Genomic DNA, 56,832 nt, shown 5'->3' with positions numbered 1-56,832 from the left:
TGAACGGCACACTCTACCGCATTGGCCCCAATCCACAGTTCGCGCCCCGTGGGATCTACAATCCACTGCAGGGCGAGGGGATGATCCACGCTTTCCGCCTCGGGGCCGGCAGCGCGGGCTATCCCAATCGGTGGGTTCGCACGCGCCGCTGGGCACTGGAGCGGGAGGCCGGTCGCGCGCGCTTCAGCACCAGCGATCCGCGCGATCACGATCCCGCAGTGGCCGGCATCGACGACGGCGGCGCGGCCAATACGCACGCAGTTCCTTTCGCAGGGCGCCTGCTGGCGCTGGACGATCGACCCGCGATGCGACGGGGTTATTTCCGAGCGCCGGCTCGTGGATCACCCTGGCGAATATCCGCGAATCGACGAACGCTGGACCGGCCGTAAGAACCGCTTCGTTTTTCTCGCCACCGATGGCGGGCCGGGAACGGGCGACCTCTGTCACCGGGGGATCGGGCGGTTCGACCACGAGACCGGCGACTTTATCCGCTGGCGCGCGCCAGACGGCCAGAGCGTTTCCGAGCCGGTGTTCGTCGCCCGCGCGGCGAACGCACCGGAAGGCTCGGGCTGGCTCCTGACCGTGGCCTTCGATGAGCGGCGCACAGCCAGCCACCTGGCGGTGCTCAACGTGGAGGATCTCGCGGCCGGCCCAATCGCAACGTGTCTACTCGACCATCGTGTTCCGTCGGGCTTCCACGGCTCCTTCGCTCCGGCGGGACAAGCCACCAGAAATCGGGGCAGATTCTCGGAAATGACACCGTTACAAGAGCGGCGGCGTCTTCGCAGGGTTAACCATCGCGACCTGGCCGGGCGGCACCGTGCCGAGGTCGGTTGGCCTGGACGATGGTGGTGGAAGGCCGGTGTAGGGCTGTCGCTTCGAGCGCGATCATCTCGATCGCGGCAGCCCTGGCATTCGCCAAGGCATGTTGCTTTGCCGGCGGCAGACACTATGTCGCTCTCCCCCTCGCTGCTCTGATCATCAGCGGTGAAGGCGGCGCGTCCCTGTCGCACTCTCTCTCAATACGTGTTGTGGCGGAGTTCCGGTTTTCCCGAATCGAGCGGAGCGAAGATAATTCTTGCACCAGAGCAATGTAATTTCATTTAAACCCTGCTGTTCCCCGCGAGATCATGGTTCCAATGGACCAGCGTCACTCAAGGCTCGTGTCCGCATCATGCAATGTTTGCGCTCGGGCCGACCCCGAGTTGAAACTGAACCGCTGAGCAACACAACGGGCTTTGGCTATCGGCGCGAGATCGCGCTCGGGTCTATACACTTGGCTTCCCAGACACGGCTGCTCATGTCGGTCGCCTCTGCGCCCCAATCTCTCTTTCTTTGATCGATATTCGCATTCACTTGCGAATTCCGTATCGACTGGCCGTCAGGAGATCGGAGACCGCGCAGGACTTCGTATCGACAAAGCCTCGCGCCCGAAGGATTGCGCGGATTTCACCATCGCCAAAAGCCACACCCTTGCCCTTTGGGTAGATCGCCCAAAGCGGAAGGGCAGGACGCGTCTTGTGAACGGCAAGCGCAGCATCCAGATCGTCCGCCCCAGAAATACACGCGATGACCATGTCGGCTTCCTGGACCGCATCCGTGAGGACACCCGTCAGCGCCGCTTCCAGCGCCGCATCTTCGAAGGCGCCGCAGCAAACAGCTCGCCCGCCTTCCGCTAGGCCGAGTTTCTCGCGCAAGCCGGGCGGCGGCTTTGCGATCGCCTTGGCCCAGCGATCCGCTACGATGGCGCCCAACCCCAAAGCGACGGCCTCACCGGCACAGTCGAAGCGCAACAGGTCGCCCTCTACCCGAACCCGATCCAACTTATCGCGCGGGAATCGGCGCCGGACGGCCCCACGCAGGACCAACTCGCCGCTTTCGAGGAGCGCACGTACTTCACCTGCTTCGCTTCCTGCCTCCGCCCAAGCGACCGCTTCCCGTCCCATCGCCGAAGCCTCCGCTCTCTTACGAGAAGTCCCTAGCACCATACGCCCACATCGGCGGGCCTCAACTTGGGCCTGCTATGGAAAGTCAGGGTACGCTTGAGCTATCGACATCAAGCGTCCGTCTGGTCCGGGCAGCTAACCGTTCAGGCGCTGGCGCCGGAAATATCTTATAGAGGGTTCCGCTCGACTAGCCGCTCTTGCAGGTCCGCAGCGCAGAATCCCGCGAGAACCTGCGCCCGCAGCGCCTGGCCGATCGCCATACGCAACGATCGTGCAGTGAGCGCGATACCTCCCACCGCGATGGCGCGTCGCAGCTCCGCCTAGTGGATCGTTTACGATGAACCCGGTCTTCGACCAGCGGCTGCACAAGGCGTCGAATCGGAGAGCATCACCGGCGGCAGGTCGCGCCAACTCGTCGTCATTCATCAGAAGCACCACATGACTTGGAACCGTGACGGGTTTGGGCATCCCCTTGTAGGTTGCGGACGAGAAAATCGAACACTTGCTGAGATTGGTCTGGCAAGAAGTGATAGCCCTTCTCAATGAAACAGACTTCGGCGTTGGGAACATGCCGCTCGAGCCGAAGGCGTGTGTCATAAGAATCGATAAGCGCGTCACGCCCGCCCACGATGGCGAGGAGCGGCATCGCAAGTGCGTCCAATGCCGCATCGCTAAGTCGCGGAATCCTGATGACGCGTGGTTTGATCGCGCGGCCGATACGCTCCATGAGAGGCGAGATAGCCTCAAGATCGACCGGCAGATGTTTCGGTGGCGGTCCGAACACCTTTTCAAGAATCTTGCGTTTGCCCCAAGCGCCCAGCAGCAAATAGGGTGCGACAGCCAGGAGAAAGTTCTTCTGCCTTCCGATCCCCGCGGGGCAGATCAGCGCCAGCGCCGAAACTCGTGACGGCCGCTGCATGGCATAGTCGAGCGCCAGCCAGCCGCCGAGTGATGTGCCGACCAGCGCTGCATCGGCAAGTCCAAGTCCGGTGAAGACATCCTCGAGCCATGTCGCGTAGGTGTCGCTGATGAGAGGTGGCCTCACCCGGGCGCTCAGTCCCGCCTCGCCGATCATATCCACTGCATAAAGCCGGAAGCGATTTGACCAGAGCGCGATATCGGGCAGCCACGCGGCGCTATTCGCCTGAGCGCCGTGGAGCAGCACCACCGGAGGCGCCGTCTCGGGACCGCAGGCGAGGACGAATGTCGCGCCTTGCGACGTCAGCACTTCAATCTCTTGCTTCGGCACAGGCCAGCGGTCGAGCACGGCGCGGTATTCCCGCATGACTTCGACCGCATCGGTATCGCTGCGAAAGACAGGATCATTCATCGCGACAGTCCCAGTTGCAGCTCGATAAGCTCCAGGAGTCTTGCGGCATCGGATGCAGCGGCGATGAGCACGATCTTTAGATTACCGCTGGTCGGATCGAAGGCCGTGTTGAAGTGCAACGGTCTGGTCTCGGCGCCGCCTCCCAGGGCCGCGGCGCCGAGGAACGTTGCCATGCGTTCGGCCGCTTCGGCATCAAAGGCCGGAACCTCGACGATCACAGTCGCGCGGACCTCGCGAGGAGGCTGTGCGCGCCCGCTCGCCATGCCGGCGAAAGCGTCCAGCTTGGAACGGTCGATGCGATACGCCTTGCCGATCCGCGTAGCCTGGAGACGATTTTCGCGGATGTAGCGGAGGACGGTTTTGGGATGGAGTTTCAGCTCTTCGGCGGCCTGTTCGACCGTCATAAGCATGTTCGACATAAAAACGACTCCACAAAAGACCTATATATTCCTATAATATGGGACAATAAGGAGCAATAGGTAGCATGAGCGGCTTTATGAGTTCTTCGACCGAGAATGCGGGCGAGGCGATGAAAGCCGAGCTTCGCCGCGCTCTGCGCGCCGCTATGAAGCGGGGAGACAAAGACGAGACGGCAGTGCTCCGTGAGCTAGTTGCCACGCTCGACAACGCCGAAGCCGCGCCGCTCCGAGAGGAGCGCCCATCGGTCGACCGTCATGACTTCGGCGACGGATCTGCTGAAGGCCAGCGCCGGGTACTCACTCAGGAAGATGTGCATGGTCTAATACTGGGCGAGGTGAATGCGCGTTTGGAGGCAGTCGCCGAGTTCGGACGATTGGGCGCAGAAGCGCGTTCAACCGCGCTCAACGCCGAGATCAGGATTCTGCGCCGCTATGTCCAACGATAGCGACCGGTTTTCGGGAGGACGATTGGCGCAGTGTCAACAGCACTGCGCCGCGCTCGCAGTACTAAGGGACATGGGCACACGCCCTAGCGGTGGGAGCGCCGCAAGCGTGGTCTGGAAGCCGCTTTGTCAGCCCGCCACGTGAAGAGGCCGGAAAGCCTTGCCGGGGCTCGACTACAAGACGTAGGCCAGTTCTTTGAGCGTTTCGAACACGCCATCATCCGGACAGCCGCGTACTGGCTGCGTGGCAACGCCTTGGGAGCTGGGCGACGGCCAGCAAATCGCTCTGACCTGTATCTTCGATCTTCGTTCGCAGGTTGCATGGAGTGCTCAACCAAGCGACTTCATCCAAGGCCCGCTAGGAGTGCGGTGATCCAATAGACGTAGATCCCAAGCTGAACGGTCAGGAGGAGTGCGCGAACCACGATCGCTGGTGGGCTCGTCGAGATCATGTGCGTCATCGACTGCGCGATACGGCTAGCGAGCACCCATGGCGCAAGGGTATGGAGAGCTTGCATTTGACCGAGGAGGTCTGCTGCGACGACGATGGCAACGAAGACTGGAAGCGTCTCAAAACAATTGTCGCGTGCTCGGGTCAGACGGTGTCCAAAGCCCGGCAGATCCGAACCATCTGGCGAATAACTATTGATGGCCTTCGCCGTTGTCGCGGTGACATAGACTCGGAAGAAGGCCACTGCGAAGCTCAGAAGGACGAGCCAGCAGGCGAACCCGATCAAGGAAACAGCGGTCGTATTCATGGCATCAATAGATGAAAGGGACGAGTTTTCTGACGCGTGACTTGTATCGGCCGTAGCCTTCGAATTTCTCTTGCAGCCAGCGCTCCTCGCGCCGTGATTTCAAGTCGAAGAAAGCGAAGAGGGCGACTGTCGCGGCAAGCGCTGCCAAGCTCGTCCACATGGCGCTCCAGCCCAGCGCAAGGACGGTGAGCCCGGTGTAGATCGGATGGCGAACGAGAGAGAAAATTCCGGTCTCAACAAGGCGTCCTTCGTCCCTCGGTCGCGGGAACGGCGAGAGGCTTCGACCAAGGCTCAATGAGCCGAGGACGATGAACGTGAACCCGACGATACAGAGAATAGCGCCGACCAATGTCGCTGCGGAACTCATCGAGGGTGATGAACCGTCCAGGCGCGGCGCGCAGAGAACAAGAAGCATGATTGCCGCTTGCGCGATGACGTACCATTCCCCTCGGCTGTTACGAACCCAATCCCGATAGCTCATGGCTTTGCCGTTGCCTGTGGTGAACCCTGCGCGCGAGCCAATCCTTCGAGCGCAGCCTGGCCATAGGCATTGGTTGCTTCGAGGATTTCGTCAGATGCCGCGCTCTGTCCTGCTGCTCGTGCCAGGATCATTGCCCCAATCATGAGGGCGAGCGTGCCGATAGCAGCGTCACGCGGAGCGGGATCTCCGATCGCTCCCTGGCCGGATTCAAATGCTTGGGAAAAGCGTTCAAACTCCTCCTGGAATGCGGATGCCGTCGCCGGGGTGTGGACGGCTTCGATTGCCGCCATCGACAGAGGACACCCATTGGCCCGGTCATCCCGATGGGCCGGAGTAAGGTATTCTCTCAGGGCGGACCGCAATCGTGCGCCCCATTCCAAGCCTTTAAACCGCTCCAGAAACATCAGCCGACGTTCGGTCATGGTATGGCGAACTACGGCACCGGCGAGGTCCTCCTTTGACCCGAAATGCGCATAGAAGCCACCCACGGTCAGACCTGCCGTGCCCATCACGTCGGAGACGCTCGCCCCCGTGAGGCCGACAGTCTTCAGATGCCGTGCCGCGGAATCGAGGATGCGCCGTCTGGTGACAGCTTTTTGCTTTCCACGCTGATTCATATTATCATGATAATATGAATCAGCCCTTCACGCAAGGGCCAACCAACTCAGAGCCCACCTGGGACGACCGGCCATGCAAAGCTATTCGAGATGATTGCTCGGCCACCATCCGGGCGAGCCGCGGTGCCTGCATCGAAGATGAAGCGGCACGGTCGGTTAGCAGACTGGCTGCCATGATCCGCGGGAACGCGACTTGTTGCGCTCGATCGCAATTTTGCGAAGTCAAAACACTCGATGAGCAGATCAACGCCTGGCGGTCGGCCGCTCGGGCGGCGTTGCAGCCAGCCATTGAGCGCGCGAGACCGAGCAGCCGGCGACATGCAGGATTGTCATTGCGCGGGGACCGACTGCGCTGAACTGCAAGACTTCGTTGGCGACCGGCCGATAGGCCTCCCCGGAATTGCGCGATAGTGATCGCCACGCTGGTGAGCGTCAGCTCTCTCCCGATCGCCACGAGCGACAACAAGTTGTCTTGCCCTACATGTTGCGGGTGGATTTCCGGATGAGGTCGAGGTCGGCTGTCGCTCGCGCCGAGGCGGCCCTGCCGCGCCAAGCATAATCGCCTGACGCGGAGACCTCGAAGACGCCGGCCATGGTCTTGATCGGAAAGACGGCCTGGTGCGCGCTCATGAACCGGAAAAACCGTTCGGGTTCGCCTTGCTCTCCCGCGCGAACCAGGCTGCCGCCTTTGACAGGATATCGCACTCCTGGCGCGGGCGCTGGTTCTCATCGCGGAGGCGAGTTAGCTCTTCGCGTTCGGCCGTGGTCGCACTGTCACTGCGCCTGTCAGCGTCGCGATCAGCCTGACGGTTCCAGATCGCAATGGATTGCGCGGTTGGTTCGAACTCCCGCAGCAGCTCTTCAGGCGTTCGCCCGGATCAGACCAACTCGACCATCTGCCGCCGGAACTCAGGCGGATACTCAGCTTGAAAACACCGCATCGGCCACTCCAGAAATGACTTCAAGGGCGTCCACAAAATCGGGGTGTCCCCAACTCCATACCAGGCCGAAGGCTCAGGTTCGCCGAACGAGGCGCTTCCCGCGAGCCCGCACGCTTATCGACCGCTCCGCCGCAGCGGACAGGACGAGGCAGCCTGAGCGAGCCCAGCACCGCCAACCCCATTGACGACGGGGATGCCGGTCGTTCAGGCTTACCCTTCGGGGGTCCGAGCCGGTGCTCGCGAGCAACCGACTCCGCAGCTTCATCCGCCCCGACACTTCATGCATCCGCAATCGCCCTGGAGGAAAGATGTTACGGACCCCTGTCGAGCCGCTCAGCCTGCCGCGGCCGGCCCTTGCCATCATGGCTTGCGGTCTCCTTCTGGCGCTCGCGGCCTGTGGCGGCGGCGAGAGCCTGCAGTCCTCCGCCGGGAGTAGCGCGACGAGCGCGCCAGCGCCGGCCAAGATCTCGCGGGAGGCGCTGGTGGGACGCTGGGGCGTCGCGTCTTTCCACACGGATAAGGATCGCAAGCGAACCGAGGCGGAAGCCCGGGGCCAATGCAAACAGCCCTATGTGATCGCAAAGGGCCCCGGCGACGGCGTGATGATGCATGTCGCCGACGACCCCAAGCTCTATGAGTTGAGGTTGAAGGCCGGCCCGGGCGGCAAGACCTATCTCGGTTTCGAGGCTCCGGCAGGTGATCCCCAGGATCGTGAACTGCTATCGGTGACGCCGAAGGAAATCACAGCGCGCTTCGTCGACCCCGATGCGAATGCCCGCTACGGAACCTTCATCTACAGTCGTTGCGGCTGAACGGAGGCGATGAGATGAATCACGGAATCCGCACGGGTCTGCTCGCGGCGTTGCTCGCCTTGCCGGGCATGGCCGTGGCGCAGCCGCGCCCGCCGGCCGCGATCCAGGAGACGATGGATGTCGGCGACGAGCCGGGCCGTGTCTCGACCGCGGAAGCGACGATCACAGACGGGCCCTACGCCCGCCAGATGGTGCTCTTCCGCTCGAACGAGGCGCCGGGCACGGTGGTGATCCATTCGGCCGAGCGTTTCCTCTATGTGGTACAGGGCAACGGTCGGGCCCTGCGTTACGGCATCGGCGTCGGGCGCGAGGGCTTCACCTGGTCCGGCCAGGTCCAGGTCAGCCGCAAGGCCGAGTGGCCGGACTGGCGCCCACCGCCGGAGATGTTGCAGCGCCAGCCCTATCTGCCGCGTTTCATGGCTGGTGGCCCAGGCAACCCTATGGGCGCCCGCGCGCTCTATCTCGGCTCGACCGTCTTCCGTATCCACGGCACCAACCAGCCGGAGACGATCGGCCAGGCGATTTCATCGGGCTGTTTCAGGCTCGCCAATGGCGACGTCGCCGATCTCTACGACCGCGTGCCGGTCGGAACCAAGGTCATCATCCGTCACAAGGCAACGCTGTGAGCGGCCGCGCCGGCTCCGCCGATCCGCAAAGGAAACCTGCAGACATGTCGAAAGCTTCCTGGATTCGCCGCAGCGGTCTCAGCCTCGCGGCTCTCGCCGGCCTTGTCCTTCCGGCCGGTGCCGGCACGCTCGATACCGTGAAGCAGCGCGGCACGCTGCAATGCGGCGTCAGCGAGGGCGTGACCGGTTTCTCGGAGAAGGATGCACAAGGCAACTGGCGCGGCTTCGATGTCGATTTCTGCCGCGCCGTTGCGGCGGCCGTGCTTGGCGATGCAGGCAAGGTCGACTTCCTGCCGCTGTCGGCGAGTCAGCGCTTCGACGCGCTGAAGGACGGCAAGGTCGATCTGCTGGCGCGCAATTCGACCTGGACACTGGGCCGCGAGGCCGAACTCGGGCTCGCTTTCGCCGGCGTCTCGTATCACGACGGCCAGGGCTTCCTGGCGAAGCGTTCGCTCAAGATCGATACTGCCCTCTCGCTCGACAAGGCGAAGATCTGCGTCGAGGCCGGTACCACGACCCAGCTCAATCTCTCCGACTTCTTCAAGGCCAACTCCATGACCTATGAGGAGAAGGTCTACCCCAGCGCGGCGGAAGCCTTCGCAGCCTTCGAGGGCGGGCAGTGCGACGTGCTGACCCGCGACCAGTCGGCGCTGCATGGCGACCGGTTCCGGCTGGCCAAGCCGGCCGAGGCGATCGTGCTACCCGACGTGATCTCGAAGGAGCCGCTCGGGCCGGTGGTGCGCAGCGACGACTTCCCCTGGTTCACCGTGGTGAAATGGGTCAATTTCGCGCTGGTCAACGCCGAGGAACTCGGCATCTCCAGCACCAATCTCGGCGAGGCGCTCAAGTCCGCGAAGCCGGATGTGCGCCGCTTCAGCGGAGCCGAGGGCGGTTTCGGCAAGGCGCTCGGCCTCGATACGGACTGGGCGATCCAGGCGGTCAAAGCCGGGGGAAGCTATGCCGAGATCTATGAACGCAATCTCGGAACGGGCTCGAAGCTCGGCATCCCGCGCGGCCTCAACCAGCTCTGGAGCATGGGCGGCGTGCTGTATGCGCCGCCGCTGCGTTAGCATGCGCGCGCCATGGCCAGCGGGGAACGCATAGCGTTTGGCGACCATGGCGCGCCGCTGGTTGCGCTGGCTGCCCTCTGCATCGCCGTGTTCACGGGTCCCACCGCGCAAGCGGCGAGCCGGCCGCCCCAGTTCCTGCGCAACTGCACGATCGCTCCTCCCGATCCGCTGCCGCTGTTTGCCGCTCCTCTGGCGTCCAAAACCGCCACGGCAAGCGACGATGACGACGAGGAGGAGGGCGAGGCGAACGACGGCCCACGCGGCTTCATCTCGCCCCTCTCCAACACCTGCATCGCGATATCGGGAACGGTCAATGCCGGTTTCCAGCGCGACGACTACAAGGCGAATGCAGTGGCGCTGGCAACCGGACAGGTGCCACAAAGTTCCGGAAGCTTCCCGCTGAGTTCGACATTCCGCCTTGAGACCGGACAGACGCTTGCCGACGGCCGGTATCTCGCGACCGCGTTCGAGTTCTCCGTGGACTCGACCAGCGAGGGCGGCAGCGAGCTCGCCATGAACGAGGCCAGCGTCACCTTCGGGGCGTTCGCATTCGGGCTGACGGGCTCGCGCTTCGACTTCTGGACCGGTGGTGACTTCGCCTTCATCGGCCGGATTCCGAGCCGCACCGTCGCGCTGATCGGCTATGAGCGGCACTTGACCGAGCAGTTCAGTCTGTCGCTGTCAGCCGAAGACGCCGCAGCCGACCGGCGCACGGTGTTGCCGGCAACGGGAACCCGCTTACCCGACGGAGTAGCACGTCTTCTCTACGAGCAGGATGGGCTGACGCTTCACGGCGCGGTCGCGTTGCGGGATGTACCGGGCGCCGGCGGTTCGTCCCGCCTCGGCCGGGCGGGCATCCTCGGCGCCACCTGGGAGAGGAACCTCCTGGGGCGGTCGATGACGCTGACGGCCCAGCTTGCCGGCGCCATCGACGCAGCCCCCTATATCGGCTCCAGGCTGGATCAGCGCACGGCTTTCTCGGCCCTGACCGGTGACCTGACGACGCGCGGCTGGTCCGGCGTGATCTCGCTCGGACGCGAATGGACGGACGACTGGTCGAGCAATGCCTATCTCAGCCGTTACCGGCTCTCCATTCCGAATCCGTCCGGGCTGGCGGGCCGGATCCAGATCGACCGCGTGGCGGCCAACCTGATCTGGTCACCTGTCGATGGATTGCGCCTCGGCCTCGAGGGTTCCGTGGCCTGGCAGAAGCTCGACATCGCTGCGAATGCCCGTGCGGCGAGCCTTTCGGGTCGACAAAGCTCGGCACAGCTCTTCGTGGAGCGGACTTTCTAGAGTATCGAGCCGGGATAGGTTTCGATCGCAAGAATAGCCTCGCTGCCGGCCAGAGCCGGGCTGGAACGCGAGGCAGCGCCCCCGCAGGATGCTCGATCGATGGCCGGCCCTGCCTTGCGGCCTCCCTCTTCGGACTTCACACGCGACATCCATAAGTCCTCAATCCGCGTGTCACGCGCCAGCGAAGGACTGGCGCCGGGATGCCGTTCGGCGTCGATGTCCTCCCCGGCATATGCGGGGCGGGCGGGCGAGCTGGCTTCAGCCGAGGCGGAGCAGCGGAGTTCAGCACCTGCGACAAGAGTATCCGGGGCCGCGCGGATCGGACGACTGATCGCGCAGCGCCCCAAAAGCCCGTCATGGAGCCGGAGCTGCTGCATGGGCCGAGCTCGATGCTGGCTATCCGCGTCGCAACCGGCGCTTGATCGGCCCTTTGCTGCCGGCGCCTGTCAGGTCGAGCGCGACGCGCCTGACGGAAATATCATCGGGATCCAGCGTGATCTCGAAGCCCAGGTCGCGGCAGAGCGCCAGCATAGGGCCGTTTTCCGCCAGGACCTGACTATGGACGCGCTGCAGCGTCTCCGCCCTGGCCCAGTCGATGATCAGCTCCATCAGCGCGCGGCCGAGCCCTATGCCCTTGAGGTCGGAGCGCAGCAGGATCGCATATTCGGCTTCGATATGGCCGGGGTCGGCATGCAGGCGAACGGCTCCAGCCGCATTCCCGCTACCGTCCTCGATGGCGATGAAGGCCATCTCCCGCGCATAATCGAGCTGGGTCAAGCGTGCGAGAAAAGCGTGACTGAACGACTTCAGCGGCGCGAAGAAGCGCAAACGCAGGTCCTCCGCCGTGACCCGGGCCAGCATCGCCCCGATCAGCAATTCGTCTTCCGGCTTCATCGGGCGGATCAGGAAAAGCCGCTCGCCAAGTGCGAGTTGCAGGGTCCAGTCGTCGGGATAGGGCCGGATCGCAGGCCGGCGTCGCCGCGTCGGATCCGGTTCCAGCACGACGCGCGCATCCACCGCAACAGCACCGTTGGCATCGGCGAGGATCGGATTGAGGTCGAGTGCGCGGATCTGCGGAAGCGCCGAAGCGATGTTGCCGAGCGCCACCAGGACGGCGGCGATCGCGCGCCGGTCCGCTGCAGGCACATCGCGATATGCTGCCAGGATACGGGAGACCCGCGTCCTGCCGATCAGATTCTCGGCGGAGGCGAGATCGAGCGGCGGCAGTGCGACATGCGTATCGGCGATGAGTTCGGCGGCCGTACCACCACGTCCGAAGACGACGACCGGCCCGAAGCAGGGATCGACGGAAAAGCCGGCGATCAGCTCGCGAGCCTTGGCGCGATGCGCCATCGGTTGCACCATGAAGCCCGTCAATCGCGCCTCGGGGCATTGTTGTCGCAAGCGCTCGGCCATCCGGCCGGCAGCCTTCAGAACAGCCTCTTCATTGGCGAGATCGAGCACGACGCCGCCGACATCAGACTTGTGCGCGATGTCGGGCGAGACGATTTTGAGGGCAACGGTGCGGCCCGCCGCGAACTGTGCCCTGGACGCTTCGACCGCTGCTGCGGCATCCGTCGCTATGACGAAACCCAGCGCCGGAATCCGGAACAGCGTCAGCAATTGTGCGACCTCGTCCGGTTCGAGCCAGGCGCGCCCCTGCGCGATTGCCCGCTCGACGAGCGCGGCGGCGGCCGCGATGTCCGGCCGATCGGCCGCGTCGAGCACGGGCGGCGTCGCCATCAACTCCTTGAGCAAGCTCGCATGCCGCGTGAGATGCTGGAAGCCGAGGATTGCTTCCTGTTCCGTCGCGAAAGAAGGAATGCCGGCAGCCGCGAAAATTCCCGCCATCTCTTCGCCGCCGCCAACCCAGACCGCCAGAACCGGCTTGCCCGCGGGCGCTTCCGAGCGGGCCTCGGCCAGGGCACGCGCGCAATCGGCGGAATCATCCGGCGCAAGCGGGGCGTTGAGCGCCAGCACGGCATCGACATCGCTCTCCGCCAGCAGGCGACCGACCGCTTCGTGATAATCCTGCGCCGTTCGAACGATCACGGGATTCCGCGGCTGCCGGTCCACGCCGCTCGCCTGCCGCAGCCGCGCGGCTGCAAGCGCCGCAAGACCCTCGCCATTGCTGACGATCGCAAGCCGGCCGGCATCGGCGGCACGCGCCCGTCCCAACGTCTCGGCCGCCGCGAACAGCTCGTCGAGATCGCTGACCCGCAGCAGGCCGGCCCGGTGGAAGGCAGCCTCATGCGCGGCGTCGCTGGTTACGATCAAGGCCGAATGCGTCAGCGCGGGCCAGGGTGGCTCGTAACGCGGCGGCTTCAGGACCAGCACCGGCTTGAGCCGTGCGGCAGCACGCGCTGATGAAAGGAAGCGCGCGGCATCGGCGACATCGTCGATCGCCAGCAGGATCGTGCGGGTCGAGGGATCCGTGCCGAAATAATCGAGGCAGTCGGCGATATCGACATCGGCGCCCTCCCCCAGAGCGACGGCCCCCGCAAAGCCGATCCCGCGCCTGCCCGCCCAGGCCAGGATTCCGGCCGCCACCGAATTGGATTGGGCAACGAGGGCGAGCGACCCAGCCGCCAGATGCACGGGGACGACCGTGGCATTGAGACCAAGACGCGGCGCGGCAATACCGAGCGAGGATGGCCCGAGCAGGCGCAGGCCAGCGGCCCGCGCGGCACTCCTTAGCCGCCCGGCATCGGCTGCAGCCCCATCGGGCACGAGAAGCCCGGCACAACCGCGCCCTGCTGCAGCGGTCAGGACCTGCTCCGCGACCACGGCCGGGGCGATGAGCAGGTCGGAAGGCTGCAGCGGGGCAAGAGCGTTCCCGTCGGGAAGCAGCGTGAGCGTGCCGCGATACGGCCCCGAGCGGATTTGCGCTACCAGCGCATCGGTTTCGGGCGAGCCGGCAATGGCCGTCACGGTCATGGGTTCAAGGGCGCGTCTGAGCAGGGCGAGCGTCATCGGTCGGTCGTTTCCGTCTTGGCCAGGACCAGCAGACTTGGCCAGGGTGAGCAGACGCGATTCTCGGCAGTCAGGCCAGACGCCTTCTGCAGGCCATGGCTCATATCGGCCTGCAAGGCTGGCCGCATCTGCGTCGAGCCGGGTTCCCCCTCGCGCAGGGCATGTTACACGGACCCATGGTCGCGCGCCTCACCCTCGTCGGAGTCACGACAATCCGGCAGGAGATCAAGCGAAGCCGCTTCGTCGCGGTAGCCGGTCCCATTGCCGACGAGGAGGCAGCCAGGGATTTCATCGCCGCGCAGTCCGATCCCGCAGCCAATCACAATTGCTGGGCCTGGCGGCTCGGACAACGCTATCGCTTCAACGACGACGGCGAGCCCGGCGGCACTGCCGGCAAGCCGATCCTCGCCGCCATCGACGGTCAAGAGCTCGATGGCGTCGCAGTTGTCGTCACGCGCTGGTTCGGCGGGATCCTGCTGGGTAGCGGCGGCTTGATCCGGGCCTATGGTGGCAGCGCCGCTCAATGCCTGCGCGAGGCCGGGAAGGTACCACTGATCGAAACGCTCTCGGTCGCGATCACTTGCGGCTTCGGCGATCTGGCACTCGTCGGAGCGCGGCTCGGCGCCCTGCCCGGCGTAGAGATCAGCGACCAGGCCTTCACGGATACCGGCGCCGTGCTGTCGGTTTCCGTACCCAAGGCGGAGGCCGACGACATCGCACGGCTAGTGACGGATCTCACGAGCGGGCGCGCGGTGATCGGCTGGAATGACTAGCCGCGAGGCCGGTTTCAGGATCGCGATATGCTCAGCGGAAAGGGCGAGCGGGCCTGGCCCAAGGCCGGGAATCCCAGCGGGCTGGACCGGCATTTACGATGCCCGCTTCGAGCCCTGTTGCAGCGCCTCGATGGTCTCCGCGTTCGGGCAATAGCGCCCATGCGGCAGCGGACCTTCGTGCCGGTCGAGATCGCGCCGGCAGCGATGCGCCATGAGGCACCCGGCACAAACGATCGTCATGTCCCGCATGACGCCGGCCTGGCTGCGACTCAGCAGATCAGGATCGAGGCCGACACGCTGGAGCAGCCGGCGCAACAGCGCTGACTCGCGCCGGCGACGGGAGGCGAGCCGGCGGAAATCGGCCTCGGGAACGGCGTTGTCCCGGGCCATCTCGGCGACGGTCGTTCGGTCGAGAGCCTCGAACGCTCTTGCGCGCCACCATTGGCGAAGCGTATCCGCGATAGGCATGGCCACTTCCCCCGATTTTGCACGAGAATCGGGGGATAGCCGCAGGTTGTCGTTGCGGAAGATCAAATTGCGGGGGCCGAGGCTGACGGAACTGCGGGATATCACGTGGATCAGGCGGCAGCACAGCCAAACGCCTGCCTTTAAACGCTTGCTTCCATCGCTCGCGCGATGACCTCGAGGTGGCGACGCATGGCTTCCTCGCTCTGAAAGCCGCTACGGGCTGCCATCGCATCGATGACGGCCGTGTGCTGGTCGCAGTGAAGGCCGGTGAACTCCGACGCCCCGATCCGGCGATAGGTCCGGTCCCATTGCTGCTGCCAGGCCACACGACGGCGCGCACCCGCGAGATAGTCGAGCAGGCCGAGCAGGATCGGATTGCGCGCGATCTCCGCGATGGCGCGATGGAAGGCAGCATCATGCCTTTCACATTCGGCACGCGAGCGGGCCCGCCTGCCCTCCGCTACGATGTGCCTCAGGCGATCGATATCGGACGGCATCGCCACGCGCGCCGCCTCGGCCGCGATCGGCGGCTCGATGATCAGGCGCGCCTGCATCAATTGCAGCGGCGAGGTGGCTTGCAGCAGCAACGCCTCCCGGATCGGGTGGCCGTCGGGCCGGGGGCCGACGAAAGTGCCCTGCCCAACATGGCGCCAGATCGCCCCCTCGCTTTCGAGCGTGAACAGCGCCTGCCGTAAGGTCTGGCGCGAACAGCCCAGAGCCGCCGACAGAGTGCGCTCGTCTGGCAGCCTCCTGCCGGGCGTCGTCTCCTGCGCGTCGATCACCGCCCTCAGGCGCGCAAGGATTGCAGTCGTGCTGTGTCTTGTCATCGAGGGATCGACCCATCGCTTTCCAGCAGACCAATTTGCAGACCTATTCGATTTCGGCAATCCAGCCGCGATCCGAGGGGGATCTCATGGAATCGAACATCGTTCTGGTCGTCGCAGGCCTGGCTGCCGGAGCGCTGAATTCCGTTGCCGGCGGAGGTACCTTCCTGTCCTTCCCGGCGCTGGTCTGGATCGGCGTGCCACCGATCATGGCGAACGCCACGGCGACGCTTTCTGCGCTGCCCGGCTATATCGGCGGCGCCTGGGGCTTTCGGAAGGACATCCGCGCCAGCGGGCCGATCAGCCTTGCCTGGACGGTCGCGATGGCCGCGCTCGGCGGGTTGCTCGGCGCGCTCCTGCTGCTGGTCACGCCGAAGGAGACCTTCTCGGCGCTGGTGCCCTGGCTACTGCTCGGCGCGACCCTGATCTTCGCCGCAGGTCCAGCCCTCGTGCGCCGCGTGCTGCGAAACGGTGGAGGGCTGCCGAAGCTGCCGGCCCTGCTGCTGTTGCTCGCCGTCTCGATCTATGGCGGCTATTTCAACGGCGGCCTCGGCATCATGCTGCTCGCGGCCTTCGGTTTCGTCGGCCTGACCAACCTGCATGAGATGAACGGGCTGAAGAGCCTGATGTCGGCTATCCTGTCGGCGGTCTCCGTCGCGACCTATTCCATCGCGGGGCTGATCGACTGGCGTTCGGCACTCGTGCTCGGCGCCTCCTGCGCGTTCGGCGGCTTCATCGGCGCCCATCTGGCACGGCGCATCACCAACATGCTGGCACTGCGCATCTTCATCACGCTGATCGGGCTCGGAATGGCCGCGGCCTTCTTCATGGCCTGAGCGCCGCATCCAGCACCCGCACGACATGCACGGCCTCGCGCTGCGCGCCGTCATGGATCTGGTGGCGGCAACTCGTGCCGTCGGCAACCACGAGGTCGTCCGCGCTGGCCTTGCGTACCGCCGGCAACAACGAGAGCTCGCCCATCGCCAGCGAGACGTCGATCGTCTTGGCGCCATAGCCGAAGGCGCCGGACATGCCGCAGCAACTCGACTCGATCGGCTTGACCTCGAGCCCCGGCACCGCGCGCAGCGTCTTCTCCACCGCCCCCATCGCGTCGAACGCCTTCTGATGGCAGTGCCCGTGCAGATGCGCGACGCGCCCGCCCTGATCCTGAAGCGGCAAGCTGGTCTTGCCTGCCGCCATATCGGCCGCCAGCAATTCCTCGATCAGCAGCGCAGCTTTCGCCAAAGGCTCCACCTCGGCCTTCGGAAGCAGCGCCGCGAACTCGTCGCGAAAACTGATTAGGCAGGAGGGTTCGAGCCCGACGATCCGCGCCCCCTTCGCCACGAAGGGGGCGAGCGCATCGATCGTCCGCCTTGCCTCGGCCCGCGCCTCATCGACCAGTCCAGCCGAGAGGAAAGTGCGTCCGCAGCACAGCGGTCGGCTTCCGTCCTTCGCCGCGACGCGGTGCAGCCGATAGCCGCCCGCCTCCAGCACGCGCTGCGCCGCCTCCAGGTTCTCGCGCTCGAAATAGCGGTTGAAGGTGTCGCCGAAGAGCACGATGTCGCGACCATCGCCCTGGACCGCCGAAGCCTCGGCGGGAGCAGCCACCTCGCGCCAGGGCTTGCGCCAGACCGGCAGCGAGCGCCGCGCGGAGAAGCCGAGCCAGTGTTCGCTGAGCTTCGACAAGAGCGGGATGCGGTCGCGCAGGTTCATCAAGGGCGCGAGCTTTGCGGCGATCGGCGCATAGCGCGGCAGGAAGGCGATCAGGCGCTCCTTCAGCGGCAGGCCGTGCTTCGCGTGGTAGTGGTGCAGGAACTCGACCTTCATCCGGGCCATGTCGACGCCGGTCGGGCAGTCGCGCTTGCAGCCCTTGCAGGAAACGCAGAGATCGAGCGTCTCCTTCATCTCCGGCGAGGTGAAGGCATCGGGGCCGAGCTGCCCGGAGATCGCGAGCCGGAGCGTATTGGCCCGGCCGCGCGTCACATGCTGCTCGTCATGCGTCGCGCGCCAGGACGGGCACATCGTCCCGCCCGTCATCTTCCGGCAGGTACCGTTGTTGTTGCACATCTCGACCGCGCCACCGAAGCCGCCCCAGTCGGACCAGTCGAGCGCGGTCTGTGCAGGAATCAGCGTGGCATAGCCCGGCGCGAAGCGCATCAGGCTGCGGTTGTCCATATGATGGGCTCGGATGATCTTGCCGGGATTGAGCTTGTTGTCGGGGTCGAACCCGTCCTTCACCGCCTCGAAAGCGCGGGTCAGCGGCGCCCCGAACATCGGCTCGACGAAATCCGAGCGCGAGATGCCGTCGCCATGTTCGCCCGAAAACGAGCCCTTGAAGCGGCGGACGAGCTCGCAGGCCTCCTCGGCGATACCGCGCATCGCCTTCACGCCCGCTTCGGTCTTCATGTTCAGGATCGGGCGCACATGCAGGCAGCCGACCGAGGCATGCGCATACCAAGTGCCGCGCGTGCCGTGCCTCTCGAACACCGCCGTCACCGCGTCAGTGTAATCGGCGAGATGCTCCAGCGGCACCGCGCAATCCTCGATGAAGGAGACCGGTTTCCCGTCGCCTTTCATCGACATCATGATGTTGAGGCAGGCCTCGCGCACGTCCCAGACCGGCTTCTGCCGGGCCGGTTCGATCACCTCGACCACCGCATCGGGGAAGCTGAAATCGGCCATGCATTGGTCGAGCCGCTTCAGGTCGCGCTTGAGATCGGCGAGGTCGTCGCCGGCGAACTCGACCAGCAGCAGGCAGTTCGGCTGTCCCTTGGTGATGTCGGCGAGCGTGCGCACGAAGAGCGGGATATCGGAGCCTAGCACCAGCACGTTGTTGTCAACGAGTTCGACCGCGACCGGGCCGAGCGCAACGATGTGCTGCGTCATCTCCATCGCGGCGCGGAAACTCGGGAAATGGCAGACGCCCATGACACGGTGCTGCGGCAGCGGCGAGAGCTTCAGGGTCGCTTCCGTGGTGATCGCGAGTGTGCCTTCCGAGCCTACGAGGAGATGCGACAGGTTCGGCCGCGGCACGATCAGTTCGTCGAGATTATAGCCGCCGACGCGCCGCTGCACCTTCGGGAAGATCGCCTCGATCGCCGCGCGGTGCTCTTCCGCCAGCGCCATCATGCCAGTCATCAAATCGCGGGCGCGCCGCGAGGCATTGTCGCTGACGGCGCCCTCGCCCAGCGCGAATGGCTCGCCGTCATGGAACATCGCCTTCAGCGCGAGAACGTTGTCGACCATCTTGCCGTAGCGCAGCGAGCGCGCGCCCGACGAGTTGTTGCCGGCCATGCCGCCGATAGTGCAGCGGCTCGCCGTCGAAGGTTCCACGGGAAAGAACAGCCCGTCCTTCCTGAGCCGCGTGTTCAGCGTCTCCAGCACAAGGCCGGGCGCGACCGAAACGGTCCGCGCCTGCGGATCGTAGTCACGGATCGCATTGAAATGCCGGCTCATGTCGAGCACCAACCCGTCGCCGATCGGCTGGCCGTTCTGCGAGGTGCCACCGCCCCGCGCGATCACCGGCACGCCATGCTCGGCCGCGATCGTCAGCGCCGCCGTGATATCGGCCTCGCTCTTCGGAAAAGCCACACCCTGCGGCAGGATCTGGTAGATCGAGGCGTCGGTGGCGTAACGGCCGCGGGTGAAGGCATCGAAGCGGACCTCGCCTTCCAACCCCCTGGCAAGCCGGCGCTCGAAGCCGAGATTGCGGCTATGTGAACGGGAAAGCGCCGTCTGGTTCATTCCGCAGCCTCTGCCATTTCGGATGACGCGCCGCGATCAGAGCGTCCACCACTCCCAGAAGAGCAGGAGGAGAGCCAGCTCGACAAGGGTCCGGACGTGACCGTTCACGCATGGCACCCCAGCACGGCCGGGCGGTTTGCGGGGTTTGATCTTCAAAAAAGCGAAGGCAAGATGAAGCCGGCAACAGCGCATCGCTTGCCACAGGCCGAATGCCGAACGAGGGTCACAACACCATGCAGGGTCGTCACTTTCTGCACATTCCCGGCCCGAGCCCGATTCCGGACCGCATCCTGCGTGCGATCGCGATGCCGATCATCGACCACCGCAGCGCCGAATTCGCCGCGCTCGGCAGGCACGTCCTGGAAGGCAGCAAAACGGTCTTCCAGACGAAGCAGCCGGTGGTGATCTACCCGTCTTCCGGCACCGGCGCCTGGGAGGCCGCGATCGTCAACACGCTCTCCCCCGGCGACACCGTGCTGATGGCGGAGACCGGCCATTTCGCCACGCTCTGGAAGCAGATCGCCACGCGCTTCGGCATCGAGGTCGAATTCATCCCCGGTGACTGGCGCCACGCCGCCGATCCTGCCGCGATCGAGGCGAAGCTCGCCGAGGACAAGGCCCGCAAGATCAAGGCCGTCATGGTCGTCCATAACGAGACCTCGACCGGCGCGACCAGCCGCATCCCCGAGATCCGCAAGGCGATCGACGCGGCCGGCCACCCGGCTCTGTTCATGGTCGACACCATCTCCTCGCTCGCCTCGGTCGACTACCGTCATGACGAATGGCAGGTCGACGTCACCGTCTCCGGCTCGCAGAAGGGACTGATGCTGCCGCCGGGCCTCGGCTTCAACGCCATCTCGGAGAAGGCGCTGGCCGCGTCGAAGACCAACACGCTGCCGCGCTCCTATTGGGACTGGCAGGAGATGGTGAAGATCAACGCCAATGGCTTCTTCCCCTACACCCCCGCGACGAACCTGCTCTACGGGCTCAAGGAAGCGCTCGCGATGCTGCAGGAGGAAGGGCTCGACAACGTCTTCGCCCGCCACAAGTGTCTCGCGGCAGCCTGTCGTGCCGCGGTCAAGGCCTGGGGGCTCGAGGTGCTCTGCCAGAACCCGGCCGAGCACTCGCCGGTCCTGACCGCCGTGCTGATGCCCCCGAGCCATGACGCCGACCGCTTCCGCAAGGTCGCGCTGGAGACCTACAACATCTCGCTCGGCTCGGGCCTCGGCAAGGTCGCCGGCAAGGTCTTCCGCATCGGCCATCTCGGCGAATGCAACGAGCTCAGCCTGCTCGGCGCGCTCTCCGGGATCGAGCTCGGCCTGTCGGCGGCCGGCGTGCCGCATCGCAGCGGCGGTGTCGCCGCGGCGATGGCGAGCTTCGAAGGACGGGACCACGCCAACGAGACGGTGGCCGCCGCCGGCGCCTGAGCTATTGCAGCCGAGGACCGGCGGTTCTCGTCGGGCTTACGGCCCGACGAGTTGCCCGCCATCGACGACGATGCTCTGGCCGGTGACCCAGCTCGCCTTGGCCGAAGCCAGGAAGAGCACGACCTCGGCGACTTCCTCGGGCTTCCCCATGCGCCCGAAAGCGATCGATGCCAGCGTCGCATTGTAGAGCTCGGGATTGGAGGTCTTCCGGTTCTCCCAGGAGCCGCCGGGGAACTCGATCGAGCCCGGCGCGACGCAGTTCACGCGGATGCCCTTGCGCGCCAGCATCTTCGCCTGGCTGCCGGTATAGTGCATCACCGCCGCCTTGATGGCGCCATAGGGCGCCGAGCGCGAGGACGCCCGCAAAGCGGAGATCGACGAGATGTTGACGATCGACGAACCCGGCTGGAGATGCGGGATCGCTGCATGGCTGCCGCGCACCACCGCCATCATGTCGACACTGAGCGAGGCGGCCCAGCCGTCCTCGTCGTCGGTCTGGCCGAAGCCCGAGGCATTGTTGACGAGGATGTCGAGCCCTCCCAGCGCCTTCACGGCCTCAGGCACATAGGCCTCGATCTGGCCGGCATCGGCGAGATCGACGTTTCCCGCATGGGCGGTGACGCCGAGAGCTTCGATCTCCTTGCGCGTCGCCTCCAGCGGCCCGACGCTGCGCGCACAGATCGAGACCGCTGCCCCGCCCGCGGCAAAGCCGAGTGCGATCGAGCGGCCGATACCGCGGCTGCCGCCCATGACGATCACGCGCTTGCCGGTGAATTCCTTGGCCATGCCGGCCTCCCCTTCCTGATTGATTCCCGGTCCTTATTGCCGGCGGGAAGGGACACGCTGCAAGGCGGGCGAGACGCATGCCGCCCCTGCGCTTTCAGGCGGAAGCGGAGTGCTAGCGATCGCGCGCGACACGGAAACCATTGGTATAGAAGCGCACATCAGCCTCGTATTTGAAACGCGCAGCCGAGCGCAGATAGCGCGGATCATTGTTGAACGAGCCGCCGCGCAACACGCGCTCGCGGCATCCACCGACCGTGTAGGCGCTGCCATCGCGCGGCGCGCTGCGGTAATTCTCGCTCCAGCAATCGGCGACCCATTCGGCCGCATTGCCGGCCATGTCGTAGAGGCCGAAAGCGTTGGCCGGGAACTGGCCGGCGGGAACCGCACTGCCGCGCTTCTGATCGTTGCAACCGAGGCAATTGGCGCGCTCCTTCACCAGGCTCTGGCCCCAGGGATAGGTCGTCGTGGTGCCGGCACGCGCGGCATATTCCCATTCGCTCTCGGTCGGCAGGCGATAGGGCTTTCCGCTCCGTGCCGAGAGCCAGGCGAGATAGGCATTGGCATCGTTCCAGTGGATGTCGGTGACCGGCCGCTTGCCGCGGCCGAGCCCGCGATCGTCAGGCCGGTAATTGCAGCCGCCCTGGTCGATGCACAGGTCCCATTCCTCGAAGGTCACCTCGCGCGCGCCCAGGTAGAAGCTGCGGACGGTCACCGGATGCACCGGCTTCTCGAACTCGTAGAGATCGTTCGAGCCCATCTGGAAGCTGCCGGCGGGAATTGCGACCAGTTCCGGGCAGCCCGTGCAATCGCGCTGCGGCGTACCGGCGGCTGGCTGGGGCGATGCCGGCGGCGCGGCGACCGCAGCAGCAGTTGCGGCAGGTGCCGCTGGGCTCGCGCGGTATTCCTGCTCGCGCGTGCGGGCGAGCAAGGCGAAGCGCCCGTTCGGATAGGCATCGAGATAGGCCCGATATTCCGCCGCGTTGCGGCTGTTGCGGATCGATTCCCAGAAGGCGAGGTCATAGGCGGCATCCTGGGTGGCGCCCGGCGTCTGCGGCGGCGGAATCACGGCGCGGCTGCCTTGCGCCACCGCGACCGGCCGGGCGACGGACGTGACGACGAGACCTTTCGGCGGCTCCGCCGAGAGCCAGACCTGCTGGCTGCGCCGGGTCTCGCGCGAAACCGTGTCCCGCACCTGTTTCAGCGCCTGCGCCATCTCCAGCCCCGGAGTCCGGATCGCCTTGAGCCAGGCCTCGCCGGCACGGTCGGGACCATTCGGCAGCGCCTTGCCGGGAGCCGTCGGGAACAGCACGGAAATGCCTTCCATCGGTTCGAGCGGCAGCAGCCCTTTCGTCTTGCCCTGCCAGGGATTGTCGCGGCCGGCATCGAGAAAGATCAGGGCACTCGCGGGCCTTGCGATGATCAGGGGATCGACGATCTCGTCGAGATCGACTGCTCCCTCGGCGCCGTTCTGCACCGGAAGCAGGAAATTGCGGTTGCGCTGCTGGATGGTATGGCCGCTGTAGAACACGACGACCTGCGCGCCTCGCCTGAGCTTGCCGGCAAAGCCGGCGATCGCCTGCCGCAGCGCATTGCGATCGGCATTCTCCACCGCGACGACATCGAAGCCGCCAGTACTCAGGGTCTCGGCGACAGCACGGCCCTGCTGCGTGGCGCCGCCGATCGGCGCCTCCGAATAGGCCTCGTTGGCGATGACGAGGGCGATGCGCGCAGCCTCGCCCGGCTGCTGGGCTAGACCGGATACGGCCAGCAGCGGCAGCAGGACCAAGGCAATCAGGACGCGCAGCCAGGTCATCGGCGGACGGAAGCCTCTCCAGTTAGCGGACATTGACCGTGATCTTCGGCGACATCACGGGCGGATTATGCGGCGTATGATTGTGGTCGCCGAGCAGCAATTGCAGCGTGTGCCGGCCCTTGGGCAGCGTCACCACCACCTCGGTCTGGCCATTGCCGAGATGGATGTTGTTGTAGTCGGAGGGGATCGGCTGGTCGGGCGGGCCGGGATCGGTGTCGATCAGCAGGTGATGGTGGCCGGTCCGCGCATGATTGATGCCCGCCGGCGCGACGCCCATGCCGCGCAGGCCGATGCGCACGGTGAAGCGCTCGGGCACGCTCAGGCCGTCGACCGGATAATGGAAATAGACCTGCGCCCCCGGCGGAGCCGGCTGGCGTGCCGGCGTCTGCGCCGCGGCTTCCGGGAGAACAACATGCCAGATCGCCAATGCGAAAAGGCCGGCTGCTGCGATGCGGGCTCGCGAGATCACCGGCGCCTCCTCGCATGCGGGCCGCCCGGTGCCACGGTGACCGTGATGCGCTCCGAGATCACCGGCGGATCATGCGGCACATGGTTTTCGTCCGCGAGCAGGAGCTGCAGCGTGTGCCGTCCGTTCGGCAATGTCAGCTTGTATTCGGTCTGGCCGCCGCCGAGATGGATATGGTTGAGATCGGCCGGGATCGGCTCGCCGAAGGCTGGCGGCTCGGTATCGACCAGCAGGTGGTGATGACCGGTATTCGGCTTGGCGATGCCGGCCGGCGCCACACCCATGTTGCGCAGACCGAAGCGGATCGTCGAGGTCGGATAGATCCGGTCGCCGTCCCGCGGATAGACGAAATAGACCGCGGCATCGTTGGGCGACGCCGTGCGGGCGCGGCCGGCACCATGGGCATGTGACTGTGGAGGCGCTGCGACGGAGGCCTGCGCCTCGCCGACCACGCGAACCCGGATGCGCGGCGAGACCACGGGCGGATCGTGCGGGACATGCTCGTGGTCGCCCAGCAGCAATTGCAGCGTATGCTCGCCGGGCGGCAACGAGAGCTCGACCTCGGTCTGGCCGCGCCCGAAATGCAGATGGTTGAAGTCGCTGGGAATCTCGCGGTCGAGCGCCGGCAGCTCTGTGTCGACGAGCAGATGATGGTGGCCGCCGTTCGGGCTTGCCGTCCCGGCCGGCGTCACCGTGATGCCCTCCGTCCCGAAGCGGATTTTTGCGCGGCTCGGGATCGTCGCGCCGTCCTGCAGATCGATGAAGAAGACGCGCGCGCCGGGCGCCGCAGCCGAACGCGGCTTTTCGGCCGGTGCCGCCGGCACTTCGACCGTGATGCGCTCGGATACGATCGGCGGATCATGCGGCACATGGTTGTGGTCGGCGAAGAGCAGTTGCAGCGTGTGCTTGCCGGGCGTCAGCGCGATCTCGGCCTCGGTCTGGCCGCCACCGAAATGGATATGGTTGAAATCGCTGGGAATCGGCTGGTCGAGCGGCGGCAATTCGGTGTCGATCAGCAGGTGGTGATGCCCGCCATTGCGGGCCGCCTGCCCCGCCGGAACCACTTCCATGCCGGAGATCGCGAACCGCACCGTGAGCTTGGCGGGAACCTGCGCCTTGTCGGCCAAGCCAACGAAGGAAAGCCGGGCAGCGGCGGGGGCCGGACTGCGCTGCCGGGCGCGCTCCTGCGCCGATGCGCCGGCCAATGGGATCGCCACGGCCAGACCCAACAGGAGAAGCGCCGGCGCAATGCGAAGCATCAGCGTCTTCCTTCCGCGAGAAGATGGGACGAAGGCTACCAGCGCCAACTGGCGCCTTCAAGCAAAACACCATCCCGTTTCGGTGAGGACTATGCTTTGTTCTGGAGGTGGTCGGGGTCATGCATTAGCATGACGTAGAGGCTGCCCGCAGCCTTTAGGAACATGACTCATGACCCTCGTCGCGCGACTCTGCGGCCTGTTCCTCCTGCTGCTGTCCGGCCTCGCCCTGGCCGAGACGCCGCCCGAGCGCCGCGTCGCGCTGGTCATCGGCAATTCCAGCTATCGCAATGCCCCCGTGCTCCCCAATACCGTGAACGACGCACGCGACATGGTCACCGCCCTGCGCAAGGTCGGTTTTGAGGTGGTCGACGGCATCGATCTCGACAAGCGCGGCATGGATGCGGCGCTGACGCGCTTCGCCCGGCTGGCGCAGGATGCGGACGCCGCGATGTTCTATTTCGCCGGCCACGGCTTCCAGTTCAATGGCGAGAACTATCTCGTCCCCGTCGAGGCGAAGGTCGAGGACGAGGTCGGCGTCCAGTACGAGACGACCCGACTCAACGATGTCGTCACCGCCCTGAACTATGCCAAGGGCGTCAAGATCATGGTGCTCGACGCCTGTCGCAACAACCCCTTCGTCGGGCTGCTCGCCAAGCGACAGGCGACGCGCGGCTTCTCGGTTGCGTCCGGTCTCGCCCCGGTCCAGCGCGCACAGGGCATGGTCATCGCCTATGCCACGCAGGCAAACGATGTCGCCGCCGACGGGGCCGGCCGAAACAGTCCTTTCACCGCCGCGCTGGTGCGCGAGATCGACCAGCCCGGGCTGGAAGTTGCAGCGCTGTTCCGCCGCGTGCAGAAGAGCGTCTACGACACGACTGCCGGCCGCCAGACGCCGGAACTGTCGCTCTCCCTGCTCGGCGATTTCTATCTCAACCGCGAGGAGACCGATGCCGATATCTGGCGCCGCATCCGCGCCAGCGACGACGCCACGGCGCTGCAGGCCTTCATCCAGCGCTATCCGCAGAGCTTCTTCGTCATCGACGCCCGCACGCGGCTCGATCTGCTGGAGCGCCGCTCCTCCGTCTCGAGCGAGCGCGACAGGCTCGTGCGCGAATTCGCCGAGCGAGAGCGCGCCCTGCTCCAGCGACTCGAAAAGGCGGAACAGGGCAGGCGACAGGCTGCCGACGATCTCGCCCGCAAGGATCTCGGTGACGCTGTCGGCGTCCCGCCACCCGTACCGGCTCCGGGCTCCGCGCCTGTCGCGGTCGCCCCTGCCCCGCCTCCGCCGCAAACGCAGGACAAGGCGGAACGGGCGCGCCTCGCCGAGGAGCTCGCCCGCCGCGAATCTGAACTCGCGGCAATCGAGGCGGAAAAGCAGCGCCTCGCCGAGGAGCGCCGGAATCTCGAGCAGGCCATGGCGGCGCGGCTCGGCGCGCTCGGCGCGATGCCACCGAACCGCTCGACGCAGCCCGTCGCCATGCCGGGCACTACGGTCCGCCCCCCGGAGGTCGCGCCACGCGGGCGAGCCTCAGGCGAGTGCGCCGAACTCCTGATGCGTGCGCAGCTCGGCGACCTCACGCCGGCGGCGCGCGAACAATTGCGGCAGTGCCGCTGATGCTAGCTGGCCGTGGCATAGAGCCCGGCCCAAGCCGAAGAGGTGAGGCATGACGGACATGGTCCGCTTCAAGATCGTCATGGTCGGCCTCGCCTTGCTGGCGGGTGCCACATCGGCCAGCGCCCAGACGGCGCCGCCGCCACCGACCCCTACGCCCTTCGCCGAGGCGCTGCGCAAGGCGGCCGATGATCTCTTCACCAAAGCGGCGGTATCCGGCGACAAGGTCGAGCTGGTCATCGACCCGCTGATCGACGCCGCCTCGGGTGCACAATCCACCGCAACCCGCTCGATGCAGGCGACGTTGATGGAGCTCGTCCGCACGAACTACCCGCGCTTTACCGTCCTGCCCTTCGACAGCGAGGCCCTCGCCAGCAAGCCGGTCGTGCTGGTCGGCACCTTCACCGCCGTGAACAACCAGGGCGTGGCGGATGGCCCGCGCGACGCCTACCGGATCTGCCTGACGCTGGCCGACCTCAAGTCCAACAGCGTCGTCTCCAAGGGCGTCTCCCGCGCCCGCATCGAAGGCGTCGACACGACGCCGACGCCCTATTATCGGGACTCGCCGCTCTGGGCGAAGGACCAGGCGACGGAGTCCTACATCAAGGTTTGCCAGGGCACGAAGCTGGGCGACCCGATCGACCCCGTCTATGTCGAGAAGCTCACCGCCAATGCGCTGATCAATGACGGCATCCTCGCCTATGAGACCCAGCATTTCCGCGAGGCGCTCGCCTTCTACCGGACGGCGCGCAAAATGCCGGGCGGCGAACAGCATCGCGTCCGGATCGGCACCTATCTCGCCGCCAGCAAGCTCGCCCGGCGCGAGGACATGGTCGACGCCTTCGGCGACCTGATCGATTACGGCCTTGCGTCCGACCGCCTGATGGTGAAATTGCTGTTCAAGCCCGGCACGACGCAATTCGTCGACGACCGCCAGATCACCGAACCCTATCCGATGTGGTTGAGCCAGATCGCGACACGCTCGCGCCAGAAGGGTGCCTGCCTGGAGATCGTCGGCCATACCTCGCATACCGGCCTGCCGCAGGTGAATGACCGGCTCTCGGCGCTACGTGCGCAATTCGTCATGGACCTGCTGCTGACCGGCGCGCCCGACAATCGCGGCCGCATGATCGCCACCGGCCGCGGCTTTCGCGAGAACCTCGTCGGAACCGGCAAGGACGACGCCAGCGACGCGCTCGACCGACGCGTCGAGTTCAAGGTGATCGGCTGCTGAGAAGCCCGGCGAGGACATGCGGGATCAGCCCGCCGGACTTGAGCAGAGTGATCTCCAGCGATGTCTCGATCGCCGCGCGCAGGGTGATCGGGACGGTCTCGCCTGAGGGACGGATGATCGTCAGCTGCACAGCGCAACGCGGCACCAGCCGATCCGGGCGAAGGTCGATCGCGAAGAGGTCGGCCGAGCCTATGGCCAACGTATCGGGATGAACACCCTCCGGCAGCAGGAGCGGCAGGATGCCCATGCCGATCAGATTGGTGCGGTGGATGCGCTCGATGCTCGCGGCGATCACGGCACGCACACCGAGCAGCGCCACGGCCTTGGCCGCCCAGTCCCGTGACGAGCCCATGCCATAGCGCTCGCCCGCCACAAGCACGAGCGGCGTCTGTTCCCTGGCGTAGCGTTCGGCGGCTTCCGTCAGCGGCACGATCTCGCCGGAAGGCTCGTGACGCGTCAGGCCGGCCGGCGCGTCGGCCGGCAGCAGGCGGTTGACCGCCATCCGGTTGGTGAAGGCGCCGCGGATCATCACCTCGAAATTGCCGCGCCGCGAGGCGAAGACGTTGAGATCGGCCGGATCGCCTCCCTGCGCGATGATGTACCGGCCGGCGGCGCTGTCCGGACGGATCTGGTTGGCCGGCGAGATATGGTCGGTGGTGACGTCGTCGCCCAACACCAAGAGCGGCCGGGCGTGCCCCTCCGCCGGAGGCAACCCTCGCGGCCGGACGAAGGGCGGCTTGCGCAGATAGGTCGAGGCCGGGTCCCAGGGGAAGCGCGACCCGGACGGTGCATCGAGATCGACCCAGAGCGGGCGGGCCGCGGCCTCGCGATAGGCGGCATCGAAATCGGCCACGTCCCAGCCGGTCGTCACGGCCGCGTCGATCTCCGCGCCCGTCGGCCAGATCTCGCCGAGCATCACCGGCCTGCCTGCTGCATCGAAGCCCATCGGCTCCCGCGTGATGTCGATATCGACCGTGCCGGCGAGCGCGAAGGCGATGACCAGCGGAGGCGAGGCCAGGAAGCCGTTTTCGAGATCGGGATGGACGCGCCCCGGAAAATTACGGTTGCCGGAGAGCACCGCAACCGGGCGAAAGCCTTTACGGCCAAGCTCGTTCCTGACGATATCGAGCAGCGCCCCTGAATTGCCGATGCAGGTCGTGCAGCCATAGCCGACAATGCCGAAGCCGAGCCCTTCCAGATCGCCAAGCAGGCCGGCACGGCGCAGGAAGCGCTCGGCCGTCGGGGAGCCCGGAGCCAGCGAGGTCTTGACGTAATGCGGCGGTTGCAAGCCGCGGGCGCGGGCCTTGCGGGCGAGGATGCCGGCCGCAGCCAGCATGCTGGCATCGGAGGTGTTGGTGCAACTCGTGATCGCGGCGATCACGACGGCGCCGTCCGGGATGGCACCTTCGCTGCCTCCGGCAAGGGGCGGCGTGAAGGCTGCGCGCGTGCTGCCGGAGGGGATCCGGTCCTGCGGGCGGCGTGGCCCCGCGACACTGGCCTCGATCGCGTCGAGATCGATGGCGATGGTGCGCGTGAAGCGGGGCTGGGCTGCGGGATCGAACCAGAGCCCGCTCGCCCTGGCATAGGCCTCGACCAGAGCACAGTCCTCCGCCGATCGTCCGATCCGCGCGAGATAGGCCAGCGCGCTGTCATCGATCGGGAAATACCCGGTCGAAGCCCCGTATTCCGGCGCCATGTTGGCAATCGCAGCGCGCTCACCGACCGACAGCGTCGACACCCCTGGCCCGAAGAACTCGACGAAATCGCCGGTGACGCCAATGGCCCGCAGCGCGCGGGTGACCTCCAGCGCGAGATCGGTCGCGAGCACGCCGTCGCGCAACCGACCCATGAGCTTCACGCCGATCACGTCGGGAATGCGCAGAACGACAGGCACCCCGAACAAGGCACCTTCCGCCTCCAGCCCGCCGACACCCCAGCCGAGCACGCCAAGGCCGTTGACCATCGGCGTATGACTGTCGGTCCCGAGCAACGCGTCCGGGAAAGCCCGGCGATCGCCCTGATGCATCTCGCTGACGACGACGCGCGACAGCCGCTCCAGGTTGATCGTGTGCATGATGCCCGATCCCGGCGGATGCACCCGGATGCCCGGCATGACCGAGGACGCCCATTTCATCAGGCGGTAGCGCTCGGCATTGCGCGCGAATTCCTTCTCCAGATTGCGCTGGAAGGCATCCGGCCGGCCGAAGAAATCCACGCCTGACGAATGATCCGTCGAGACGTCGATCGGGATGCGCGGCATCAGCAGATCGGGGTTGCGTCCGTTCTCGGCCAGCACGTCGCGCATCGCCGCGATATCGACCAGTGCCGGCCCGCAGGTCGTGTCATGCATCATGATCCGGTTCGGCAGGAACGGGATCTCGACGAGGCTGGAGCCTTCGTCGAGCCAGTCGCGAAACGCCTGTGGCAGGTGCACCGTCTCTTCCGCGGCGGCCGAGCGCATCGCATTCTCGAACAGGATTCGCAGCACATGTGGCAGGCGGCGGAAATCCGCGCCGAGCAGCGACGCGACATCGAGACGGAGGAAGCGCTCGCCCGCCGCCTCGAAACCTGTCCACTCGGCCTTCTTGTTCAACGTCACGATCTCAACCGAGCAGGCGCCGCAATTTCCTGACAGCGGCATCCGGCGAGGAGAGCACCGGCCGCATGGTCAGTGCTCGACAGGCCTCGCCCGCTCGTGATGTCGAGAAATGCGCCAGCAGGATCGCGTCGCGCTCACCGAGCGCCGCTACGCCCTCGGCCACGCGCCGGTTATGCGTGTCGACATCGCCGACCCGCAGCGCCTCGATCGCACCAGACGCGAGCCAGGACGTCAACCTTGCGCCGGGCTTGGCACGCGCCGCTTCCTCCGCGAACTCCTGCTCCATCATCGCGACGGCCGGGCCGAATGTCGCGATCATCCCGACATTGTCGCCATGGCTCAACGCCTCCTCGAACATCGCCTCGTTCGGCTTCAGGACCGGCACAGGCAGCAGGCGCGCGGCCTCCTCGATCGCCGGACCGAAGGCGGAGCAGGTGTAGAGGATGGCCCTGGCTCCCGTCGAAAGCCCGTATTGCCCTAGCGCAACGATGCGGCGCGCGAGATCGTCGGTCAGCGCCCCCACGGCCGCCCGGTCCAGAGCCAGACCGTCATCGAGGATTCCGACCGGGTCGGCCTCCGGCCAGATGTCCAGAAAGGACCGGGCAATCGGCTCGACGGCGACCGGGGTCGCGTGGACGAGCGCGATACGGATGCGGTCGGACATAAGGTCGCCTCAGGGATTGTAGAGCCAGGTCGCCGAGGCCGGAATCCGGCAATGCGCGACCGCGGCGCTCAGCGGCTCGTGACCTTGCGCCCGCAGGCGCAAGTCGCCGCGCTTCAGGCGGTATTCCCATTTCTCGCCGAGATAGATGCAGCCCTCGACATCGAACGAGGCACTCCCGGCGCTCGGCTCCGGCGAGACGGAGATCGCCTCCATCCGGATCACCGCGCGCACGGCATCAGGATCGGCCGGCGCCGCCCGGTCCTTCCAGGTGCCCGGCAGGGACAGCCCGGCACAATCGATGGCGGCATCGCCGCCGGGCGTACCGACCAGCCGGCCACTCAGCACGTTGTTCGTGCCCATGAAATCGGCGGCATAGAAGGTCTCGGGCCGGCTGTAGATGTCGAGCGGCGTCCCGGACTGGACGATACTGCCGCCCTTGAGCAACAACACCTGGTCGGCGATGGCCAGCGCCTCGGCCTGATCATGCGTGACCATGATCGCGCAGATCTTGAGATCGAGGATCAGCTTGCGGATCCAGAACCGCGCCTCCTCGCGCAATTTGGCGTCGAGATTGGACAGCGGCTCGTCGAGCAGCAGCACCTTGGGCTCGTAGACCAGCGCCCGGCAGATCGCGACGCGCTGCTGTTGGCCTCCGGAGAGCTGGTCGGGATAACGCGCCGCGAGATGCCCGAGGCCGAGCTTCTCCAGGATGGCCTCGACCCTCGTCTTGATATCCGTCGCTGAAGCCTTCCGCAGCTTCAGCCCATAAGCGACGTTCTCGAACACGGTGCGATGCGGCCAGAGCGCATAGGACTGGAAGACGAGCCCGATCTGGCGCTGCTCCGGCGGCAGGGCGACTTTTCCCTTGTCGTCGAGGACGGTGGTGCCGCCGATCCTGATGACGCCGATCTCGGGCTGCTCCAGCCCCGCGATGCAGCGCAGCAGCGTGGTCTTGCCGCTACCGGAGGCGCCGAGCAGCGCGACGATCCGGCCCTTCTCGGCGGTGAAGCTCGCACCGGAGAGGATCTGCAGGCCGCCCAGCCATTTCTGGACATTGTCGACGACGAGGTCAGTCATGGATCTTGGCTCCCAGCCGCATGGCCAGCGTCAGGCCGATCGCGGTCAGCAGGATCGAGATGAAGGAGAGCGCGGCGATCTGGTCCATCGCCCCGGAGGTCAGCAGCGACACCATCAGCGAGCCGATCACCTCGGTTCCCGCGCCCATCAGATAGACGCCGGTGGCGTATTCGCGCAGGAAGACGATCATGATCATCGCCCAGGCGCCGGCGAGCCCCGGCCGCACTAGGGGGATCACCACGTCCCGCCAGGTGCGGAAGGTGGTGGCGCCGGCGGTGCGCGCCGATTCCTCCAGTTCCGGAGCCACCTGCAGCAGCGTCGCCTGAATGATGCGCAGGCCATAGGACAGACCGACGATGATATAGGCGATCAGCAGGCTGAACAGCGTCGTGCGCAGCGGCACCAGGAAGGGCACGAACAGGAACAGCCAGAAGAAGGCGAGACCAACGATCAGCCCCGGCAGAGCCCGCGGAAGCAGCACCGAATAGTCGAGCAGCGTACCGGTCCTGCCATGGTTGCGATGGCCGGCGAGGCCGACGAGCAGATAGAATGCGACCGCAAGCGCGCCGCCGATCGCCGCCAGCAGGATCGTGTTGAGGATGCCGCGCGACAGGCTCGGTAATTCGAACACCCGCTGGAAATTCGCCAGCGTCAATTGCTCGCTCAGGCGGACGCCCTCGCCCCAGTTCTCGACGAAGGCGCGCAGGATCACGCCGCCGACCGGCAGAGCGACCGAAACCAGCAGCCACAAACCGATGATCGAGAGCGCGATGGCCTGTCCCGTGCCGCCGAGCTTGAGGAGATTGGTGCGTGCGCCCTTGCCGCCGACCGCAGCGAAGCGGCGGGCATGGCGCAGCAGGCGGCGCTGGACGAAGACCAGCGGCAGCGTGATCAGGATCAGGAACACCGTCACCGCCGCCATGACCTGATAGGTCGGCGCGCCGAAGATCGTGTTGACCTTGTAGATATAGGTGGTGAGTACGAGGATGCCGTTGGGATCGCCGAGCACGAGCGGGATGCCGAAGGTCTCGAAGCCGAGCAGCAGGTTGAGCGCCGCGCTGAAGACCAGCGCCGGCAGCACCATCGGCAGCGTCACGTCGATCGAAACGCGCCAGACACTCGCACCTGCCGTACGGGCTGCCTCCTCGAGGTCGCTCGGCAGGCGGCGCATCGCCGACGCCACATAGAGATAGACGGTCGGGACATGGCTCAGGCCGCCGATCAGGATGATGCCGGGCAGCGTGTAGATGCTCCACGGCGCCGAGCCGAAAAGGCTTCGAAATGCGATCGTGACGAAGCCGGACGGCCCGATCGCCACGGTATAGCCGAAGGCCAGCACGATCGAGGACAGGAACATCGGCACCAGCACGAGAGGCTCCAGCCAGCCCCGCCCCTTGAGATCGGTGCGCGTGATCAGGAAGGCGAGCAGACCGCCGAGCGGCACCGCTACGACCACCATGCCGACAGCGTAGAGCGTCGTCGTCCAGAGAGCCCGGTAGAATTCGGGATCCGTCAGGATGAAATCATAGGCGTCGAGGCTTAAGCGCGCGCTCTCGTCGAAGAACGGGGCACTCAGGAAGCTCTGGTAGATGATGAGCGCGGCCGGAGCCGCGACCATCGCGAACAATGTCAGGATCACCGTGGCTCTGAAGCGCGGGGCCTGGGCTGCAAGCGACATCGGATCCCCCGGGGAGCTGCGCGGCTCAGCCGCGCAGCGCCTCCTTCCAGCGGCGGAAGAAATCGGCGCGGTTCTTGGGCTCGGTCGCCTCCAGCAGAGCGGCGGTGACCGGGATCGGCTTCAGGTTGCCCTTCGCCATTTCGCCGAGCCTGGTCAGGTTCAGGCCGCTGGTGACGTCGGTGCGGATCGATGGCGCCCCTGCCGAGGCCAGGGCCGACTGGCCGGCGGCACTGAGCAGGAAGTCGAGGAACAGCCGGGCCGCATTGGGATGCGGCGCACCTTTCGAGAGATTGGCCACGCGCGAGAAGGCGGCGGTGTAATCCGAGGTCAGAACATAGCCGAGCGCCGGGTTCTTCGCGGCCCATTCGATGGCGTAGGAGCCGATGACGTTGAAGGCGAGCCAGTGCTCTCCCGAGACGATCTTCTCGCGCATCGCACCCGAGCTGCCATAGGTCTTGCCCTCGGTCGCGCCGAACGCCTTCACGAGCTCGAACGTGTCCGGCCGGGTCCTGGCGTCGTTGCTGAAGAACAGGAAGCCCGTGCCGCTCTTCTCCGGATCGAAGGTGGCGAGCTTGCCCTTCAACGCCTCCTTGTTGTCGCGCATGAAGGCGAGCAGTTCAGCCCGGGTCTGCGGCAGCTTGAGCGAGGCGAGCTGTGCCTTGTTGTAGAGGATGCCGACCGGCTCCACCGTGGTGCCGTAGAGCGTATCGCTGAAATTGGCCCAGCCCGGCAGATGGCTCATCTCCGGCGACTTGTAGGCTTCGGCGAGCCCCTTCTGCACGAGGACCATCTGCAGGTCCATTGCCGAGGTCCAGACCACGTCGGAGCCGACCTGCTTGGCGGCAGCTTCCGAAATGATGCGGTTATAGGCGCCGTTGGTGCCGAGGTCGTTGTAATCGACGCGGATGCCGGGATAGGCCTTCTGGAACGCCTCGACGATCGGACGCCCCTGCACATCGTCGGTCGAGGTATAGACCGAGACGACGCCTTCGGTCCGGGCCTTGTCCAGTATCGCCTTGTAATCTGCGGGATAACCCGCAGGCACGCCCTCGGCCCGAGCCGGCAGACTACCCGCCAGAGCCCCGACGCTTGCGGCCGAAGCCAGCATGAATTGTCGCCGATCGATCATATCCATTCCTCCCACTGCTTATCGTTACTCGGGAGCCTAAAGGTCACAATTGGTTTTATCAAGCCATAAAACCACTAACCACAAAACGCAGATCCTGGCCCCCCAAAAACTGTCATCCTCATGAGCTTGTGCAGGGCCTAAGCGGCGCGTCCTGCGTCATCGGCCCGCGGATGCACGACCGGCGATTTCGAGGCGAGTGCCCCGCTGAGATGCCTGCGCATCAGATGGGCCGCCTCCAGATTGTCGCCCTTGGCGAGAAGGTCGAGAATCTGCAAATGCTCGCAGCTCTGCACCGCGATGCGCTGCGGGTTCACCTTGAGCCGATATTCCGCCAGTCGCCGCAACTGGTTGGCGCGCTCCAGCGCGTAGAAGAACATCGGATTGCCGGCCATCCTGATGATGCCTTCGTGAAATTCGGCACCGGCCGCCGTCATCGCCGCGGGCGCCAATCCCCCAAGGTCCCCCGAGGCCAGGCGCTCCTGCGTTCGGCGCAGCGACGCTGCAACCGTCCGGTCGAAGCGAAAGCTCGGCTCAAGCAGGGCAGCCGGCTCGATGACCGCCCGGAAACGATAGATTTCCTCGAAGGCCTCAGCGGTCTTGGCGACCTGTCGCAACTTCCAGCCATAGCCCGGCTTCGGCTCGGCCCAGCCTTCGCGGGCTGCGCGCGACAGCAGGTCCTGCGCCTGCGAGCGCGTCAGGTTGTAGCGGTCCCGGATCGCCTGCTCGGTCTGGTCGGCACCGATCCGGTCCTTCAGCCAGTCTTCCGCCAGCCCGTAATAGGGGTCGCCTTCATGGGCGTCGACGGGCTCCAGCCCCGTTTCGCCGGCCTTGCACCCCGCACTCGGCAGCACGAAGAAGCCGCGATTGCGCCGGTTCTCGATGACGCCCCGGTCACAGAGGATAGCCAACGCCTCGCGGACCGGCGAGCGCGAGACCTCGAAGCGCCTGGCCAGCGCCTCGGTCGCCAGATGCGAGCCCGTACCGAACTCACCCATGCCGATGCGCGCGATGATGTCGTTGGCGATGCGAAGAGCGAGGGGGCTATGGGGCATGTCTGGCGCCGTTGAGATACGCGAGTGATCGCAGGTCGTGCGGGTGATGGCAAATCGTGCGGCACCATCTTGACCCATATTTGGTTTTATATAATGCAATAGCCAATTCTGGAAATATCCTGTGCCGGAGCAAGACCAAAATGAAGATCCTCGTCCTGCCCTGCGACGGCATCGGCCCCGAGATCATCTCCGCTTCAATGGCGGTGCTTGAGGTCGCCAGCGATCGCTTCGGCCTCGGCCTCGGCTTCGAGTATGACGATGTCGGCTTCAAGAGCCTGGAGAAGCACGGCACGACCCTGCGCGAGAGCGTGCTCGACCGCGCCCGCAACGAGTTCGACGGCGTCATCCTCGGCACCCAATCCCATGCCGATTATCCCGCGCCGGAGAAGGGCGGACGCAATGTCTCCGCCGGCTTCCGCATCGGCCTCGATCTCTATGCCAATGTCCGCCCGGCCCGGACGCGCCCCTTCATCGAGTCGAACATGAAGCCCGGCAAGACCATGGACCTCGTCATCATGCGCGAGGCGACCGAGGGCTTCTATCCCGATCGCAACATGCATCTCGGCTGGGCTGAATTGATGCCCTCGCCGGACATGGCGATCTCGCTGCGCAAGATCACCGCGCATTGCTCGAACCGCATCGCCCGGCGCGCCTTCGAACTTGCCGCCAAGCGCCGCAGGAAGGTCACCGCCGTCCACAAGGTCAACAGCTTCCACCAGACCGACGGCCTGTTCCTGCGTGAGGTCCGCAAGGTCGCCGCCGAGTTCCCCGATGTGCAGCTCGACGACCTCCTGATCGACGCCTCGACTGCCCATCTCGTCCGCAATCCCGAGCGTTTCGACGTGATCTGCGCCACGAATTTCTACGGTGACATCATCTCGGACCTCGCCAGCGAACTGTCAGGCAGCCTCGGTCTCGCCGGCTCGATGATGGCGAGCGACACCCATTGCTGCGCCCAGGCCCAGCACGGCTCGGCTCCCGATATCCAGAACCAGGACAAGGCCAATCCCGTCTCGATGATCCTGTCCTGCGGCATGCTGTTGCAGTGGCTCGGCGAAAAGCGGAAGCTGCCCGCCTTCGAACAGGCTTTCCATGCAATCGACAAGGCTATCGACACCGTGTTGACCGACCCCGCCTCCCGCACCCCCGATCTCGGCGGCAAGACCGGTACGATGCGTTTCGGCGCGCTCGTCGCCGAGACCCTGCGGACGGCCTGACGATGAACGAGGAAACCCGGCAGATCCTCTCGATCATCGGCACGCCGCCCGACGCGGTACGCCGGGCGCTGTCACGCCATGGCGTGCTGCGAGCCGGCATCAACCTGTCGAATTTCCTGCTGGTCTCCAGCCGCACGGCGGATGGCGACCCGGCTGGCGTCTCACCCGACATGGCGGCAATCCTGGCCGCATGCCTCGGCCTGCCGCTGAAATACGTTCCCTATGAATCGCCCGGCCCGCTCGCGGATGCCGCGGAGCGCGACGAATGGGATGTCGCCCTCATCGGCGCCGAGCCGCAGCGCGCCGCCGTGATCGACTTCACGCCGGCCTATACCGAGATCGAAGCGACTTATCTGGTGCCGCCGGGCTCTCCGCTGCAATCCGCAGCGGAGGTCGACCGTCCCGGACGACGCATCGCGGTCGCCGCCCGCACGGCCTACGGCCTCTGGCTCGAGCGGAATATCCAGGCTGCCGAATTGGTGACCGGGACCGGCTTCGACGGCGCCTACCGGCATTTCGTCGACCGGAAGCTCGATGCGCTGGCAGGCCTCAGGCCGAAACTGATCGAGGACGAGAAGACGCTGCCGGGCTCGCGCATGCTCCCCGGCCGCTTCATGGCTGTCCAGCAGGCGCTCGGCACGCCCAAGGCCTCCGGCATCGCCCTCGACTACCTCAGGAGCTTCGTCGCGGCCGCCATCGCAAGCGGCATCGTCGCGCAATTGATTGCGAGGCACGGCGTCACCGGTCTCTCCGTCGCAGGGTTGGAACAAGGCAATTGATCGGCGGGAGGCCGGGCTCGTTTGTCTTTGGCCCTGCGGTACTCGGTGCCGGCTCGCGAGGGCCGGATCACCTGCGCCGGCGGTCCGCCCGATTGAACGCGAAAGGGCGATCATCATCGCCCTCCCCTCGCTAACCGATTGATCAAGCGCCGTGCCACCCGTAATCCTCTTGTCGACAAGAGGATTCCCATGAAAGCTACCAAGACCAAGGCCGTCGCCGTCCCGGAGCGAAAGCGCGGCTCGGGCGTGAAATTCGTCTACGATCTGCTGCGTGACGAAATCCTCGATCTCGCGCTGCAACCGGGCAGCCCGATCGACGAGGTCCAGCTCGCCGAACGCTTTCAGATGTCGCGCACTCCGATCCGCGAGGCTCTGGTCAGGCTGGCCGGCGAAGGATTGATCGACACGCTGCCGAACCGCTCGACGATGGTGGCCAATCTCGACTTCCTCAACATGTCACCGTTTTTCGACGCGCTGACCCTGATGTATCGGGTGACGACCCAGCTCGCGGCCCGGAACCGGCGTCCGGAAGACCTCGAAGTGATCCGCGCCCGGCAGGGCGAATTTGCCGCCGCGGTGAAGGCGCAGGATGCGCTGGCGATGATCGCGACCAACGCGGCCTTCCATGCCGCCATCGCGGAGGCCGGACGCAATCCCTATTTCAACAGCCTGTTCAGCCGCCTCCTCGACGAAGGCCGGCGCTTCCTGCGGCTCTATTACCAGTCCTATGACGACCGGCTGCCGCAACAATTCGTCGACGAACACGAAGCGATGGTCGCCGCAATCATAGCACGTGACACCGCCTTGGCCGATCGCCTCGGCAAGGCTCACGCTGAGCAAATCGTTCAGCAAATTCAAAAGCTTATGATCGGTAAAGAGCGGCTTGACATCTCCTTGTGAAAATTGCCGTCGGGTTCTTGTCGACAAATAATATGCAAACCGCTATATCAGTTGCGGGAGGGGCGCGCCGCAGCAGTGGCGAGGTCTCCGCAGGAACGGCAGCCAGAAGGAGAGCGAGATGAAGGCCCAGATTTTCTCAGGCGTGATCCCCGCCCTGATGACCCCTTGCAAGACGGACCGCACGCCCGATTTCGACGCGCTGGTGCGCAAGGGCAAGGAACTGATCGCCACCGGCATGTCCGCGGTTGTCTATTGCGGCTCGATGGGCGACTGGCCCCTCCTGACGGACGCCCAGCGCATGGAAGGCGTCGAGCGGCTGGTGAAGGCCGGCGTCCCGGTGATCGTCGGCACCGGCGCGGTGAACACCGCCACCGCTGTCGCCCATGCCGCCCATGCCCGGAAGGTTGGGGCCAAGGGCCTGATGGTGATCCCGCGCATTCTGTCGCGGGGCTCGGTCATCGCCGCCCAGAAAGCTCATTTCAAGGCGATCCTCGCGGCCGCGCCAGAGCTCCCGGCGGTGATCTACAACAGCCCCTATTACGGCTTCGCCACCCGCGCCGACCTGTTTTTCGCGCTCCGCTCCGAGCACCCCAACCTTGTCGGCTTCAAGGAGTTCGGCGGCGCCGCCGACCTGCGCTATGCGGCGGAGAACATCACCAGCCGCGATGATGACGTCTCTCTGATGATCGGGGTCGATACGACCGTGTTCCACGGTTACGTCAACTGCGGCGCGACCGGCGCGATCACCGGCATCGGCAACGTGCTGCCGAAGGAGGTACTCCATCTCTGCCGTCTGTCGGAGGCCGCAGCCGCCGGCGATGCCGAGGCCCGCCGCCAGGCGCAGGAACTGGAACAGGCGCTCGCGGTGCTCTCCTCCTTCGACGAGGGCCCGGATCTCGTCCTCTTCTACAAGCACATGATGGTGCTGAAGGGCGACAAGGAATACGCGCTGCATTTCAACGAGAGCGATGGGCTGAGCGACAGCCAGCGCGGTTATGCCGAGGCCCAGCTCAAGCTGTTCGACGCCTGGTATGCCGACTGGACAAAGGCCAACGTCGCCCGCAAGCAGGCGGCCTGAACGTAGGCTCCGCGCGGCGGACACCCCTTCCGTCGCGCGGCGGCAAGCCCCTTGCTGATGTCACCGGCCGGTTACCGGTTCGGGTTTAACCTGCAGCACGCACCCGCGAAGCGCACCCGCTGATGGCCACTCCAGATGTCATCGTCATAGGCGCCGGCGTGGTCGGCCTTTCCGCCGCGATCGCGGCGCAGGGGCGCGGCCTTTCGGTCGTCGTACTGGACAGGGCCGGGCCGGCTGCGGGCGCTTCCGCCGGCAATGCCGGTGCCTTCGCCTTCACCGACATCCTGCCGCTCGCCTCGCCCGGCATCCTGCGCAAGGCGCCGAAATGGCTGATCGATCCGCTCGGGCCTCTCTCGGTGCCGCCGGCCTATGCCCTCAGGATCACCCCCTGGATGTTCCGCTTCTGGCGAGCCTGCTCGCCGGCCCGCGTCGCCCATTCGACAGCGGCGCAGACCGCCCTAATGGACTTGTCGAAGGCTGAGCTGGAACCCTTCCTGCGCGAGACCGGTACGTTCGCCATGCTGCGCAAGGACGGCAATCTCCAGGTCTATGAAAGCGAGGCCGAACTGAAGGCCTCCCTCCCCGGCTGGCGGGCGCGCGAGGAACACGGCATCGAATTCCGCCATCTCGACGCTGCCGGCATGGCTGCGATCCAGCCCGGCCTGGCTCCACGCTTCACCCACGGCACCTTCACCCCCGGCTGGTATTCGATCGCCGACCCGCAGGACTATACGATCGCGCTCGCCGAACATTTTCACGCCCGGGGTGGCACGATCGAACGGCTGGAGGTCGAACGCCTGCAGTTGGTGGGCGACAGCATCACGATCCATGACCGTGACGGCCGGACACGGCAGGCCGCACGGGTCGTGCTGGCCGCCGGCGCCTTCTCTCATCGCATAGCCAAGAGCCTTGGCGAACGCATCCCTCTCGAAACCGAGCGCGGCTACAACACGACGCTTCCGCTCGGGGCCTTCGACCTGCGCACGCAGGTCACCTTCGGCGGCCATGGCTTCGTCGTCAGCCGGCTGTCGACCGGCATCCGGGTCGGCGGCGCCGTCGAACTCGGCGGGCTCGACCTGCCCCCGAATTTCCGCCGCTCGGAGGCGATGTTGGCCAAGGCTCGCGCCTTCCTGCCCGGCCTCAAGCCGGACGAGGGCACGCCGTGGATGGGCTTCCGCCCCTCGCTGCCGGACAGCCTGCCGGCGATCGGCCGGGCGCGGGCTTCGGCCCGCGTGGTCTACGCCTTCGGACACGGCCATCTCGGCCTGACGCAATCGGCCGGCACCGCCCGCCTGGTCGCCGACCTCTTGACGGATCGGCCGCCGGCCATCGACATCGCTTCCTTCTCACCGCAGCGCTTCTGAGAGTCGGACCATGGCCAGCCACACCTTCTCCTGCATCGACGGCCATACCTGCGGCAATCCGGTGCGTCTCGTCTCCGGCGGTGGTCCGCGCCTCGAAGGCGCGAACATGCTGGAGAAGCGCGCGCATTTCCTGCGTGAATTCGACTGGATCCGCACCGGCCTGATGTTCGAGCCGCGCGGCCACGACATGATGTCGGGCTCGATCCTCTATCCGCCGACCCGCCCCGATTGTGATGTCGCCGTGCTGTTCATCGAGACCTCGGGCTGCCTGCCGATGTGCGGCCACGGCACGATCGGCACCATCACCATGGGCATCGAGAACGGGCTGATCACCCCGCGCGAGCCCGGCAAGCTCTCGATCGACGCACCCGCCGGCAAGGTCGATATCAGCTACCGCCAGGAAGGCCGCTTCGTCGAAGAGGTCCGCCTGACCAACGTACCGGGCTTCCTCTACGCCGAAGGCCTGACGGCCGAGGTCGAGGGTCTCGGCGAGATCGTCGTCGACGTCGCCTACGGCGGCAATTTCTACGCGATCGTCGAGCCCCAGAAGAACTTCCGCGACATGGCCGACCATACCGCCGGCGAACTGGTCCGCTGGTCGCCGAAGCTGCGCACCGCGCTGAACAAGAAATACGAATTCGTCCATCCCGAGCACCCCGAGATCCAGGGTCTCAGCCATATCCAGTGGACCGGCAAGGCGACGAAGCCGGAGGCTCACGCCCGCAACGCCGTGTTCTACGGCGACAAGGCGATCGACCGTTCGCCCTGCGGCACCGGCACCTCGGCCCGCATGGCCCAGCTCGCCGCCAAGGGCAAGCTCGCGGTCGGCGACGAGTTCGTGCATGAATCGATCATCGGCTCGCTGTTCAAGGGCCGCGTCGAGGCTGCGACGACGGTGGCGAACCGCCCCGCGATCATCCCCTCGATCGCCGGCTGGGCCCGGATGACCGGCTACAACACCATCTTCATCGACGACCGTGACCCCTTCGCCCACGGCTTCGTCGTGGTGTGACGCGCCTCGGAGGCCCGCTCAACCTCGACGGAGCGCGTTTCGGCCGGGCGCTCTAAGCATCGGCAACGATCACGCGCCCGACGACGTTCGAAAGTGCGGCCAGAGCCGGCAATCGCCTCGCCTTCCTGTCGGTCACAATCGCGGAAACCCGATCGAGCTCGCAGAAGCGGACGCGGCTCGTGACGCCGATCTTGGAATGGTCGGCGATCAGGACGACACCGGCCGAATTAGCGACCATGGCCCGGGCGATCTCGGCAGTGTGCTCGAAGAAATTGGTCGCCGCGCCATCCACGTCGACGCCGAAGGGTGAGAGCAGAGCCAGATCGGCCTTGAAGCGGTAGATGTCGTTGATCGTGGATGCGCCACCGGTCTCCGGCGGCTCATGCACAATGGCGCCGCCGAGCAGGAAGACGCGGCTGCCCATCCTCTGCTGGGTCGAGGCCATGCTCGTCGCAACCTGCAGCGAGTTCGTCAGGATATTGAGCTCGGGAACGCTCTTCAGTTCCTCGGCCAGGGCTGCGGTCGTGGTTCCGCCGTCGAGGAACAGCGTCTGGCCGCTTTTGATCAGAGCCAGCGCGGCCAGTGCGATCGCCTGCTTTTCCTGCAGCCGGACAGTCGAACGGGCTCCGTAGGATGCATCCTGCTCACGGGGAAGGCTGACAGCCCCGCCATGGATTCGCCGCAACCTGCCGTCCCGTTCCATGGCAACGAGATCGCGGCGGATCGACTCGTTCGAGACACCGAATTCCTGGGCAAGCCGCTCGACCGAAACACTGCCGAACGTCTCGAGAAGCGTGCCGATGCGCTGCTTTCTGTCGCCTTGCCACATATGCGTCGCCTCCTCCGAAACGCTCTTGGCATCGCGCGTGCCGACACACAACCAGGGCCTGAACGAATTACACATAAATACACATTGTCACATATATCCACAAATGCTAAGCCGCCTCCAGAAAGAGCGGAGATGGCGAATGCACGCCGGGAGCAATGAGGACGAGTGGCTGGCCTTCGCCCTCCAGCTTACCGTGGAGAGCGGTGCAATCCTGCGCGAGGCGGCAACCGTACGCCCCGACGTCGAAATCAAACCCGACAAGAGCTTCGTCACCGCGCTTGACGCCCGCATCGAGCGACGCATGCGCGAGATGCTGGCTGACCGCTTTCCGAGCCACGGCATCATCGGTGAGGAAGAAGCTCCCTCCGCCGGCGACGCCGACCTCGTGTGGGTACTCGATCCGATCGACGGCACCGCCGCCTTCATCGCCGGCCTGCCCGTCTACGGCACCCTGATCGCTCTGATGCGGGAGGGCGAACCGATCCTTGGCGTCATCGACCACCCCATCACGGGAGATCGCTGGATCGGGGTCAAGGGCCGCCCGACCACGCATAATGAAGCCCGCTGTCGCACGCGCGCCTGCGGTGCCCTCAGTGAGGCCATCCTCTCGGCCAGCAATCCTGATTTCTTCGATGCCGAAGAGACCCCGGCGCTCAACACCATGCGCGCCGCCACGGCCTGGCGAATCTGGGGCGGCGCCTGCATGAGCTTCGGCCTGCTCGCGAGCGGGCGCATCGATGCTGCCTTCGACACGCGATTGAAGCTCTGGGACTTCGCGCCCTTCCGTCCGATCATCGAAGGCGCCGGCGGCGTGATCACCGATTGGGAAGGGCAGGCGATCACCCACGAGACGGGCAAACGCATCATGGCGGCGGGCGATCCCGCCCGCCACCGCGAGATGCTGGGACTCGTCGAGACCGCGATGAAGCGCTAAGCCGACTATGGAACACCCGCTCCGAGACGGCGCCGATCCGCCGGAGCTTCGAGTTGGAGGGGAATGCCATGGGTATCGCGATCGAGGATCTGGCCGTCGCCTATGGCGGCCAGCGCGTCATCGACGGTCTTGCGCTGATCATCGAGCCGGGCACCTTCTTCACGCTGCTCGGCCCTTCCGGCTGCGGCAAGACCACGCTCCTGCGCACCATCGCCGGCTTCGTCCCGGCCGAGCGCGGCCATCTCCGCTTCGGCGGCACGGAAGTAACGCATCTGCCGCCGCACAAGCGCGATATCGGCATGGTCTTCCAGGATTACGCGCTGTTCCCCGATAAGACCGTCTTCGACAACGTCGCCTATGGTCTGCGCGCCCGCAAGCAGCAGGACAGCGCGATCAAGCCCAAGGTTCAGGCGGCGCTGGAGCGCGTCGGCCTCGGCCATCTCGGCGCCCGCCATCCGGCCGCTCTTTCGGGCGGCCAGCGCCAGCGCGTCGCCCTGGCACGGGCCCTCGTCATCCAGCCGAAGGTGCTGCTGATGGACGAGCCGCTCTCCAATCTCGACGCCAAGCTCAGGCTTCAGGTGCGCGAGACCATCGTCGAACTCCAGCGCGAGGCGAAGATAACCACCGTCTTCGTCACCCATGACCGAGAGGAGGCGCTGGCCATGTCCGACCGGATCGGCGTGATGAATCAGGGCCGGCTCGAGCAGGTCGGTACGCCCCAGCAGATCTATCGCGAGCCGCGCACCGGCTACGTCGCCGATTTCGTCGGCGGCGCCAATCTCGTCGAGATCGAGACACACGGTCATCAGGCGGGCGAGACCGCAGCCATCACACTCGACGGCACCGCAATCACGGCACGCGCACCAGCGGCCGTCTCGGCCGGCCGCGCCACGCTGGTCGCCCGCCCTGAGGACATCCTGCTGGCCGAGCCCGGCACCGCCGGCACGCTGCCGGGCAGGATCGCGCATCGCCAGTATCTCGGCGGCAAGACCAGCTACAAGGTCGCGCTCGACAGCGGCCGCGTGTTGGCGGTCGACCTGCAGAGCGGCGCGCATGACCGGTTCGAGCCCGGCGCTGCCGTCGGCCTCGGTTTCGATCCTGCCCGTACGCTGATGCTCGCATCATGACCCGCCAGTTCGGCTCGATCTGGTTCTGGTTCTCCGCGCTGGCGCTGGCGATCCTGGCCGTCTTCCTGCTCTACCCCCTGTTGAACGTCCTGACCGGCTCGATCGGCAGCGGCGGCCGCAACGGCTGGGTGACGCTGGCCGGCGATCCCAAATACTTCGCAGCCATCGTCAATACCGTCGTGCTCGGCATCGCGGTGACGCTGACCACGACGCTGATCGGCGTACCTCTTGCCTATTTCACCGCGCGCTTCGACTTTCCGGGCAAGGGCATCGTCGCGGTGCTGCCACTGATCACGCTCGTCATCCCCGAGGTCATCGCCGCCCAGACCTGGCTGATGATGCTCGGCAATAACGGCTTCATCACACGCTGGCTCGGCGGACACGGCATCGACATGCCGACGTTCTACGGCTGGCCGGGCCTGATCACGGTGATGACCTTCACCTATTACACCTACATCTATATCGGCACGCTCGCGGCCATCCGCGGCTTCGACGTCCAGCTCGAGGAAGCCGCACAGAGTCTCGGCACCTCGCCGGCCCGCTCGCGCCTCAACGTCATGCTGCCGGTAGTGCTGCCCTCGGTACTGGCGAGTGCGCTGCTGGTCTTCACGCTGGTCGTCGGCAATTTCGCGACCGCCACCATCCTCGGTAGCCGCGTGCCGCTGCTCTCGGTCCTGACCTATCAGGCCGCCGTCGCCGAGGGCGGTTCCGACCCGGTGATGCAGTCGACGCTCGCCACCGTCTCGATCGCGCTGGTCATGATCGTGCTCTTCGTGCAGCGCTGGATCGTGTCGCGCGGCCGCCACGAGGTCACGCAAGGCCGTGGCGCCCGCGCCGAAAAGCTGCGCGGCCTGCCGGGCCTGGTCATCGGGTTGTCTGCCGGACTTCTCGTCATCGTTTCGCTGCTGCCGCTCGGCTCGATCGTCATCGGCGCCTTCACCGTCTCGCGCGGCCCGGTGATGCGCTGGGGCGACTGGACCACAGCCCATGTCGAGCGCCTCGTGAAGATCGCGCCCGATCCGGTGATCAACACCCTGCTCTATTCGGCTGCGGCGACCGCGATCGGCATCACCTTCAGCGCCATCGTCAGCTACCTGATCGTCAAGAAGCGCAACATCCTGACGCCCGCGCTCGACTATCTGACGGCACTGCCACTGGCCCTCTCCGGCACGATCATCGGCATCGGCCTGATCATGTCCTTCAACACCGGCTTCCTGCCGATCACCGGCACGGCCAGCATCATCGTGCTCGCTTATATCGTCCGCCGGCTGCCCTTCGGCATCCGCAACGCGTCCTCGACGCTCTACAACATTCCGAATTCGATCGAGGAAGCCTCGATCAGCCTCGGCGTGCCGCCGGTCACGACCTTCTTCAAGGTCGTGCTGCCGCTGATGCTGCCCGCGGTCGCTGCCGCCGCGGTGTTGACCTGGACGACCACCGTCGCCGAGCTCTCGGCCTCGATCATCGTCTACTCCGGCGGGCGCGAGACCATGCCGATCCAGATCTACAAGCTGATCGATTCCAACCTGATGGCACAGGCCTCGGCCTATGGCCTCGTGCTGGTCGCGGTGATCCTGATCCCGATCATCGTCGCGACCCGCGTCTTCAAGATCGACCTGTTCTCATCGAAGAGCTGAACGAACCGAACACGGCCGGGCCGGCACCGCCTGCCGCCCGCGCTCAGAGGGGAAGGCGGAATGAAAGGAACGACCATGACCAACCTGATCGACCGCCGCACCGTGCTCGCCGGCCTCGCCGGCATGGCCGCCGCGCCCGCATTTGCCCAAAGCGCTTCGGGCACCGTCGTGCTCTACACCTCCAACAACGCACAGGCCGTCGATTCCGTGCTCGGCGTCGCCAAGGAGAAGCAGCCCAGCCTGAAGATCAGCACGATCACCGGCGGCTCGGGCCAGTTGCTGCGCCGCATCGAGGCCGAGGCTGCCAAGCCTCAGGCCGACATTTTCTGGAGCTCCAGCGCCAATACGCTGGGCGCCTTCAAACAGCTCTTCGAGCCCTATGCCTCGCCGGCTGCATCGGCCATTCCAGCGGCCTTGCGCCACCCCGAGAACCTCTGGACCGCTTCGAACGTCCATCTCGTGGTCGCGATGATCAACAAGAACCAGCTCGGCGGGAAGCCGGCGCCGAAGACCTGGAAGGACCTGATCGACCCCACCTTCAAGGGCAAGATCATCATCGCCGATCCCGCCAACAGCTCGACCGCCCTCACCATCCTCTGGGGCGTCGACAAGCTGATGGGGCCGGATGGCCTCAAGGCTCTCGCGGCGAATCTGACGGTCTCCAGCGCCGCCTCGACCGTGCTGCGCGCCGTCGGACAGGGCGAATACGCCATCGGACTGACCTTCGAGTCGAACGCCTATGCCTATGTCGCCGGCGGCCAGCGCGAGATCTCGCTGCTCTATCCCGAAGAGGGCACCTTCTCGACGCCGGAATTCCAGGTCCTGGTCAAGGGCGCCCCGGCCGGCGCCGCCGCCAAGGCGGCCTATGATCTGATGCTGTCGAAGGAAGCCCAGATCGCGCTGCTGGAAAACGCCTTCCGCCGGCCCAGCCGCAGCGACATCGACGTGTCCAAGCATGTCGAACTGCCGGCGATCGACAGCGTAAAGGTCTTCGCCATCGACGAGGAAGAGGCCGCCGCCAAGCGCGACGAGTTCCTCAAGCGCTGGCAGTCCTACGGTACGTCGACGAAGTAAAAACAGCCGATCGCTCAGGCCGGGCTGGAACATGACCAGCCCAAGGGCTCTTTCAGGCGCCTCCGGGCGCCTGATTGCATTGGAGGGTCGAAAGCACCTCCGGCCGGCGTCAGCTTGCCGACTCCCCGGTTGGTCAGGAAGATCGCGGCGCCGGCTGCACCCCACTGGCTGAAAGCGCGCTTCCAACAAGGCGCTTCCACGCTGGCCTTCAGAACAAGCCGCGAAAGCTCTCGGGCAGGCGCCAGGCTTCCGTGCCGGCGATGTCGAGCGGCGCGACATACATCGTGCCGACCTCGCCGCCACGTTCGGACGGCTTGATTCCGTCGAGGAAGCTACGACAGTAGGACGCGATCGCCTCATCCTCCCAGTCGCGGCGCTCGAGCCCTGTGAAGGCGCGGTAGGTATTCATCAGGTCGAGATCGCTGCTGCGCTGGTGGTGGCCCTGGTCAACCTGCGCGAAATCCAGCCCGCGCGTCAGCGCCTGGCGGCGCATGCGCTCACCGAGATCGGCATATTTCAAATGGAACAAATAGGCGCCGTGGAAATGCGGCGGCTGGTTGGCATGATGGAAGCCGCCGCCCCAGCGGATCGGCTTGCGCACGATCAGCGTCTTGCACATCGGCGAAACGAAGCGGACATGCGCACGCTGCCGCAGAACCTGCCCCTCGAGCAGGATCGCGTTCTCCTCCTTCAGCATCGTCATGACGTTGAAGCCGACGCAGGTGGAATAATCGAAATCGGTGCCTTCGAGCCAGTCGCCGAAGCTGGCGAAGCGGCGCGGGTCATGGCTGATGAATTCGTCGCAATCGCAATAGATCACGGTCTCGTAGAGTTCGAGCAGGGCACCGACGAATTTCGAGGCGAAGCGCGCCCGCTCCTGATCGTCGAGCGCCGCGCGCGGATAGCGCACGGTGCTGACGCCCTGCAGGATGTCGCGGACCTCGTCATCGCTGTCATGGTCGATGACGTAGAGGTTCTCGCGGCCGACGAGCCCGGCATAGTAGTCGATCCAGCGCGAGACGTAGAACGCCTCGTTGTACTGCATCGTGACCACCGCGACCTTCTTCATTGCCTGCCCTCGCCCGTCACATCCGGTGCGGCACGCCGTTGCGGTCGAGGAAGCCCCGCATCCGGTCGTAGGAAGCGGCATAGGATTGCGCGAGCCCCTTCAGTGCTGCCTCGCGATAGACCGCGCGCCACCCGCCTTCCGCCAGGGCCTCCTCCGGCACGACCGGGATCTTCAGCGTCTCCGCCAGTTCCTGGCTGCGCGTGTCATAGGCGACAAGCACGCCCGGCACGCCATGCGCGACCGCCGGCAGCACGCCATGGACCCGGTAGCCGACGGCAAGATCGACGCTCTGCGCGAAGCGATCATAGTCCTCGACATCGAAAAAGGTGAACATCCGGCGCTGGTAGATATCGCGCATCCGGGCATCGTCCGGCCCATCCCACCAGCCGGTCTTGACGAACTCCGCGACGGCCTTCTCCCGCGCAGCCTCGTCGCGCAGGAAGAAGGCCTTCTCCTCCTGCTCGCCATGCGAGGACATCACCATCTCGCACTGCCCGTCGACCTTGAGCAGGGCGGCGCGCTGGTTGCGCAGATAGGCTTCGGGATCGACCGTGTAGCTCTTGTCGGCCTCGCGGCGCAGGCTGAAGGCGACCTTGCGGATCGCGCGCTGATCCGGCACCCGGATCTGGAGATCGCGGTTGCAGGTGCGGAAGATCGAGGGGCAGCCGACCACCTCGACATTGCCGATGCCGTTGCGCCCCAGCGTCTCGGCGCTGAAGGCGCCGCGCACACCGATGGCGGCGCAGCGATCCGCGACGATCTGCCAGAAGCGCTTCGAACTCTCCGGCAACGCGATCGCCCGGTTCTGGCTCGCCTGCGCGCCGACGCCGATGGCGTAGACCGGCAGCTTCACCTTCTCCAGCACCTCGACGGCGCGGAACCACTCCATCTTCTCGTGGATGAAGTTCGAGCCGCGCACGAAGACGAAATCGAACTCGCTGGCATAGCGCTCGATATCCGCCTCGGTCGGATTCATGATCTTCATCGGCTCGAGATGGACATAGTCGAGCAGCTTCAACGTCGAGTCGAAGACGATCATGTCGCCGATGTTGAAATAGTCGGAGAACAGCTTCTCCAGCGGCGCGCGATACCAGCGCACCTTGTCATGGTCATAGACTTCGCCCGCCGGATAGATCACCAGCGCCCGCAGCGGCTTCGAGCGTGCGATCGGGCGCAGTTGCGAGCCGGGCGCGAGGGCGCCGGTGCGGGCATCGGCGACTGCGATCGCGCGCAGCCGCGTCTCGGGCAGGGCCGGCAGCGGAATGGCGATCTCCGCCACCGTCGCATCGCCGGTGACGAGAGCGCCGGGATGGATCGTCGCATAGTCCTGCCCGTCGAGCAGCAGCCGCAGCGCGGGCCAGCCGCCGCCCGGCTCGCGGGTGACGAGGACGACGACCTCCTCCGTGGTCGCGCGCAGGATCTTCATAGTCTGCACGGCCTGGCTGGCTTCGAAATGATGCGCGGGCGCATTCATGGTGTTTCCTTCACGATGCGGACCTTGATGCGGACGAGGTCGCGCTGCGGTCCCATCTTGCAGTCGGCGACATGCATCTTGGTCATGAACAGATAGGGCTCATCGCCCGTCGTCTCGAAATTGCGCGAGGGCGAATCCGGATCGGCGATGGCGCCGTAGGAGTAGCGCACGCGATCGCTGCAATCCTTGCTCCACATGGTCGGGTGGGTGATGAGCGTCTGCAGCGGCGTCCACTTCATCAGGTCCTTCGACCAGCTATAGGCGACGCGCCCACCCGCGACGCCCTGCTTGGAATCGGGGCCGAGATGGAAGATCGCGAGCCACTGCCCGCTCGCCTCGTGCCGCGTGACCGAGCCAACGACCGTCGGCAGCACCTTGAGCGGCTGGCAGGGCTTCGCCTGCGAGGTATCCCCGCGATAGGGATCGACGGCAGGAATGGTGAAGTCCTGCCCGTCATGGGCGCGCCACGCCTTGGGGTCGGTGATATCCCTGCTGCGATAGATGCAGGTGCCGCCCTTCTGGCCCTCGCCGCCCGTCGTCGCGATCAGCGCATACCAGGCGCCGTCCTTCTCGACGATGTTCGAGGGATTGAAGAAGCCGCGATGCCGGCCCTGGCCGACCTCCTGCCTGAAGGCGGGGGCCGCGACCACCGTCGGCGGATCGTCCACCTTGAAGCTCTGGCCGCCATCGGTCGAGCGCGCGGCCGTGACGACGTTGTACCAGCAGGCCATGCCGTCCTTGAACCGGCAGGCGCCTTTATGCCGGTCGGCATGGTACTCGTCATGCATCAGCGCATAGACGTCGCGGCCGTTCTTCGTCCAGGTCGCCGCGATCCAGCTCATGTCGCTGAACTGGCTGGCATCGGCGCTGTTCTTTGCCTGGAAGGAGATCGAGCAGGAGGTCTTGATCCGGTCGAGACGGTCGCCGATCAGCGGCCGGTTGCGGTAGTGGCTGGCGAAGGCGACGACCTCGCCCTTGTCGTCCCGGTAGGCGCGCAAGGGCGCGTCGGGAATGTGCCATTCCTGGCAACGCTCCTTCGACCAGTTGAAGACCGTCTCCTCCTGCGCGCCGGGAGCGATCTCGACATGGTAACGCGCGATCTCCGCTGCCCGCGCAGCGGAAATCGACAGCAACAACACCGCAGCGAGGGGCGCGGTTTGTAGCAGGGGCCGGGCCGTCCTCATGCCACCTTCCGCGCCGGCTCCGCCGCCTGACGGGCGACCATCTTGTTGTCGACGCGGTTCTCGACGAGGAATTCGCGCATCTGCCCGTAGACCTGGGCGTAGGCTGCGTTGAAGCAGTCGAAGCGCGCCTGATCCCAGTAGTCCTCCAGCTTGAAATCCTTGCCGGAGAAGACGTCGACGCTCGGGATCTTGAAGGTGTCGGCGAACTCGACGGTGCGGCTGTCATAGGTGAAGTAGATCGAGGGCGTGCCGTTCGCGAGCGCCATCAGGTTGCCGTGCAACCGGTAGCCGAGCACGAGATCGAGCCCGCGCACCAGCCGCTCGTAGTCCGCGACCACGTCGGAATAGAACATCCTGTCCTGGTAGAGCCGCTCCAGCTGCTCATCGAGATACCAGTCGCGCGCCCAGGCATTCTCGCGCAAAGCCGTCATGGCATGCGCCTTCTGGTCGATCGTGCCGAGCGCGAGCTTCTTCTCTTCGACCTCGCCCTGCGACATCAGCATGACCTCGAACCGGTCGGCCATCGCTTTCACCAGATCGCGGTGGAAGGTGAGATAGCGCCCGATATCCTGTGCATAGGTCGTCGAGACCTCGCGCCGCAGGGTGACGCCGACTTTCCTGATCTGGTCGAGCGGCGGCAGGCGGATGGCGAGATCCGGCCGATTGTTCCGGAACGCGGTCGGGCAGCCGATGATGCGGACATTGCGGATGCCGAGATCGTTCAGCACCTCCGCTGAATAGGTGCCGCGCACGCCAAGCGACGCGGTCGAATCCGAGATGAGCTTGAGCACCGTCCTGGTGTCCTCGCTCAGTTCGAGCTTGCCGCTGACCGGGGCCTGCGCGCCGATGCCGAAGGCGATCACCGGCAGCTTGAGCCGGCGCAGCACCTCGGCCGCCTTGGCCCAGTTCATCTGCGCATGGACATAGTTGGAGCCGCGCAGGAAGACGTAGTCGTACTCCGCATTGAGCCGGTCGATCATCGCGGGATCGACGCGGTCGATCGGCAATTCGTCGAGCTTCTCGAAATTGAGCAGCTTCAGCGAGGAATCGAAGACGAAGGCGTCGCCGATATTGTGATAGTGCTCGATATGGCTCTGCAGATCGGCATGGCGATACCAGCGGACGTTGTCGTGGTCATAGACCTCCCCGGAGGGGCTGATGACGAGGATGCGGGCCATGGACTGGTCTCCCCTGTTATGTCGTTATGGTTTCAGGCGATCATCGCGGCGGCGTCCTGCCGCGCGGGCGCAGGCTTGCTGCGTTCGCTGAGCAGCCGCCGGTAGAGGTCAAGATGCGTCCCGGCGCATTCGACATGGCTCACCGGCCGCTTGATGCCGGCGCGCAGGCGGTCCCAAAGTCCGGGCTCGGTCAGCGCACGCGTCATGCAGTCGACGAGATCCTCTGGGCTGCCTGCCCGGAAATGCAGGCCGTCGACCTCGCCGGTGATCTTCTCGGCCATGCCGCCAAGCTGGCTCGCCAGGATCGGGCGGCCATGGAAGAACGTCTCCTGGATCACGATCGGCGAGTTCTCCCACCAGACGGAGGGCATCACCACCCAGTCGGCCGAGCGCATCAGGTTCGGCATTTCATGATTCTGGAAGGCGCCGCAGAAGCGCACGCGCCGCCCGGCAGCCTCCACGAGCTTGGCGAACTTGTCCTGATAGGCCTGCGGCTGGCGTTCGAGATTGCCGCCATAGACCAGGAGGATCGAATCCTCGCCCCAGACATCTTCGGGAATGCGTGTCACCGCATCGATCAGCACGTCGGCGCCCTTGTAGGGCGTGAGCTGGCCGAAATAGGCGAAGCGCGAGCGCCGCGCCTTGCCCTCCGGCAATGGCCGCGCAGGTGCCACGTTCGCGACATCGATGCCGTTCTCGATCACCGAGAAGCGGCTCTCATCGAGGCCCCAGTCGACATAGCGGTCGACCAGGAAGCGGCTCGGCGAGACGAAATGGTCGGCCAGCCCCAGCATGCCCTTGATGAAGGTTTCGCGCGCTAGGAAACGGGCCGGCGAGATGTCCGGGAAACAGGCGTTGCAATCGGTCGGCGAGGCCCGGTAGCAGAGCTTGAAGGCACCGGTCTTCACCATCTGGCCGTGATGGTGGCAGATCGAGAGATATTCGTGGAAGGTCACCACGATCAGCGCATCCGGCAGCGCATCGCGCACCGCGAACAGGCACTCGAGACCGAGCCCGATGAAATGGTGGAAATGCACCACATCGGGCTTCAGGTCGTGCAGCACGCGCACGAAATCGCGCTCGATCTCCTCCGTCGCCCGGTTCGATATCAGGAAGTGGTCGTAATCCTCGGCGTAATAGAGCAGCTCGCTGCCGCGCTGGCGCAGGCTCATCAGCGCCGTGCCGGCATGGCGCGGCGTCGGCGCGCCGACGCGGGCGAGAAAATGGGAATCGACGCCCTCGCCGGCCTGCAAGCCCTTGTGCAGGTTGTAGGATGCCACCTCTGCCCCGCCGAGCGAGAGCGAAGGATGGCCGTGCGATATCACGAGAATCCGCATCCTCAGCCTTTCATGTTGGAGATGGCGAGCGCCCAGCGCCGGTCGAAGCTGGTGCGATCGGCGAGCTGCGCGAGCGCGCCGGCATGGGCCGCTGCTGTCTCGCCGTCATCGACCGCATAGACCTCGACATCGGGCACCCAGAGCGAGGGCGAACCCGCCATCCGGAGCTTGAGGCAGAGATCGAGCCCCTTCTCCGCCGTGGTGAAATAATTGCGCGCGAAGCCGCCGACCTCGATGAAGGCAGCCCGCGACAGGACGCAGCATTCGCTGGCGCCGGCCGCGACCTCCATCGGGCCGAGATTACCGACCGCCTCCAGCGGATAGCCGACGAAGCGGTTTGCGATGCGCCGGCTCGTGCCCTCGCCTTCTAGCCAGGCCCCGGCCCAGCGGATGGAGTCGTCCTCGAAAAGCAGCGTCGGGCTCGCCACGCATTGGCCGCCGCGCGCCCGATAGGCCCGTTCCAATCGGCCGAGCCAGCCGGGCATGCGGATCTGGGCGGCGCCGGAAAGCAAGGCGACCGTATTGAATCGACAAGCCCGCACGCCCGCCTCCAGCGCATCGCAGCCATCCTCGACGCCCTCGACCGCGACGAGACGCACCGACAATCCATAGAAGCGCGCGAGCCGGCGTGCCTCGGCGCCAACACGGTCGAAGCTCTCGGAAGGCGCCGCGAGCACGATCGGCAAGGGCCGCGCCTCCGGGTCCATCGCCAGCAGCGCGAACAGCGCCGACAACTCGCGATGCCGGTGATCGAGCCCGATAACGAGGCCGAGCGGAGCTTCCGGATCGAAGGCGCCGACATCGAGCGTTTCGGCGGCACGCGGCGGCACGATCTCGGCCGCCTGCAGGGCCGGCGCGATCTGGCGCTCGACCACGGCATTGGCGGTCGAGGAGCGCGCGTCGAGCAGGCCGAGCACGCGCTCCAGCGCCCGTCGCGCCGGAGCACGGTTGGGTTCGAGAGGCAGGAAGGCGGGGCCCGTGCCCTGCACCTCGAAGGCGAGATGCAGCGGCTGGCCGGCTTCGGGCAGCAGCTTCGGCGCGAAAACGATGAAGCCGTGGTTGTTGCGGCGCGAGGCCAGCGCCGGGCCGAAGCGCGGGTCCTCCATGAAGGCCGCCGTCACATCGGCGCGCTGCACGCGCGTCCACAAACGATCGACAGCGCAGGACTGGCTGCCGCTGCGCAGCGTGACGCCGCCGACCCGGCGCTCGGGATCGAACAGCCAGCCGATGATCAGCACGCCGGTGCCCTCGACCACCGTCACGGAGTCGATGCCGGCCCGCACCGGCTCCTCCAGCAGGCAGACCGTGTCGCGCCCGTCGAAGCGCTGCGAGGCGCGCCTGAGCTTGTCTGCGGTTGCTTGCGGGGCGGTGCCGCGCTGCAGGCCGTCGCGCAGATGACCGGGCACGGTGATGGGCTCGAGCAGCACGTAACGCTCATAGACCTCGAGTGCGCGCCAGCCGTCATTGCCGCGGAAATACAGCCGCTCGATCTCGCTAGGATGCTGGGCGTGGCAATCCTCCAGCAGGCCGAAGAAGCCGCGCGCACCCTCGCCGAGATCGTCCCGCTCGAAGGTCCCGGTTTCGAGATGGGCCGGCGACAGGCCGCCATGGGAGATCAGCAACTTCACGCGCCCAGCGGCGAAATGAGAGGTCCAGCCCTGCAGGAAGATACCGCCGCCCACCCCCGCGATGTCGTCGAGCTTGCCCATCACCTCGACGAAGCCGCCCGGCCGCGCGACCGTCTGCAGCAGCATCGCCACGGCTCGCAGGCGGCGCGGATTGGGCGCGCCGGTCAGCAGCACTTCGAGCAGACCGTCGACCACGCTCGGGAATGCCTGGCCGGCATCGTCGGCCAGCTCGGAGAGGAAGGTCTGCAGGGGTTGCGGCTTCGGCGCCAGGATCAGCCTTAATGGCCGGCCGGGGCGGCCGATCAGGAGGGCACCGGTGCCGCTGCTATCGACGCTGGGTGCGGGCGCGAGGCAGAGGAACCCCGTCGCTGCCGCGGGCTCGGCGCCGGGCCGGCGCCAGCTCAGCACCATGGTCTGGGCGCGGTTGCGCGGATTACCGTCGACCGCGACCGGCACCTTAGCCGGAATGGCGTCGCAATGGCTGCGGACGAGGATCGCGTTCTCGCCGAGCGGCGTCCAGGAGACGGTCGGCGCCGGCGCGATCGCTGTCCTCTCGGGAACGATGACCTCGCTCATCGCCTCAGCCTCCCCAGAGGGTCACGGCCAGCGTGACGAAGGACATCACCGCGGCGAGCGCCGAGAGGAAGCCGAGAATGACGGTGACCTGCCGGAGCGGCGCCCGCGCCTCTTTGCG

General features: G+C 66.0%; 51 protein-coding genes (2 of these 51 running past the window's edge). 22 read left to right on the top strand and 29 right to left on the bottom strand.

The genetic code is table 11. From position 1 onward, the window contains the following. On the top strand, positions 1–389 hold the 3' portion of the coding sequence (locus J0I42_RS04930; RefSeq protein ID WP_291653341.1) for a carotenoid oxygenase family protein. The gene continues 109 nt to the left of window position 1, outside the view; the window shows 389 of its 498 coding nt (coding positions 110–498); the start codon falls outside the window, past its left edge; its stop codon occupies positions 387–389. Next, positions 337–978, top strand: coding sequence for a carotenoid oxygenase family protein (locus tag J0I42_RS04925; RefSeq protein WP_291653339.1), 642 nt, complete (start codon positions 337–339; stop codon positions 976–978). Before J0I42_RS04930 ends, J0I42_RS04925 begins: the two co-directional genes overlap by 53 nt. Positions 979–1,352: 374 nt before the next feature. Here J0I42_RS04925 and J0I42_RS04920 read toward each other — a convergent pair whose 3' ends face one another. The 3 genes from J0I42_RS04920 to J0I42_RS04910 all read right to left on the bottom strand — a co-directional run bounded on the left by J0I42_RS04920 (position 1,353) and on the right by J0I42_RS04910 (position 3,695). Continuing rightward, positions 1,353–1,946: a hypothetical protein gene (locus J0I42_RS04920; RefSeq protein ID WP_291653337.1), complete on the bottom strand. Its 594-nt coding sequence runs from the start codon at positions 1,944–1,946 to the stop codon at positions 1,353–1,355. Positions 1,947–2,364: 418 nt separating this feature from the next. Next, positions 2,365–3,276, bottom strand: a complete 912-nt coding sequence (locus tag J0I42_RS04915) for an alpha/beta fold hydrolase (protein ID WP_291653334.1) — start codon at positions 3,274–3,276, stop codon at positions 2,365–2,367. Further along, complete coding sequence (locus J0I42_RS04910; protein WP_291653332.1) at positions 3,273–3,695, bottom strand: helix-turn-helix domain-containing protein; 423 nt, start codon at positions 3,693–3,695, stop codon at positions 3,273–3,275. The genes J0I42_RS04915 and J0I42_RS04910 overlap by 4 nt, the downstream gene beginning before the upstream one ends. Positions 3,696–3,760: 65 nt before the next feature. Here J0I42_RS04910 and J0I42_RS04905 point away from each other — a divergent pair, with 65 nt between their 5' ends. Next, complete coding sequence (locus J0I42_RS04905; protein ID WP_291653330.1) at positions 3,761–4,141, top strand: GatB/YqeY domain-containing protein; 381 nt, start codon at positions 3,761–3,763, stop codon at positions 4,139–4,141. A gap of 341 nt (positions 4,142–4,482) precedes the next feature. Here the strand turns inward: J0I42_RS04905 and J0I42_RS04900 are convergent, their stop codons facing one another. From J0I42_RS04900 to J0I42_RS04880, 4 genes are all read right to left on the bottom strand, one after another. Continuing rightward, entirely contained in the window at positions 4,483–4,896 is a 414-nt protein-coding gene (locus J0I42_RS04900; protein ID WP_291653328.1) for an MAPEG family protein, read from the bottom strand. A gap of 4 nt (positions 4,897–4,900) precedes the next feature. After that, a complete protein-coding gene (locus J0I42_RS04895) occupies positions 4,901–5,377 on the bottom strand; it encodes a methyltransferase family protein (protein ID WP_291653326.1) in 477 nt (158 codons plus the stop codon). Beyond that, a complete protein-coding gene (locus J0I42_RS04890; RefSeq protein ID WP_291653324.1) occupies positions 5,374–5,994 on the bottom strand; it encodes a TetR/AcrR family transcriptional regulator in 621 nt (206 codons plus the stop codon). Before J0I42_RS04890 ends, J0I42_RS04895 begins: the two co-directional genes overlap by 4 nt. A 477-nt stretch (positions 5,995–6,471) precedes the next feature. Next, the gene (locus J0I42_RS04880) at positions 6,472–6,624 is read right to left on the bottom strand and encodes a hypothetical protein (protein WP_291653602.1); all 153 of its coding nucleotides are present in this window, start codon (positions 6,622–6,624) and stop codon (positions 6,472–6,474) included. 619 nt (positions 6,625–7,243) lie between these two features. On the opposite strand from J0I42_RS04880, the gene J0I42_RS04875 reads away from it, so the two are divergent. From J0I42_RS04875 to J0I42_RS04860, 4 genes are read left to right on the top strand one after another with little or no spacing between them, the layout of a single operon-like run. Next, positions 7,244–7,747: a hypothetical protein gene (locus tag J0I42_RS04875; protein ID WP_291653322.1), complete on the top strand. Its 504-nt coding sequence runs from the start codon at positions 7,244–7,246 to the stop codon at positions 7,745–7,747. A 14-nt stretch (positions 7,748–7,761) separates the two neighbouring features. Next, a complete protein-coding gene (locus J0I42_RS04870; protein ID WP_465247640.1) occupies positions 7,762–8,373 on the top strand; it encodes a L,D-transpeptidase in 612 nt (203 codons plus the stop codon). Between the two features lie 44 nt (positions 8,374–8,417). Further along, positions 8,418–9,443 (top strand): amino acid ABC transporter substrate-binding protein, encoded by a 1,026-nt coding sequence (locus J0I42_RS04865; RefSeq protein WP_291653320.1) that lies wholly within the window; start codon positions 8,418–8,420, stop codon positions 9,441–9,443. Positions 9,444–9,455: 12 nt separating this feature from the next. Continuing rightward, entirely contained in the window at positions 9,456–10,739 is a 1,284-nt protein-coding gene (locus J0I42_RS04860; RefSeq protein ID WP_291653318.1) for a porin, read from the top strand. Positions 10,740–11,135: 396 nt separating this feature from the next. Here the strand turns inward: J0I42_RS04860 and J0I42_RS04855 are convergent, their stop codons facing one another. Next, on the bottom strand, positions 11,136–13,712 hold the full coding sequence (locus tag J0I42_RS04855) for a bifunctional acetate--CoA ligase family protein/GNAT family N-acetyltransferase (protein WP_291653317.1): 2,577 nt from the start codon (positions 13,710–13,712) through the stop codon (positions 11,136–11,138). A 161-nt stretch (positions 13,713–13,873) separates the two neighbouring features. Here J0I42_RS04855 and J0I42_RS04850 point away from each other — a divergent pair, with 161 nt between their 5' ends. After that, positions 13,874–14,485, top strand: a complete 612-nt coding sequence (locus J0I42_RS04850) for an IMPACT family protein (protein ID WP_291653316.1) — start codon at positions 13,874–13,876, stop codon at positions 14,483–14,485. Positions 14,486–14,578: 93 nt separating this feature from the next. Here the strand turns inward: J0I42_RS04850 and J0I42_RS04845 are convergent, their stop codons facing one another. Both J0I42_RS04845 and J0I42_RS04840 read right to left on the bottom strand, forming a co-directional pair. Next, the gene (locus J0I42_RS04845; RefSeq protein WP_291653315.1) at positions 14,579–15,019 is read right to left on the bottom strand and encodes a DUF6455 family protein; all 441 of its coding nucleotides are present in this window, start codon (positions 15,017–15,019) and stop codon (positions 14,579–14,581) included. 74 nt (positions 15,020–15,093) lie between these two features. Beyond that, positions 15,094–15,780, bottom strand: a complete 687-nt coding sequence (locus tag J0I42_RS04840) for a FadR/GntR family transcriptional regulator (RefSeq protein WP_291653313.1) — start codon at positions 15,778–15,780, stop codon at positions 15,094–15,096. Positions 15,781–15,866: 86 nt separating this feature from the next. Between J0I42_RS04840 and J0I42_RS04835 the strand changes: the two genes are divergently transcribed. Beyond that, a complete protein-coding gene (locus tag J0I42_RS04835) occupies positions 15,867–16,613 on the top strand; it encodes a sulfite exporter TauE/SafE family protein (RefSeq protein WP_291653311.1) in 747 nt (248 codons plus the stop codon). Here J0I42_RS04835 and J0I42_RS04830 read toward each other — a convergent pair. Then, positions 16,603–19,521, bottom strand: a complete 2,919-nt coding sequence (locus tag J0I42_RS04830; RefSeq protein ID WP_291653309.1) for an FAD-binding and (Fe-S)-binding domain-containing protein — start codon at positions 19,519–19,521, stop codon at positions 16,603–16,605. The two genes, J0I42_RS04835 and J0I42_RS04830, sit on opposite strands and share 11 nt — an antisense overlap. Before the next feature lie 233 nt (positions 19,522–19,754). Here J0I42_RS04830 and J0I42_RS04825 point away from each other — a divergent pair, with 233 nt between their 5' ends. Beyond that, positions 19,755–20,948, top strand: a complete 1,194-nt coding sequence (locus J0I42_RS04825) for a pyridoxal-phosphate-dependent aminotransferase family protein (RefSeq protein ID WP_291653307.1) — start codon at positions 19,755–19,757, stop codon at positions 20,946–20,948. 36 nt (positions 20,949–20,984) lie between these two features. Here J0I42_RS04825 and J0I42_RS04820 read toward each other — a convergent pair whose 3' ends face one another. The 4 genes from J0I42_RS04820 to J0I42_RS04805 all read right to left on the bottom strand — a co-directional run bounded on the left by J0I42_RS04820 (position 20,985) and on the right by J0I42_RS04805 (position 25,272). Then, a complete protein-coding gene (locus tag J0I42_RS04820) occupies positions 20,985–21,734 on the bottom strand; it encodes an SDR family NAD(P)-dependent oxidoreductase (RefSeq protein WP_291653305.1) in 750 nt (249 codons plus the stop codon). Positions 21,735–21,846: 112 nt separating this feature from the next. Continuing rightward, on the bottom strand, positions 21,847–23,580 hold the full coding sequence (locus tag J0I42_RS04815) for an SUMF1/EgtB/PvdO family nonheme iron enzyme (protein WP_291653303.1): 1,734 nt from the start codon (positions 23,578–23,580) through the stop codon (positions 21,847–21,849). After that, positions 23,570–24,016, bottom strand: a complete 447-nt coding sequence (locus J0I42_RS04810) for a DUF4399 domain-containing protein (RefSeq protein ID WP_291653301.1) — start codon at positions 24,014–24,016, stop codon at positions 23,570–23,572. The genes J0I42_RS04815 and J0I42_RS04810 overlap by 11 nt, the downstream gene beginning before the upstream one ends. Beyond that, a complete protein-coding gene (locus J0I42_RS04805; RefSeq protein ID WP_291653299.1) occupies positions 24,013–25,272 on the bottom strand; it encodes a DUF4399 domain-containing protein in 1,260 nt (419 codons plus the stop codon). The genes J0I42_RS04810 and J0I42_RS04805 overlap by 4 nt, the downstream gene beginning before the upstream one ends. Positions 25,273–25,441: 169 nt before the next feature. Here J0I42_RS04805 and J0I42_RS04800 point away from each other — a divergent pair, with 169 nt between their 5' ends. After that, the gene (locus tag J0I42_RS04800) at positions 25,442–26,887 is read left to right on the top strand and encodes a caspase family protein (protein WP_291653297.1); all 1,446 of its coding nucleotides are present in this window, start codon (positions 25,442–25,444) and stop codon (positions 26,885–26,887) included. 49 nt (positions 26,888–26,936) lie between these two features. After that, complete coding sequence (locus J0I42_RS04795; RefSeq protein WP_291653295.1) at positions 26,937–28,118, top strand: OmpA family protein; 1,182 nt, start codon at positions 26,937–26,939, stop codon at positions 28,116–28,118. Here J0I42_RS04795 and acnA read toward each other — a convergent pair. From acnA to J0I42_RS04765, 6 genes are all read right to left on the bottom strand, one after another. Then, positions 28,099–30,717, bottom strand: a complete 2,619-nt coding sequence (gene acnA / locus J0I42_RS04790; protein WP_291653293.1) for an aconitate hydratase AcnA — start codon at positions 30,715–30,717, stop codon at positions 28,099–28,101. The two genes, J0I42_RS04795 and acnA, sit on opposite strands and share 20 nt — an antisense overlap. A gap of 4 nt (positions 30,718–30,721) precedes the next feature. Then, positions 30,722–31,381 carry an aspartate/glutamate racemase family protein gene (locus J0I42_RS04785; RefSeq protein ID WP_291653291.1) on the bottom strand — a complete coding sequence of 220 codons (660 nt, stop codon included), beginning with the start codon at positions 31,379–31,381 and terminating at the stop codon, positions 30,722–30,724. Between the two features lie 9 nt (positions 31,382–31,390). Next, positions 31,391–32,458: an ABC transporter ATP-binding protein gene (locus tag J0I42_RS04780; RefSeq protein WP_291653288.1), complete on the bottom strand. Its 1,068-nt coding sequence runs from the start codon at positions 32,456–32,458 to the stop codon at positions 31,391–31,393. After that, entirely contained in the window at positions 32,451–34,136 is a 1,686-nt protein-coding gene (locus J0I42_RS04775) for an ABC transporter permease (RefSeq protein WP_366509792.1), read from the bottom strand. The genes J0I42_RS04780 and J0I42_RS04775 overlap by 8 nt, the downstream gene beginning before the upstream one ends. 25 nt (positions 34,137–34,161) lie before the next feature. Then, complete coding sequence (locus J0I42_RS04770; RefSeq protein ID WP_291653287.1) at positions 34,162–35,271, bottom strand: ABC transporter substrate-binding protein; 1,110 nt, start codon at positions 35,269–35,271, stop codon at positions 34,162–34,164. Positions 35,272–35,402: 131 nt separating this feature from the next. Continuing rightward, positions 35,403–36,317 (bottom strand): GntR family transcriptional regulator, encoded by a 915-nt coding sequence (locus J0I42_RS04765; protein ID WP_291653285.1) that lies wholly within the window; start codon positions 36,315–36,317, stop codon positions 35,403–35,405. Positions 36,318–36,457: 140 nt separating this feature from the next. Between J0I42_RS04765 and J0I42_RS04760 the strand changes: the two genes are divergently transcribed. The 6 genes from J0I42_RS04760 to J0I42_RS04735 all read left to right on the top strand — a co-directional run bounded on the left by J0I42_RS04760 (position 36,458) and on the right by J0I42_RS04735 (position 42,667). Further along, the gene (locus J0I42_RS04760; protein WP_291653283.1) at positions 36,458–37,534 is read left to right on the top strand and encodes an isocitrate/isopropylmalate dehydrogenase family protein; all 1,077 of its coding nucleotides are present in this window, start codon (positions 36,458–36,460) and stop codon (positions 37,532–37,534) included. A 2-nt stretch (positions 37,535–37,536) separates the two neighbouring features. Beyond that, a complete protein-coding gene (locus J0I42_RS04755; protein WP_291653281.1) occupies positions 37,537–38,313 on the top strand; it encodes a transporter substrate-binding domain-containing protein in 777 nt (258 codons plus the stop codon). 189 nt (positions 38,314–38,502) lie between these two features. After that, positions 38,503–39,213 (top strand): GntR family transcriptional regulator, encoded by a 711-nt coding sequence (locus J0I42_RS04750; RefSeq protein ID WP_291653279.1) that lies wholly within the window; start codon positions 38,503–38,505, stop codon positions 39,211–39,213. Positions 39,214–39,331: 118 nt separating this feature from the next. Continuing rightward, positions 39,332–40,291: a dihydrodipicolinate synthase family protein gene (locus J0I42_RS04745; RefSeq protein ID WP_291653277.1), complete on the top strand. Its 960-nt coding sequence runs from the start codon at positions 39,332–39,334 to the stop codon at positions 40,289–40,291. 122 nt (positions 40,292–40,413) lie between these two features. Next, on the top strand, positions 40,414–41,655 hold the full coding sequence (locus tag J0I42_RS04740; RefSeq protein WP_291653275.1) for an NAD(P)/FAD-dependent oxidoreductase: 1,242 nt from the start codon (positions 40,414–40,416) through the stop codon (positions 41,653–41,655). 10 nt (positions 41,656–41,665) lie between these two features. Next, the gene (locus J0I42_RS04735) at positions 41,666–42,667 is read left to right on the top strand and encodes a 4-hydroxyproline epimerase (RefSeq protein WP_291653273.1); all 1,002 of its coding nucleotides are present in this window, start codon (positions 41,666–41,668) and stop codon (positions 42,665–42,667) included. 52 nt (positions 42,668–42,719) lie between these two features. On the opposite strand, the gene J0I42_RS04730 is transcribed toward J0I42_RS04735, so the two are convergent. Continuing rightward, positions 42,720–43,496, bottom strand: coding sequence for a DeoR/GlpR family DNA-binding transcription regulator (locus tag J0I42_RS04730; protein WP_291653271.1), 777 nt, complete (start codon positions 43,494–43,496; stop codon positions 42,720–42,722). Between the two features lie 25 nt (positions 43,497–43,521). Between J0I42_RS04730 and J0I42_RS04725 the strand changes: the two genes are divergently transcribed. The 4 genes from J0I42_RS04725 to J0I42_RS04710 all read left to right on the top strand — a co-directional run bounded on the left by J0I42_RS04725 (position 43,522) and on the right by J0I42_RS04710 (position 48,268). Beyond that, positions 43,522–44,430: an inositol monophosphatase family protein gene (locus tag J0I42_RS04725; RefSeq protein WP_291653270.1), complete on the top strand. Its 909-nt coding sequence runs from the start codon at positions 43,522–43,524 to the stop codon at positions 44,428–44,430. Between the two features lie 68 nt (positions 44,431–44,498). Continuing rightward, positions 44,499–45,557, top strand: coding sequence for an ABC transporter ATP-binding protein (locus J0I42_RS04720; protein WP_291653268.1), 1,059 nt, complete (start codon positions 44,499–44,501; stop codon positions 45,555–45,557). After that, complete coding sequence (locus J0I42_RS04715; RefSeq protein WP_291653265.1) at positions 45,554–47,194, top strand: ABC transporter permease; 1,641 nt, start codon at positions 45,554–45,556, stop codon at positions 47,192–47,194. Before J0I42_RS04720 ends, J0I42_RS04715 begins: the two co-directional genes overlap by 4 nt. A 60-nt stretch (positions 47,195–47,254) precedes the next feature. Next, entirely contained in the window at positions 47,255–48,268 is a 1,014-nt protein-coding gene (locus J0I42_RS04710) for an extracellular solute-binding protein (RefSeq protein WP_291653263.1), read from the top strand. Positions 48,269–48,476: 208 nt separating this feature from the next. On the opposite strand, the gene J0I42_RS04705 is transcribed toward J0I42_RS04710, so the two are convergent. The 7 genes in view from J0I42_RS04705 to J0I42_RS04675 are tightly spaced (at most 32 nt apart) and all read right to left on the bottom strand, a layout consistent with a single transcriptional unit that may run on beyond the window. Beyond that, positions 48,477–49,337: a glycosyltransferase family 2 protein gene (locus J0I42_RS04705; protein WP_291653262.1), complete on the bottom strand. Its 861-nt coding sequence runs from the start codon at positions 49,335–49,337 to the stop codon at positions 48,477–48,479. A gap of 16 nt (positions 49,338–49,353) precedes the next feature. Then, the gene (locus tag J0I42_RS04700; RefSeq protein ID WP_291653260.1) at positions 49,354–50,811 is read right to left on the bottom strand and encodes a polysaccharide pyruvyl transferase family protein; all 1,458 of its coding nucleotides are present in this window, start codon (positions 50,809–50,811) and stop codon (positions 49,354–49,356) included. After that, entirely contained in the window at positions 50,808–51,995 is a 1,188-nt protein-coding gene (locus J0I42_RS04695) for a glycoside hydrolase family protein (protein ID WP_291653258.1), read from the bottom strand. Before J0I42_RS04695 ends, J0I42_RS04700 begins: the two co-directional genes overlap by 4 nt. Next, positions 51,992–53,173, bottom strand: coding sequence for a polysaccharide pyruvyl transferase family protein (locus J0I42_RS04690; protein ID WP_291653256.1), 1,182 nt, complete (start codon positions 53,171–53,173; stop codon positions 51,992–51,994). The genes J0I42_RS04695 and J0I42_RS04690 overlap by 4 nt, the downstream gene beginning before the upstream one ends. Before the next feature lie 32 nt (positions 53,174–53,205). Continuing rightward, positions 53,206–54,510, bottom strand: a complete 1,305-nt coding sequence (locus J0I42_RS04685; RefSeq protein ID WP_291653254.1) for a glycosyltransferase family 4 protein — start codon at positions 54,508–54,510, stop codon at positions 53,206–53,208. 2 nt (positions 54,511–54,512) lie between these two features. Beyond that, positions 54,513–56,714: a glycosyltransferase family 2 protein gene (locus tag J0I42_RS04680; protein WP_291653252.1), complete on the bottom strand. Its 2,202-nt coding sequence runs from the start codon at positions 56,712–56,714 to the stop codon at positions 54,513–54,515. A gap of 4 nt (positions 56,715–56,718) precedes the next feature. Next, positions 56,719–56,832, bottom strand: partial view of a hypothetical protein gene (locus J0I42_RS04675; protein WP_291653250.1) — the 3' end only. The gene runs 666 nt beyond the window's last position; only the last 114 of its 780 coding nucleotides appear in the window; its start codon lies beyond the right edge, outside the window; it ends in the stop codon at positions 56,719–56,721.

Source organism: Allobosea sp. (genome assembly GCF_017308015.1).
Classification (GTDB): Bacteria; Pseudomonadota; Alphaproteobacteria; order Rhizobiales; family Beijerinckiaceae; genus Allobosea.
The sequence above is the reverse complement of the archived record's forward strand: the minus strand, read 5'-3'. Positions and strand labels throughout refer to the sequence as shown.

Coding starts and splice junctions, on each gene's coding strand:
- J0I42_RS04690 (WP_291653256.1), bottom strand. CDS start 53,173: ATGGCCCGCATCCTCGTCATCAGCCCCTCCGGGGAGGTCTATGACCAC.
- J0I42_RS04870 (WP_465247640.1), top strand. CDS start 7,762: ATGAATCACGGAATCCGCACGGGTCTGCTCGCGGCGTTGCTCGCCTTG.
- J0I42_RS04840 (WP_291653313.1), bottom strand. CDS start 15,780: ATGACAAGACACAGCACGACTGCAATCCTTGCGCGCCTGAGGGCGGTG.
- J0I42_RS04820 (WP_291653305.1), bottom strand. CDS start 21,734: ATGGCCAAGGAATTCACCGGCAAGCGCGTGATCGTCATGGGCGGCAGC.
- J0I42_RS04735 (WP_291653273.1), top strand. CDS start 41,666: ATGGCCAGCCACACCTTCTCCTGCATCGACGGCCATACCTGCGGCAAT.
- J0I42_RS04800 (WP_291653297.1), top strand. CDS start 25,442: ATGACCCTCGTCGCGCGACTCTGCGGCCTGTTCCTCCTGCTGCTGTCC.
- J0I42_RS04720 (WP_291653268.1), top strand. CDS start 44,499: ATGGGTATCGCGATCGAGGATCTGGCCGTCGCCTATGGCGGCCAGCGC.
- J0I42_RS04920 (WP_291653337.1), bottom strand. CDS start 1,946: ATGGGACGGGAAGCGGTCGCTTGGGCGGAGGCAGGAAGCGAAGCAGGT.
- J0I42_RS04785 (WP_291653291.1), bottom strand. CDS start 31,381: ATGTCCGACCGCATCCGTATCGCGCTCGTCCACGCGACCCCGGTCGCC.
- J0I42_RS04825 (WP_291653307.1), top strand. CDS start 19,755: ATGCAGGGTCGTCACTTTCTGCACATTCCCGGCCCGAGCCCGATTCCG.
- J0I42_RS04770 (WP_291653287.1), bottom strand. CDS start 35,271: ATGGATATGATCGATCGGCGACAATTCATGCTGGCTTCGGCCGCAAGC.
- J0I42_RS04775 (WP_366509792.1), bottom strand. CDS start 34,136: ATGTCGCTTGCAGCCCAGGCCCCGCGCTTCAGAGCCACGGTGATCCTG.
- J0I42_RS04860 (WP_291653318.1), top strand. CDS start 9,456: ATGGCCAGCGGGGAACGCATAGCGTTTGGCGACCATGGCGCGCCGCTG.
- J0I42_RS04895 (WP_291653326.1), bottom strand. CDS start 5,377: ATGAGCTATCGGGATTGGGTTCGTAACAGCCGAGGGGAATGGTACGTC.
- J0I42_RS04755 (WP_291653281.1), top strand. CDS start 37,537: ATGAACGAGGAAACCCGGCAGATCCTCTCGATCATCGGCACGCCGCCC.
- J0I42_RS04855 (WP_291653317.1), bottom strand. CDS start 13,712: ATGACGCTCGCCCTGCTCAGACGCGCCCTTGAACCCATGACCGTGACG.
- J0I42_RS04890 (WP_291653324.1), bottom strand. CDS start 5,994: ATGAATCAGCGTGGAAAGCAAAAAGCTGTCACCAGACGGCGCATCCTC.
- J0I42_RS04780 (WP_291653288.1), bottom strand. CDS start 32,458: ATGACTGACCTCGTCGTCGACAATGTCCAGAAATGGCTGGGCGGCCTG.
- J0I42_RS04905 (WP_291653330.1), top strand. CDS start 3,761: ATGAGCGGCTTTATGAGTTCTTCGACCGAGAATGCGGGCGAGGCGATG.
- J0I42_RS04865 (WP_291653320.1), top strand. CDS start 8,418: ATGTCGAAAGCTTCCTGGATTCGCCGCAGCGGTCTCAGCCTCGCGGCT.
- J0I42_RS04715 (WP_291653265.1), top strand. CDS start 45,554: ATGACCCGCCAGTTCGGCTCGATCTGGTTCTGGTTCTCCGCGCTGGCG.
- J0I42_RS04710 (WP_291653263.1), top strand. CDS start 47,255: ATGAAAGGAACGACCATGACCAACCTGATCGACCGCCGCACCGTGCTC.
- J0I42_RS04910 (WP_291653332.1), bottom strand. CDS start 3,695: ATGTCGAACATGCTTATGACGGTCGAACAGGCCGCCGAAGAGCTGAAA.
- J0I42_RS04850 (WP_291653316.1), top strand. CDS start 13,874: ATGTTACACGGACCCATGGTCGCGCGCCTCACCCTCGTCGGAGTCACG.
- J0I42_RS04740 (WP_291653275.1), top strand. CDS start 40,414: ATGGCCACTCCAGATGTCATCGTCATAGGCGCCGGCGTGGTCGGCCTT.
- J0I42_RS04730 (WP_291653271.1), bottom strand. CDS start 43,496: ATGTGGCAAGGCGACAGAAAGCAGCGCATCGGCACGCTTCTCGAGACG.
- J0I42_RS04750 (WP_291653279.1), top strand. CDS start 38,503: ATGAAAGCTACCAAGACCAAGGCCGTCGCCGTCCCGGAGCGAAAGCGC.
- J0I42_RS04815 (WP_291653303.1), bottom strand. CDS start 23,580: ATGTCCGCTAACTGGAGAGGCTTCCGTCCGCCGATGACCTGGCTGCGC.
- J0I42_RS04680 (WP_291653252.1), bottom strand. CDS start 56,714: ATGAGCGAGGTCATCGTTCCCGAGAGGACAGCGATCGCGCCGGCGCCG.
- J0I42_RS04900 (WP_291653328.1), bottom strand. CDS start 4,896: ATGAATACGACCGCTGTTTCCTTGATCGGGTTCGCCTGCTGGCTCGTC.
- J0I42_RS04745 (WP_291653277.1), top strand. CDS start 39,332: ATGAAGGCCCAGATTTTCTCAGGCGTGATCCCCGCCCTGATGACCCCT.
- J0I42_RS04880 (WP_291653602.1), bottom strand. CDS start 6,624: ATGAGCGCGCACCAGGCCGTCTTTCCGATCAAGACCATGGCCGGCGTC.
- J0I42_RS04830 (WP_291653309.1), bottom strand. CDS start 19,521: ATGAACCAGACGGCGCTTTCCCGTTCACATAGCCGCAATCTCGGCTTC.
- J0I42_RS04695 (WP_291653258.1), bottom strand. CDS start 51,995: ATGAGGACGGCCCGGCCCCTGCTACAAACCGCGCCCCTCGCTGCGGTG.
- J0I42_RS04700 (WP_291653260.1), bottom strand. CDS start 50,811: ATGAATGCGCCCGCGCATCATTTCGAAGCCAGCCAGGCCGTGCAGACT.
- J0I42_RS04685 (WP_291653254.1), bottom strand. CDS start 54,510: ATGCGGATTCTCGTGATATCGCACGGCCATCCTTCGCTCTCGCTCGGC.
- J0I42_RS04835 (WP_291653311.1), top strand. CDS start 15,867: ATGGAATCGAACATCGTTCTGGTCGTCGCAGGCCTGGCTGCCGGAGCG.
- J0I42_RS04760 (WP_291653283.1), top strand. CDS start 36,458: ATGAAGATCCTCGTCCTGCCCTGCGACGGCATCGGCCCCGAGATCATC.
- J0I42_RS04915 (WP_291653334.1), bottom strand. CDS start 3,276: ATGAATGATCCTGTCTTTCGCAGCGATACCGATGCGGTCGAAGTCATG.
- J0I42_RS04795 (WP_291653295.1), top strand. CDS start 26,937: ATGACGGACATGGTCCGCTTCAAGATCGTCATGGTCGGCCTCGCCTTG.
- J0I42_RS04705 (WP_291653262.1), bottom strand. CDS start 49,337: ATGAAGAAGGTCGCGGTGGTCACGATGCAGTACAACGAGGCGTTCTAC.
- J0I42_RS04805 (WP_291653299.1), bottom strand. CDS start 25,272: ATGCTTCGCATTGCGCCGGCGCTTCTCCTGTTGGGTCTGGCCGTGGCG.
- J0I42_RS04765 (WP_291653285.1), bottom strand. CDS start 36,317: ATGCCCCATAGCCCCCTCGCTCTTCGCATCGCCAACGACATCATCGCG.
- J0I42_RS04875 (WP_291653322.1), top strand. CDS start 7,244: ATGTTACGGACCCCTGTCGAGCCGCTCAGCCTGCCGCGGCCGGCCCTT.